The sequence below is a fragment of the Microbacterium sp. STRO-2N genome (genome assembly GCF_057747775.1).
Window position 1 is genome coordinate 1,691,985 of the sequence record NZ_CM173223.1, and the last position, 56,150, is coordinate 1,748,134.

At 69.8% G+C, this 56,150-nt stretch carries 55 protein-coding genes and 2 tRNA genes (2 of these 57 cut by a window edge); 33 read left to right on the forward strand and 24 right to left on the reverse strand.

Features of this window, described 5'->3' with window-relative positions; translation table 11 throughout:
* A protein-coding gene (locus AC3ANN_RS07855) for a Sir2 family NAD-dependent protein deacetylase (protein ID WP_488340424.1) crosses the window boundary here: on the reverse strand, positions 1-527 show its 5' portion. It extends 331 nt beyond the left edge of the window; 527 of the gene's 858 nt are visible here — the first part of the coding sequence; the start codon lies at positions 525-527; the stop codon falls past the left edge of the window.
* Between the two features lie 72 nt (positions 528-599).
* Between AC3ANN_RS07855 and AC3ANN_RS07860 the strand changes: the two genes are divergently transcribed.
* Positions 600-1,403, forward strand: a complete 804-nt coding sequence (locus AC3ANN_RS07860; protein ID WP_488340425.1) for a TrmH family RNA methyltransferase — start codon at positions 600-602, stop codon at positions 1,401-1,403.
* Between the two features lie 10 nt (positions 1,404-1,413).
* On the opposite strand, the gene AC3ANN_RS07865 is transcribed toward AC3ANN_RS07860, so the two are convergent.
* Both AC3ANN_RS07865 and AC3ANN_RS07870 read right to left on the reverse strand, forming a co-directional pair.
* Entirely contained in the window at positions 1,414-2,103 is a 690-nt protein-coding gene (locus AC3ANN_RS07865) for an SDR family oxidoreductase (protein WP_488340426.1), read from the reverse strand.
* 1 nt (position 2,104) lies between these two features.
* Positions 2,105-2,950 carry an SGNH/GDSL hydrolase family protein gene (locus AC3ANN_RS07870; protein ID WP_488340427.1) on the reverse strand — a complete coding sequence of 282 codons (846 nt, stop codon included), beginning with the start codon at positions 2,948-2,950 and terminating at the stop codon, positions 2,105-2,107.
* 237 nt (positions 2,951-3,187) lie between these two features.
* Here AC3ANN_RS07870 and AC3ANN_RS07875 point away from each other — a divergent pair, with 237 nt between their 5' ends.
* The 6 genes from AC3ANN_RS07875 (at position 3,188) to AC3ANN_RS07900 (ending at position 9,115) form a co-directional block, all read left to right on the forward strand.
* On the forward strand, positions 3,188-4,990 hold the full coding sequence (locus AC3ANN_RS07875; RefSeq protein ID WP_488340801.1) for a DEAD/DEAH box helicase: 1,803 nt from the start codon (positions 3,188-3,190) through the stop codon (positions 4,988-4,990).
* A 31-nt stretch (positions 4,991-5,021) separates the two neighbouring features.
* A complete protein-coding gene (locus AC3ANN_RS07880) occupies positions 5,022-5,552 on the forward strand; it encodes an SRPBCC family protein (protein WP_488340428.1) in 531 nt (176 codons plus the stop codon).
* 34 nt (positions 5,553-5,586) lie between these two features.
* On the forward strand, positions 5,587-6,675 hold the full coding sequence (locus AC3ANN_RS07885; RefSeq protein WP_488340429.1) for a VIT1/CCC1 transporter family protein: 1,089 nt from the start codon (positions 5,587-5,589) through the stop codon (positions 6,673-6,675).
* A gap of 81 nt (positions 6,676-6,756) precedes the next feature.
* Positions 6,757-6,841: transfer RNA gene (locus AC3ANN_RS07890), tRNA-Leu, on the forward strand.
* Between the two features lie 92 nt (positions 6,842-6,933).
* Positions 6,934-8,235 (forward strand): M20/M25/M40 family metallo-hydrolase, encoded by a 1,302-nt coding sequence (locus tag AC3ANN_RS07895; protein ID WP_488340430.1) that lies wholly within the window; start codon positions 6,934-6,936, stop codon positions 8,233-8,235.
* Between the two features lie 58 nt (positions 8,236-8,293).
* Positions 8,294-9,115: an undecaprenyl-diphosphate phosphatase gene (locus tag AC3ANN_RS07900; RefSeq protein ID WP_488340431.1), complete on the forward strand. Its 822-nt coding sequence runs from the start codon at positions 8,294-8,296 to the stop codon at positions 9,113-9,115.
* Between the two features lie 13 nt (positions 9,116-9,128).
* Here AC3ANN_RS07900 and AC3ANN_RS07905 read toward each other — a convergent pair whose 3' ends face one another.
* Complete coding sequence (locus AC3ANN_RS07905) at positions 9,129-9,998, reverse strand: PAC2 family protein (protein ID WP_488340432.1); 870 nt, start codon at positions 9,996-9,998, stop codon at positions 9,129-9,131.
* A gap of 90 nt (positions 9,999-10,088) precedes the next feature.
* Between AC3ANN_RS07905 and AC3ANN_RS07910 the strand changes: the two genes are divergently transcribed.
* From AC3ANN_RS07910 to lnt, 9 genes are all read left to right on the forward strand, one after another.
* Positions 10,089-10,793 carry an HAD family hydrolase gene (locus tag AC3ANN_RS07910; protein ID WP_488340433.1) on the forward strand — a complete coding sequence of 235 codons (705 nt, stop codon included), beginning with the start codon at positions 10,089-10,091 and terminating at the stop codon, positions 10,791-10,793.
* Entirely contained in the window at positions 10,790-11,797 is a 1,008-nt protein-coding gene (locus AC3ANN_RS07915; protein WP_488340434.1) for a tRNA (adenine-N1)-methyltransferase, read from the forward strand. Before AC3ANN_RS07910 ends, AC3ANN_RS07915 begins: the two co-directional genes overlap by 4 nt.
* A 128-nt stretch (positions 11,798-11,925) precedes the next feature.
* Positions 11,926-12,891 (forward strand): FKBP-type peptidyl-prolyl cis-trans isomerase, encoded by a 966-nt coding sequence (locus tag AC3ANN_RS07920; protein WP_488340435.1) that lies wholly within the window; start codon positions 11,926-11,928, stop codon positions 12,889-12,891.
* Between the two features lie 45 nt (positions 12,892-12,936).
* The gene (locus AC3ANN_RS07925) at positions 12,937-13,932 is read left to right on the forward strand and encodes a helix-turn-helix transcriptional regulator (protein ID WP_488340436.1); all 996 of its coding nucleotides are present in this window, start codon (positions 12,937-12,939) and stop codon (positions 13,930-13,932) included.
* Positions 13,929-14,891 (forward strand): helix-turn-helix transcriptional regulator, encoded by a 963-nt coding sequence (locus AC3ANN_RS07930; RefSeq protein WP_488340437.1) that lies wholly within the window; start codon positions 13,929-13,931, stop codon positions 14,889-14,891. Before AC3ANN_RS07925 ends, AC3ANN_RS07930 begins: the two co-directional genes overlap by 4 nt.
* Before the next feature lie 70 nt (positions 14,892-14,961).
* Positions 14,962-15,207, forward strand: coding sequence for a Sec-independent protein translocase subunit TatA (gene tatA, locus AC3ANN_RS07935; protein WP_488340438.1), 246 nt, complete (start codon positions 14,962-14,964; stop codon positions 15,205-15,207).
* A gap of 67 nt (positions 15,208-15,274) precedes the next feature.
* The gene (tatC, locus tag AC3ANN_RS07940; RefSeq protein WP_488340802.1) at positions 15,275-16,027 is read left to right on the forward strand and encodes a twin-arginine translocase subunit TatC; all 753 of its coding nucleotides are present in this window, start codon (positions 15,275-15,277) and stop codon (positions 16,025-16,027) included.
* Positions 16,024-18,522 carry a DEAD/DEAH box helicase gene (locus tag AC3ANN_RS07945; protein ID WP_488340439.1) on the forward strand — a complete coding sequence of 833 codons (2,499 nt, stop codon included), beginning with the start codon at positions 16,024-16,026 and terminating at the stop codon, positions 18,520-18,522. Before tatC ends, AC3ANN_RS07945 begins: the two co-directional genes overlap by 4 nt.
* A gap of 35 nt (positions 18,523-18,557) precedes the next feature.
* A complete protein-coding gene (gene lnt / locus AC3ANN_RS07950) occupies positions 18,558-20,129 on the forward strand; it encodes an apolipoprotein N-acyltransferase (RefSeq protein WP_488340440.1) in 1,572 nt (523 codons plus the stop codon).
* A 27-nt stretch (positions 20,130-20,156) separates the two neighbouring features.
* Here the strand turns inward: lnt and AC3ANN_RS07955 are convergent, their stop codons facing one another.
* The 4 genes from AC3ANN_RS07955 to AC3ANN_RS07970 all read right to left on the reverse strand — a co-directional run bounded on the left by AC3ANN_RS07955 (position 20,157) and on the right by AC3ANN_RS07970 (position 23,013).
* Positions 20,157-20,540 (reverse strand): RNA polymerase-binding protein RbpA, encoded by a 384-nt coding sequence (locus AC3ANN_RS07955; RefSeq protein ID WP_488340441.1) that lies wholly within the window; start codon positions 20,538-20,540, stop codon positions 20,157-20,159.
* Between the two features lie 137 nt (positions 20,541-20,677).
* The gene (locus AC3ANN_RS07960; protein ID WP_488340442.1) at positions 20,678-21,451 is read right to left on the reverse strand and encodes a glycerophosphodiester phosphodiesterase family protein; all 774 of its coding nucleotides are present in this window, start codon (positions 21,449-21,451) and stop codon (positions 20,678-20,680) included.
* A gap of 7 nt (positions 21,452-21,458) precedes the next feature.
* Positions 21,459-22,526 (reverse strand): SPFH domain-containing protein, encoded by a 1,068-nt coding sequence (locus tag AC3ANN_RS07965; RefSeq protein WP_488340443.1) that lies wholly within the window; start codon positions 22,524-22,526, stop codon positions 21,459-21,461.
* A complete protein-coding gene (locus tag AC3ANN_RS07970; protein WP_488340444.1) occupies positions 22,519-23,013 on the reverse strand; it encodes an NfeD family protein in 495 nt (164 codons plus the stop codon). The genes AC3ANN_RS07965 and AC3ANN_RS07970 overlap by 8 nt, the downstream gene beginning before the upstream one ends.
* A 119-nt stretch (positions 23,014-23,132) precedes the next feature.
* Here AC3ANN_RS07970 and AC3ANN_RS07975 point away from each other — a divergent pair, with 119 nt between their 5' ends.
* Together AC3ANN_RS07975 and AC3ANN_RS07980 are read left to right on the forward strand one after the other, a co-directional pair.
* A complete protein-coding gene (locus AC3ANN_RS07975) occupies positions 23,133-23,897 on the forward strand; it encodes an SDR family oxidoreductase (RefSeq protein ID WP_488340445.1) in 765 nt (254 codons plus the stop codon).
* Between the two features lie 2 nt (positions 23,898-23,899).
* The gene (locus AC3ANN_RS07980) at positions 23,900-25,885 is read left to right on the forward strand and encodes a S9 family peptidase (RefSeq protein WP_488340446.1); all 1,986 of its coding nucleotides are present in this window, start codon (positions 23,900-23,902) and stop codon (positions 25,883-25,885) included.
* A gap of 69 nt (positions 25,886-25,954) precedes the next feature.
* On the opposite strand, the gene AC3ANN_RS07985 is transcribed toward AC3ANN_RS07980, so the two are convergent.
* The gene (locus AC3ANN_RS07985) at positions 25,955-26,512 is read right to left on the reverse strand and encodes an HdeD family acid-resistance protein (RefSeq protein ID WP_488340447.1); all 558 of its coding nucleotides are present in this window, start codon (positions 26,510-26,512) and stop codon (positions 25,955-25,957) included.
* A gap of 166 nt (positions 26,513-26,678) precedes the next feature.
* Between AC3ANN_RS07985 and AC3ANN_RS07990 the strand changes: the two genes are divergently transcribed.
* The 3 genes from AC3ANN_RS07990 to AC3ANN_RS08000 are packed head-to-tail and all read left to right on the forward strand — an operon-like array spanning position 26,679 to position 28,263.
* Positions 26,679-27,272 (forward strand): sulfite oxidase-like oxidoreductase, encoded by a 594-nt coding sequence (locus AC3ANN_RS07990; protein ID WP_488340448.1) that lies wholly within the window; start codon positions 26,679-26,681, stop codon positions 27,270-27,272.
* Entirely contained in the window at positions 27,269-27,994 is a 726-nt protein-coding gene (locus tag AC3ANN_RS07995; RefSeq protein WP_488340449.1) for a ferredoxin reductase, read from the forward strand. Before AC3ANN_RS07990 ends, AC3ANN_RS07995 begins: the two co-directional genes overlap by 4 nt.
* On the forward strand, positions 27,991-28,263 hold the full coding sequence (locus tag AC3ANN_RS08000) for a DUF6510 family protein (RefSeq protein WP_488340450.1): 273 nt from the start codon (positions 27,991-27,993) through the stop codon (positions 28,261-28,263). Before AC3ANN_RS07995 ends, AC3ANN_RS08000 begins: the two co-directional genes overlap by 4 nt.
* Positions 28,264-28,277: 14 nt before the next feature.
* On the opposite strand, the gene AC3ANN_RS08005 is transcribed toward AC3ANN_RS08000, so the two are convergent.
* A complete protein-coding gene (locus AC3ANN_RS08005; protein ID WP_488340451.1) occupies positions 28,278-29,198 on the reverse strand; it encodes an AEC family transporter in 921 nt (306 codons plus the stop codon).
* Positions 29,199-29,286: 88 nt separating this feature from the next.
* On the opposite strand from AC3ANN_RS08005, the gene AC3ANN_RS08010 reads away from it, so the two are divergent.
* On the forward strand, positions 29,287-29,736 hold the full coding sequence (locus AC3ANN_RS08010) for a pyridoxamine 5'-phosphate oxidase family protein (protein WP_488340452.1): 450 nt from the start codon (positions 29,287-29,289) through the stop codon (positions 29,734-29,736).
* A 43-nt stretch (positions 29,737-29,779) separates the two neighbouring features.
* On the opposite strand, the gene AC3ANN_RS08015 is transcribed toward AC3ANN_RS08010, so the two are convergent.
* The gene (locus tag AC3ANN_RS08015; RefSeq protein WP_488340453.1) at positions 29,780-30,520 is read right to left on the reverse strand and encodes a hypothetical protein; all 741 of its coding nucleotides are present in this window, start codon (positions 30,518-30,520) and stop codon (positions 29,780-29,782) included.
* 453 nt (positions 30,521-30,973) lie between these two features.
* Between AC3ANN_RS08015 and AC3ANN_RS08020 the strand changes: the two genes are divergently transcribed.
* Positions 30,974-32,161: a Cmx/CmrA family chloramphenicol efflux MFS transporter gene (locus AC3ANN_RS08020; protein ID WP_488340454.1), complete on the forward strand. Its 1,188-nt coding sequence runs from the start codon at positions 30,974-30,976 to the stop codon at positions 32,159-32,161.
* 210 nt (positions 32,162-32,371) lie between these two features.
* On the opposite strand, the gene AC3ANN_RS08025 is transcribed toward AC3ANN_RS08020, so the two are convergent.
* Positions 32,372-33,316: an alpha/beta fold hydrolase gene (locus AC3ANN_RS08025; protein WP_488340455.1), complete on the reverse strand. Its 945-nt coding sequence runs from the start codon at positions 33,314-33,316 to the stop codon at positions 32,372-32,374.
* A 119-nt stretch (positions 33,317-33,435) separates the two neighbouring features.
* Between AC3ANN_RS08025 and AC3ANN_RS08030 the strand changes: the two genes are divergently transcribed.
* From AC3ANN_RS08030 to AC3ANN_RS08040, 3 genes are all read left to right on the forward strand, one after another.
* Entirely contained in the window at positions 33,436-34,401 is a 966-nt protein-coding gene (locus tag AC3ANN_RS08030) for a helix-turn-helix transcriptional regulator (protein ID WP_488340456.1), read from the forward strand.
* A gap of 88 nt (positions 34,402-34,489) precedes the next feature.
* Entirely contained in the window at positions 34,490-35,359 is an 870-nt protein-coding gene (locus AC3ANN_RS08035; RefSeq protein WP_488340457.1) for an AraC family transcriptional regulator, read from the forward strand.
* A gap of 61 nt (positions 35,360-35,420) precedes the next feature.
* A complete protein-coding gene (locus AC3ANN_RS08040; RefSeq protein ID WP_488340458.1) occupies positions 35,421-36,107 on the forward strand; it encodes a GNAT family N-acetyltransferase in 687 nt (228 codons plus the stop codon).
* Positions 36,108-36,119: 12 nt separating this feature from the next.
* Here AC3ANN_RS08040 and AC3ANN_RS08045 read toward each other — a convergent pair whose 3' ends face one another.
* On the reverse strand, positions 36,120-36,479 hold the full coding sequence (locus tag AC3ANN_RS08045; RefSeq protein ID WP_488340459.1) for a DoxX family protein: 360 nt from the start codon (positions 36,477-36,479) through the stop codon (positions 36,120-36,122).
* Between the two features lie 38 nt (positions 36,480-36,517).
* Between AC3ANN_RS08045 and AC3ANN_RS08050 the strand changes: the two genes are divergently transcribed.
* Positions 36,518-37,051 carry a TetR/AcrR family transcriptional regulator gene (locus AC3ANN_RS08050; protein ID WP_488340460.1) on the forward strand — a complete coding sequence of 178 codons (534 nt, stop codon included), beginning with the start codon at positions 36,518-36,520 and terminating at the stop codon, positions 37,049-37,051.
* Between the two features lie 52 nt (positions 37,052-37,103).
* On the opposite strand, the gene AC3ANN_RS08055 is transcribed toward AC3ANN_RS08050, so the two are convergent.
* On the reverse strand, positions 37,104-37,367 hold the full coding sequence (locus AC3ANN_RS08055) for a DUF6458 family protein (protein ID WP_488340461.1): 264 nt from the start codon (positions 37,365-37,367) through the stop codon (positions 37,104-37,106).
* 158 nt (positions 37,368-37,525) lie between these two features.
* On the opposite strand from AC3ANN_RS08055, the gene AC3ANN_RS08060 reads away from it, so the two are divergent.
* Both AC3ANN_RS08060 and AC3ANN_RS08065 read left to right on the forward strand, forming a co-directional pair.
* Positions 37,526-38,866 (forward strand): MFS transporter, encoded by a 1,341-nt coding sequence (locus AC3ANN_RS08060; protein WP_488340462.1) that lies wholly within the window; start codon positions 37,526-37,528, stop codon positions 38,864-38,866.
* Between the two features lie 39 nt (positions 38,867-38,905).
* Entirely contained in the window at positions 38,906-39,475 is a 570-nt protein-coding gene (locus AC3ANN_RS08065; protein ID WP_488340463.1) for a dihydrofolate reductase family protein, read from the forward strand.
* A gap of 18 nt (positions 39,476-39,493) precedes the next feature.
* Here AC3ANN_RS08065 and AC3ANN_RS08070 read toward each other — a convergent pair whose 3' ends face one another.
* Genes AC3ANN_RS08070 through AC3ANN_RS08080 form a run of 3 tightly spaced genes read right to left on the reverse strand, consistent with a single transcriptional unit; the run spans position 39,494 to position 42,752 of the window.
* Positions 39,494-40,258, reverse strand: coding sequence for an SGNH/GDSL hydrolase family protein (locus AC3ANN_RS08070; RefSeq protein WP_488340464.1), 765 nt, complete (start codon positions 40,256-40,258; stop codon positions 39,494-39,496).
* Positions 40,259-40,313: 55 nt separating this feature from the next.
* Entirely contained in the window at positions 40,314-41,666 is a 1,353-nt protein-coding gene (locus AC3ANN_RS08075) for an MFS transporter (protein WP_488340465.1), read from the reverse strand.
* A 36-nt stretch (positions 41,667-41,702) separates the two neighbouring features.
* Entirely contained in the window at positions 41,703-42,752 is a 1,050-nt protein-coding gene (locus AC3ANN_RS08080; protein ID WP_488340466.1) for an LLM class flavin-dependent oxidoreductase, read from the reverse strand.
* A gap of 90 nt (positions 42,753-42,842) precedes the next feature.
* Between AC3ANN_RS08080 and AC3ANN_RS08085 the strand changes: the two genes are divergently transcribed.
* Complete coding sequence (locus AC3ANN_RS08085; RefSeq protein ID WP_488340467.1) at positions 42,843-43,490, forward strand: phosphoribosyltransferase; 648 nt, start codon at positions 42,843-42,845, stop codon at positions 43,488-43,490.
* A 35-nt stretch (positions 43,491-43,525) separates the two neighbouring features.
* Here AC3ANN_RS08085 and AC3ANN_RS08090 read toward each other — a convergent pair whose 3' ends face one another.
* Both AC3ANN_RS08090 and polA read right to left on the reverse strand, forming a co-directional pair.
* A complete protein-coding gene (locus tag AC3ANN_RS08090; RefSeq protein ID WP_488340468.1) occupies positions 43,526-45,199 on the reverse strand; it encodes a DUF885 domain-containing protein in 1,674 nt (557 codons plus the stop codon).
* Positions 45,200-45,259: 60 nt separating this feature from the next.
* On the reverse strand, positions 45,260-47,917 hold the full coding sequence (polA, locus tag AC3ANN_RS08095; protein WP_488340469.1) for a DNA polymerase I: 2,658 nt from the start codon (positions 47,915-47,917) through the stop codon (positions 45,260-45,262).
* A 69-nt stretch (positions 47,918-47,986) separates the two neighbouring features.
* Here polA and AC3ANN_RS08100 point away from each other — a divergent pair, with 69 nt between their 5' ends.
* The gene (locus tag AC3ANN_RS08100; protein WP_488340470.1) at positions 47,987-48,412 is read left to right on the forward strand and encodes a PaaI family thioesterase; all 426 of its coding nucleotides are present in this window, start codon (positions 47,987-47,989) and stop codon (positions 48,410-48,412) included.
* Between the two features lie 114 nt (positions 48,413-48,526).
* Here the strand turns inward: AC3ANN_RS08100 and AC3ANN_RS08105 are convergent, their stop codons facing one another.
* Positions 48,527-49,150 carry an ANTAR domain-containing response regulator gene (locus AC3ANN_RS08105; protein ID WP_488340471.1) on the reverse strand — a complete coding sequence of 208 codons (624 nt, stop codon included), beginning with the start codon at positions 49,148-49,150 and terminating at the stop codon, positions 48,527-48,529.
* A 43-nt stretch (positions 49,151-49,193) separates the two neighbouring features.
* Between AC3ANN_RS08105 and AC3ANN_RS08110 the strand changes: the two genes are divergently transcribed.
* Positions 49,194-49,276 (forward strand) — tRNA-Leu (locus tag AC3ANN_RS08110).
* Between the two features lie 120 nt (positions 49,277-49,396).
* Positions 49,397-49,702, forward strand: a complete 306-nt coding sequence (locus AC3ANN_RS08115; RefSeq protein ID WP_488340472.1) for a hypothetical protein — start codon at positions 49,397-49,399, stop codon at positions 49,700-49,702.
* Between the two features lie 53 nt (positions 49,703-49,755).
* Here AC3ANN_RS08115 and AC3ANN_RS08120 read toward each other — a convergent pair whose 3' ends face one another.
* The 4 genes from AC3ANN_RS08120 to gltB form a co-directional block, all read right to left on the reverse strand.
* Positions 49,756-50,148 (reverse strand): SHOCT domain-containing protein, encoded by a 393-nt coding sequence (locus AC3ANN_RS08120; protein ID WP_488340473.1) that lies wholly within the window; start codon positions 50,146-50,148, stop codon positions 49,756-49,758.
* Between the two features lie 75 nt (positions 50,149-50,223).
* On the reverse strand, positions 50,224-51,672 hold the full coding sequence (gene pyk, locus AC3ANN_RS08125) for a pyruvate kinase (protein WP_488340474.1): 1,449 nt from the start codon (positions 51,670-51,672) through the stop codon (positions 50,224-50,226).
* A 48-nt stretch (positions 51,673-51,720) separates the two neighbouring features.
* A complete protein-coding gene (locus tag AC3ANN_RS08130) occupies positions 51,721-53,187 on the reverse strand; it encodes a glutamate synthase subunit beta (RefSeq protein ID WP_488340475.1) in 1,467 nt (488 codons plus the stop codon).
* Positions 53,180-56,150: the 3' portion of a glutamate synthase large subunit gene (gene gltB, locus AC3ANN_RS08135; protein ID WP_488340476.1), read on the reverse strand. The gene runs 1,637 nt beyond the window's last position; the window shows 2,971 of its 4,608 coding nt (coding positions 1,638-4,608); the start codon falls outside the window, past its right edge — the gene reads right to left on this strand; its stop codon occupies positions 53,180-53,182. Before gltB ends, AC3ANN_RS08130 begins: the two co-directional genes overlap by 8 nt.

A 56,150-nucleotide genomic window follows, 5' to 3' on the forward strand; every position in this document is an offset into this window, starting at 1 on the left:
TCGGGGAGCACATCGCCGTCGGGGCCCAGCGCGACGTTCTCGGGCACCAGGATCCAGGGGTTGTCGTGTTCGACGCGCTGCGCCAGGTCGCGCCGGTCGAACACCTGGCCGCAGTGGGTGCAGAACACGCGCCGCATCGTGCCGTGCAGCTCGACGACCCGCCGGCTGCCGGCCCGCACGTGCAGACCGTCGACGTTCTGGGTGACGACGCCGGTCGCGATCCCTCGGGTCTCCAGGTCGGCGATCGCACGGTGGCCGGCGTTCGGCGCCGCGGCCGCGAACGCCCGCCAGCCCAGGTGACTGCCCACCCAGTAGCGTCGGCGCGCAGCCTCGCTCGAGAAGTACTGTTCGACGGTCATCGGCGTGCGCACCGGCGCGCCCTCGCCGCGATAGTCCGGGATGCCCGAGTCGGTGGACACTCCGGCGCCCGTCAGCACCGCGATCCGGCGCCCCTCGAGCGCGGCCACGGCGGCGGCGACGGCATCCGTCGTCTGCGCGTCGAACGCGGCTCCGATCGTCGTGGTCACGCGGCACCTCCTCCGGTCGAGTGTAGGCCCGGTGGTTTTCGGGGATGTTACGCACTCTGCGAAAGTGAGACGGTGACCATCGAACGCATCGCGGACGCCTCGGACGACCGCCTCGCCGACTACCGCGATCTGACGGATGTCGCGCTGCGGCGCGTGCTCGAGCCCGAGGGCGGGCTCTACATCGCCGAGTCGGCGAAGGTGATCACCCGCGCGCTGGCCGCCGGCCATCGCCCGCGATCGGTGCTGGTGCAGGAGAAGTGGCTCGACGAGATCCTCGCGCTCGTGACCGACGATTCGATCCCCGTCTACGTCGTCGAGCCTGACATCGCCGAGTCGCTCACCGGATACGCCGTGCACCGCGGTGCGCTCGCGTCGATGCACCGGCCCGAGCTGCCGCCGGTCGCGGAGGTCGTCGCGGGCGCGCGGCTCATCGTCGTGCTCGAGGACATCGTCGACCACACCAACGTCGGTGCGATCTTCCGTGCTGCGGCAGGGCTCGGAGCCGACGCCGTGCTCGTGAGTCCCCGCTGCGCCGACCCGCTGTACCGCCGCAGCGTGCGCGTGAGCATGGGCACCGTCTTCCAGGTGCCCTGGACCCGGCTCCCGGAGTGGGGCGAGGCGCGCGGAGTTCTGCACGAGGCCGGGTTCGAGCTCGCCGCCCTCGCGATCGCCGACGGCGCGGTGAGCCTCGACGAGTTCGGTGCGCGGCGGCCCGAGAGAGTCGCGCTCCTCCTCGGCGCCGAGGGCGACGGGCTGTCGCGGCGCGCGCTCGAGGCGGCCGACACCGTGGTGACCATCCCGATGGCTGGTGGCGTCGACTCGCTCAACGTCGCGGCGGCGAGCGCCGTGGCCCTGTGGGAGCTGCGCTCCCGCTGACCGCGCTTCGTCAGGCGCCGGGGCGGACTGTGAGCTCGGTGAGCTCCGCGTCGCGCGGCAGGTCGAGCGCCGTGAGGATCGTCGTCGCGACGGATGCGGGGTCGATCCACTGCGACGCGTCGTACTCGGCGCCCTCCTGCTGATGCACCTTCTGCTGCATCGGGGTCGCGGTTCGGCCGGGGTACACGGTCGTGACACGCACGCCGTTGGCGTGCTCCTCGGCGCGCACCGCGTCGGCGATCGCGCGGACCGCGAACTTGCTCGCGGCGTACGCGCCCCACTCCGGGCTCACGCGGAGCCCCGCGCCGGAGTTCACGAAGACGATGTGCCCGCGCGCGGCGCGCAGCGCCGGCAGCATGAGCCGTGTGAGCTCGGCGGGCGAGACCGCGTTGACGTCGAGCTGCTGCTGCCACGCCGCGACCGAGGTGTCGGCGACGGCGCCGAGCTCGACCACGCCGGCGACATGCAGAAGTGAGTCGAGTCGCGGGGGCACGCTCTGGTGGCCGAACGCCCACGACAAGCGGGCTGGCTCTGCCAGGTCGCCGACGAGGGTGTGAGCGCCGGGGAACCGTTCGCGCAGCTGTGCGGCACGCGCGGCGTCGCGCGCGAGCAGCCACAGCTCGTCGCCGCGCTCGGCGAGTCGCTCGGCGAGAGCTTCGCCGATTCCCGAGCCGGCCCCGGTGATCAGGTGCGTCGCCATGTCAGGCCTCGTCCACGCGGGGCGACGTGCGTGCGGTCACGGGCCGCGGATCCGGACGCTTTGCGGTGATGTGGTCGCCGGAGGACTGGTGACGAAGGCGCCGCAGCACCCATGGCACGAGGTACTCGCGCGCCCACACCAGGTCGACCGCGCGGGCTTCGCGCCACGTCCGCATCGGAAGGGGGTCGGGCTGCATCGGCTGCAGGTCGTTCGGCACGTTGAGGGCGCGCAGGACCATTCGCGCCACCTCGTGGTGCCCGAGGGAGTTGTAGTGCAGGCGGTCGTCGTCGAAGAAGCGCATGTCCTGCACCTCCTTGAGCGCCCACTGGTCCGCAACGATGCAGTCGTGGCGGTCGGCGATCGCCCGGATGTTCTCGTTGTAGATCGCGACCTTGCCGCGGATGCCGCGGAACACCGGCGTGAACGCGGTGTCGATGCCGGTGAAGACGACGACCGTCGCGCCGTCGCGAGAGAGGCGCACGACGGCGTCCTCGAAGAGCTGGGCCACGGCATCCGGATCGGAGCCGGGGCGGATCACGTCGTTGCCGCCCGCCGAGAACGTCACGAGGTCCGGCTTGAGGGCGACGGCGGGCGCGACCTGCTCGTCGACGATCTGCCGGATCAGGCGTCCGCGGATCGCGAGGTTGGCGTACGCGAAGTCGTCGACCTGCTGAGACAGCACTTCGGCGACGCGGTCGGCCCAGCCCCGGACGCCGTTGGGCGCCGCCGGCTCGTGGTCGCCCACGCCCTCGGTGAAGGAGTCGCCGAGCGCGACGTAGCGCCGCCACGGGTGCGGCCCGGCATTGGGCACGTAGGGCGTGCGGGGGTCCTGCTCTGTCGTCGACATCGTCTTCCTCCGGCTCGTGACCGACAGTCAGGCTACCGCGCGAGGTGGACATCGAAGATGCCGACACCAGGCGGCGGCGCGACCTCGCATGTCGGCCCGATGTCTTAGGGTGGTGACTCGTTGTCCACGGGGGAGGTGTATTCGGTGACGGACGGAACCACGCTCGAGTCATCGCCCGCCTTCACCGAACCCCACCCAGCCGAACCTCACGGTCCCGCCCGCGAAGGCGAGCCGCACATCGGCTCCTTCGCCGCGGAACACCTGAGCCCGACGTACCCGCAGCGCGCACCGTGGGGCACGGCGCAGCGCCTGCGCGCGTGGCAGGCCGAGGCGCTCGATCTGTACTTCTCCCTCGACGGACCAGACGGACCCGGCAGCGGGCCGCGCGACTTCCTCGCCGCCGCGACGCCCGGCGCCGGCAAGACGACGTTCGCGCTGCGCCTGGCGAGCGAGCTGCTGCGGCGGCGCGTCGTCGATCGCCTCGTCGTCGTGGCGCCGACCGAGCACCTGAAGACCCAGTGGGCCGACGCGGCCGCGCGCGTCGGCATCCGTCTCGATCCCGCGTTCAGCAACCGCCATGTCGCACCTGCGCGGCAGTACCACGGCGTCGCGGTGACATACGCCCAGGTCGCGGTGAAGGCATCCGTCCACCAGCGCCTCACGATGGACGCGCGCACGCTCGTGATCCTCGATGAGGTGCACCACGGCGGCGACGCCCTCAGCTGGGGCGACGCGCTGCGAGAGGCGTACGGCCGCGCGACGCGCCGCCTGCTGCTGTCGGGGACGCCCTTCCGCAGCGACACCGCGCCGATCCCGTTCGTCGAATACCACCCGGATGCCAAGGGCATCCGCGTCTCACGAACCGACTACGCGTACGGCTACGGCCGCGCGCTCGAGGACGGCGTCGTCCGCCCCGTCATCTTCATGGTTTACGCCGGGCACATGCGGTGGCGCACGAAGACCGGCGACGAGATGGAGGCCCAGCTCGGGCAGGACAACACGAAAGACATCACGTCGCAGGCGTGGCGCACGGCGCTCGACCCCGAGGGCGACTGGATCCCCGCCGTGCTGCGGTCGGCCGATCGGCGTCTGAGCGAAGTGCGCGACCATGTTCCGGATGCCGGTGGCCTCGTGATCGCGACCGATCAGACGGCCGCTCGCGCCTATGCCGCGATCCTGCAGCAGATCACGGGCGAGCAGCCGACGGTGGTGCTGTCGGACGAGGCCGAGGCATCGAGCCGCATCGAGGAGTTCTCGAAGGACACGAGCAGGTGGATGGTGGCGGTCCGCATGGTCTCGGAGGGCGTCGACGTGCCGCGCCTCGCGGTCGGCGTGTATGCGACGAGCGCGTCGACACCGCTCTTCTTCGCCCAGGCGATCGGCCGGTTCGTGCGAGCACGGCGTCGCGGCGAGACCGCGAGCGTCTTCCTGCCGAACGTGCCTCAGCTGCTCGCCCTGGCGAACGAGATGGAGCGCCAGCGCGACCATGCGCTCGACCGCGACTCGGACGGCGACGACGAGTGGAACGCCGAAGAAGACCTCATGAACGCCGCCGAGCGCGAGGACAAGGCGTCGGACGCGCTCACCGAGGAGTTCACCTACCAGGCGCTCGGCTCGCGCGCGCATTTCGACCGCGTGCTGTACGACGGCAAGGAGTTCGGTCAGCTCGCGGTGCCCGGAACGCCCGAGGAGGAGGAGTTCCTGGGCCTGCCGGGACTGCTCGAGCCGGAGCACGTGCACGAGCTGCTGATGCAGCGTCAGGCGCGCCAGAGCCGCCACCGCAGCGCCCGCGAGGCCCGCGAGTCCGCGGCGGGGGAGGATGTCGAACCGGCACTGCCGCAGGCGCTGCATCGCACGCTCAAGGAGCAGCGCCAGCTGCTCAACAGCCTCGTCGGCCTGTACGCGCGGCAGTCCGGCGAGCCGCACGGTCTGGTCCATGCCGAGCTGCGCCGCATCTGCGGCGGACCGGCCGTGTCGCACGCGACCGTGGCGCAGCTGCAGGCGCGCATCGACGTGCTGCGCAAGCGCGTGCACTCCTGACGTCGCCGCCCGCCGCGCCTAGACTCCCGCCATGCCGGCGACGTACTCGTTCGTCTCGCGGTGGTGCGTTCCCGCCCCGCCCGATCGCACCTGGCAGGAGTTGACGCGATCCCTCCGCCCGGGTGCCGGCCCGGGGTGGTGGCCCGGCTTCACCATTCCGATGGCGCCCAGGCGGCTCGTGCCGGGCGAGCGCATGGTCGTCGCGGTGCGCAGCCCTCTCGGATACACGTTGCGGATGCGCCTCGAGGTCACCGACACCGAGCCGGGCACGGCGATCGCCGCGCGCAGCGACGGCGACCTGCGGGGGAGCGGCCGGGTGGAGATCCGCGCGGACGGGGCCGAGGCATCCGTCGTCGAGTTCGAGTGGGACGTCGAGACGCGACGTGAGTGGATGAACGCGACCGCATGGCTGCTGCGCCCGGCGTTCGAGCGCGCTCACGAGCGCGTGATGCGCCGCGGCGAGGAAGGGCTTCGAGCGGTGCTCGGCGGGGAATGCCGTTCGGAACTCCGAAATGCTGGCAATCCGCGGGCTCAGCGCGTCGGGGCCCGGACCGATGGCTAGCGTTGACGAGTCCCGATCCCCGACTGGAGGCCCTGTGAGCGTGCCCGCCGCACCCACCGACCGCGATCGTCGCCGCTGGGCGCAGTACTTGGTCAACGAGCGCGCCGAGGCACGCGTGTACCGCGACCTCGCCGGCCGGCGTACCGGCGAGGAGCGCGAGATCCTGCTCGCCCTCGCGGAGGCCGAGGGACGCCATGAGGCGCACTGGCTCGACCTTCTCGGGGGCGCTCCGGCGAAGTTGCCGCGACCCGACGTGCGCACGCGGCTGCTCGGCTGGATGGCCAAGCGGTTCGGCTCGATCTTCGTGCTCGCGCTCGCGCAGAGCGCTGAGGCCCGCTCGCCGTACGACGACGAGCCGTCCGCCACGGCCCGCATGGCCGCGGACGAGAAGATCCATCACGAGGTCGTGCGCGGCCTTGCGGCGCGGGGACGCCGCCGCCTGTCGGGGACCTTCCGCGCCGCCGTCTTCGGCGCCAACGACGGGCTGGTCTCGAACCTCGCTCTGGTCATGGGCATCGGCGCGACCGGTGTGTCCAGCCAGTTCGTGCTCTTCAGCGGCATCGCAGGACTCCTCGCGGGCGCGCTCTCGATGGGCGCGGGCGAGTTCGTCTCGGTGCGGTCCCAGCGCGAGCTGCTCGCCGCGACCGAGCCCAGCGACTATGCCGACGGCGCGATCCCGCATCTCGACATCGACGCCAACGAGCTCGCGCTGGTGTACCGCACACGGGGGATGCCCGAGGCCGAGGCCTCCGCGCGCGCTCGTCGCATCGTCGAGGCGGCGCACGCGGCCGGGCAGGGGCGTGCCGACACCGGTCCCGTCGAGGTCGCCGCACACGGTGATGTCGTGGGCAGCGCGTGGGGCGCCGCGCTGTCGAGCTTCCTGTTCTTCGCGTCCGGCGCCGTGATCCCGGTCCTGCCCTGGATCCTCGGCCTCTCGGGCCTCACCGCGGTCGTCGTGGCCCTTGTGCTGGTGGGCGTCGCGCTGATGTCGACCGGCGCCGCCGTGGGCCTGCTGTCGGGCGCACCGCCGCTTCGCCGGGCACTGCGACAGCTGGCGATCGGGTTCGGCGCAGCGGCCCTGACGTACCTGCTGGGACTGCTGTTCGGGGTGTCGCTGGCCTGACGCGCCCGGACCTCGCCCGATTCGATGAACGTCCCGTGACGTGGTAATGTCGTTCCTCGGTTGCGAAACCGGAAACCACCTGCGCGGGTGGCGGAATAGGTAGACGCGCTAGCTTGAGGTGCTAGTGCCCGTATAGGGCGTGGGGGTTCAAGTCCCCCCTCGCGCACAGTATGTCGAAGGCCCCCGAAAGGGGGCCTTCGTCGTCGAGGAGACCTCGAACCACGGGGCCCTCGTCGTCGAGAGGATAGGTTGGAGCGCATGCCTTCACCCGATCTCGGTCTGCCCGAGGTCGCCGCGGTCGCGCGCGACCTGATCCGCTTCGACACAACCAACCACGGCGGCGGGCGTTCGGCCGGCGAACGCGAGGCGGCCGAGTACGTCGGGGCCTTCCTCGAGCGCCTCGGCCTCGCGCCCGAGTACTACGAGCCGATCCCGCGGCGCACGAACGTCATGGCGCGCGTTCCGGGCCGCGACCGCGACAAGCCCGCGCTCGTGCTGCACGGGCATCTCGACGTCGTCCCGGCCATCGCCGAGGACTGGAGCGTCGACCCGTTCGAAGGCGTCGTGAAGGACGGCATGCTGTGGGGTCGCGGCGCGGTCGACATGAAGGACATGGACGCCATGATCCTGACGTCCGTGGCCGACATCCTGCGCGCCGGCGAGCAGCCCGAGCGCGATCTCGTGCTGGCGTTCTTCGCCGACGAGGAGAACGGCGGGGTCGAGGGGTCGGCCCTCGTCGTCGAGAACCGTCCGGAGTGGTTCGCAGGGGCGACGGAGGCGATCAGCGAGGTCGGCGGATACTCCATCCCCATCGGCGGCGGGCGCGCCTACCTGCTGCAGGTGGGCGAGAAGGCGCTCGTCTGGATCCGGCTGGTCGCGCGCGGACGCGCCGCACACGGCTCGAGCCTGCACGCCGACAACGCCGTGACCCGTCTCGCCGAAGCGGTCGCCGCGCTCGGCCGCACGGCGTGGCCGGTGACGCTCACCGACACGACGCGCGAGATGACCGAGCGGCTCGCCGAACTCACCGGTCAGGCATCCGGCGACCCTGACGCCGTCGCAGCGGCGACGGGTGCGGCATCCGGATTCCTGCGCTCGACGCTGCGCACCACGACCAACCCGACCGGTCTCGTCGCCGGGTACAAGCACAACGTGATCCCCGACCGCGCCGAGGCGCTCGTCGACGTGCGGGTGCTCCCCGGCACCGAGGAGGCGGCCCTGGCCCACATCCGCCGCATCGTCGGCGAGGGGATCGACGTCGAGGTCGTCCACCAGGACATCGGTCTCGAAGTGCCGTTCTCGGGCACCCTCGTCGACGCCATGGTGGGCGCCCTCGGGCGACACGACCCGGGCGCACCCGTGGTCCCGTACCTCATGGGCGGCGGCACCGACAACAAGGCGCTCGCGTCGCTCGGCATCGCCGGCTACGGCTTCGCTCCGCTGCGCCTGCCCGCCGACCTCGACTTCACCGGAATGTTCCACGGCGTCGACGAGCGCGTCCCGATCGACGCGCTCGTGTTCGGCCGGACGGTGCTCACCGACCTTCTTCGTACGTACTGAACGGCAGACGGATGCCGCGGGTCGCGGCATCCGTCGTCGTGAGAGCTGAAAGGCGCCCATGCTTCTCGAGGCGATCATCCTCGGCTTCGTCCAGGGCCTGACCGAGTTCCTGCCGATCTCGTCGAGCGCGCACCTGCGCATCCTCGGCGAGTTCCTGCCGTCGGCGCAGGATCCGGGTGCGGCGTTCACCGCCATCACCCAGATCGGCACCGAGGCCGCGGTCGTGGTGTTCTTCTGGCGAGACATCGTGCGGATCATCGGCCACTGGTTCCGGGCGCTCTTCGGACGCATCCCGCGCAACGACCCGGACGCGAAGATGGGCTGGCTCATCATCGTCGGCAGCATCCCGATCGTCGTGCTCGGGCTGCTGTTCCAGGATCAGATCGAGACCACCCTGCGGTCGCTGTGGCTCGTCGCCGGCATGCTCATCTTCTTCGGCGTGCTGCTGGGCATCGCCGATCACGTCGGCGCGAAGAAGCGCAAGCTGCAGGACATCACCGTCGGCCACGGCGTCGTCTTCGGCCTGGCGCAGTCGCTCGCCCTCGTTCCGGGTGTCTCACGCTCGGGCGGCACGATCACGGCCGGGCTCTTCATGGGCTACGAGCGGTCCGCGGCGGCGCGATACGCCTTCCTGCTGGCCATCCCGGCCGTCTTCGGCAGCGGCTTCTACCAGCTGTTCAAGCACTGGGACACCCCGGGTGTGTTCACTCTCGGCGAGACGGCCGTCGCCACCGGCGTGGCGTTCGTCGTGGCTCTGGGCGTGATCGCGTTCTTCATGAACTGGATCTCGAAGCACAGCTTCCTGCCGTTCGTGGTCTACCGCGTGGCGCTCGGATCGCTGCTGCTCGTACTGCTCAGCATCGGCGCCATCCAGGCGTGACTGCAGCTCCGGCTCATCGCCCGGAACGCGGGTCGTCGCGGCCGGGCTTGGTGGGCCCGTCGCCGCCGCGCCGCAGGTAGCGCTCGAACTCCTGCGCGATCGCGTCACCGGAGGCCTCGGGGGAGTCCCACGTGTCGCGCGTGCGCTCGAGCTGGCGGATGTACTCCGTCATCTCCTCGTCGTCGGCCGCCGCGGCATCGATCGATGCCTCCCACGCGGCCGCCTCGGTCGCGAGCTCGCCCCGCGGGACGGGGGCGCCGGTGAGGTCCTCGAGCTTGTCGAGCAGGGCCAGGGTGGCCTTGGGTGACGGCGTGTGACCAGCGACGTAGTGCGGCACGCTCGCCCACAGGGCCGCGGTGGGGATGCCCGCCGTCTCGGCGACGTGGCCGAGCACGCTCAGGATGCCGACCGGCCCCTCGTAGGTGCTGCGCTCGAGATCGAGCGCGCCACGGAGCGCCTCGTTGTCGCTGCCGGCGAACACCGAGATCGGTCGCGTGTGCGGCACGTCGGACATCATCGACCCGATCGCGACGAATCCGGTGATGTCCTCGCGCAGGGCGACGTCGACGAACTCCGACGCGAACGCCTGCCACGCGCGGGCCGGCTCCACGCCGGTGAGCAGCCAGAGCTGGGTGCCGCGCGTGGCTCGCGCCGGGCGGAGCAGCGTCGCCTCGGGCCAGCGGAGCGTGCGGTGGCCCTCGCCATCGGTGGCGACGTGCGGGCGCGTGTACTGGTAGTCGAAGTACAGCTCGGGGTCGACGGTGAACACCGTCTCGTACGTCCCGCCCTCGCGCAGGTGCGTGATGGCCGACGACGCGGCTTCGCCCGCGTCGTTCCAGCCGTCGAATGCGGCGACCAGAACACGGCGACCCAGTCCGTCCACGAGACCTCCTTCACCCCGGCGAGAGGGGTTCCCTCCAGGATAGGCCCCGGTCCCCGCGGGGGCTCCGTCGCCCGTCGGTAGGATTGCACGGTGAATGCGCCACGCCTTGCGGCTGTCCTGTGGGACATGGACGGAACCCTCGTCGACACCGAGCCCTACTGGATGGCGGCCGAGACCCCCCTCATCGAGCGCTTCGGCGGCACGTGGTCGCACGAGCAGGCGCTGAGCCTGGTGGGCCTCGGCCTCGAGGACTCGGCGCGCATCCTGCAGGCGACCGGCGTCCGCATGAGCGTCGACGGCATCATCGACCACCTCACCGACGAGGTCATGCGTCAGCTCGCGGCGACCGGCGTGCCATTCCGTCCCGGGGCTCGAGAGCTGCTGGCGAGCCTGCGCGAATCCGGCGTGAAGACCGGTCTCGTCACGATGTCGATGCGCCGCATGGCGACCACGGTGGTCGACCTCATCGACTTCGACGCGTTCGACGTGATCATCGCAGGTGATGACGCGACGCGCCCGAAGCCGTTCCCGGATCCCTACCTGCAGGCGTGCGAGGCCCTCGGCGTCGCACCCGAGGAGGTCGTCGCGATCGAGGACTCGCCGAACGGGCTGAGGTCCGCCGTGGCGTCGGGGGCAGCCGTCATCGGCGTCCCGCTGATGGTGTCGCTCGCCGGTGCGGGCGCGCACGAGATCTGGCCCACGCTCGAAGGGCGCACCGTCGGCCACGTCGCCGAGTTCCACGCGTCGCACCGCGCCGGCGCCGCGCACGCCGCAGCGGAAGGGGCCGCCCGATGACCGCGCAGCCCCGGGGCCCGTTCCGCCTCGGCGACCGTGTCCAGCTGACGGGTCCGAAAGGACGGCTTCACACGATCACCCTGCGCGAGGGCGGTGAGCTGCACACGCACCACGGCGTCCTGAAGCACTCGGAGCTCGTCGGTCAGCCGGACGGATCGGTCGTCGCCAACAGCGGCGGCCACGAGTACCTCGCGCTGCGGCCCCTCCTGCGCGACTTCGTGATGTCGATGCCGCGCGGCGCGGCGATCGTGTACCCGAAGGATGCCGCGCAGATCCTCGCCGAAGCCGACATCTTCCCCGGGGCCACGGTCGTGGAAGCGGGCGTGGGCTCGGGCGCGCTCTCGCTGTGGCTGCTGCGGGCGATCGGCGCCGAGGGCCGTCTCGTGTCGTTCGAACGGCGCGAGGACTTCGCCGAGGTGGCGCGGGCGAACGTCGAGACGTTCACCGGCGCGGTGTCGCCGAACTGGGACGTCGTGGTGGGCGATCTGGCCCAGGACCTGCCGCGCACGGTGGCCGCGGCATCCGTCGACCGAGTCGTGCTCGACATGCTCGCACCGTGGGAGTGCATCGACGCGGTCGCGGACGCCCTCACGCCCGGCGGCGTGGTGGTCTGCTACGTCGCGACGGCCACCCAGCTCAGCCGCGTCGCCGAGTACATCAGGGCCACGGGCCTGTTCACCGAACCCGATGCGAACGAGACGATGGTGCGCGGCTGGCACGTCGAGGGCCTCGCGGTGCGGCCGGATCACCGCATGGTCGCCCACACCGGGTTCCTCGTGTGGGCGCGGCGGCTCGCGCCCGGCGCGGTGCCGCCCGAGGTCAAGCGCCGCGCGTCCAAGTCGAGCTACGGCGACGAGGACGTGGAGCTGTGGACGCCCGGAGCCGTCGGCGACCGCGAGATCACCGACAAGAACCTCCGCAAGCGCGTGCGCGAGGCGCAGCGCGCGGCCGAGGGCGCGCGGCAGGCATCCGGCCGTGAAGGCGGCGCGGACGACTCCGACTGAAAGGTCTCGATACGCTCGTTCCTCGCTACTCGACCTAGACCCGAGCCGCGTCAACGCCGTCGTTCCCGGTACCGGGCTCTGTCGGTGCCCGAACCGGCATTGACCCGGCGCGCGTCTAGACTGTTCCGGTGCGCAAGATCCCCGCTGCCCTCGCCGTCCTCGGCCTGACGACGCTCGGCCTCGCCGGCTGCTCGTTGATGCCGGGCGCCTCCGACTGCTCGCGCCCCGCCGTCTCCGACCCGGACGTGATGGACCTCATCACGGTCGAGGGGGAGACGGATGCCGAACCCGAGGTCGACGTGTACACGCCGCTGAAGGCGCCCCACCTCGCTTACGAGGACGTCGTCACGGGTGAGGGGACGGCGATCACCGCGCCGAACCAGATGATGGTCGTCGACGTCGCGGTCTTCAACGGCGAAACCGGCGAGCCGATCGTCGCCACCGCGTACGACGGCGACCTGTCGCGGGTGACTTCGACGTCGCAGTGGACGCAGAACTTCCCGGGCTTCGAGGAGGCGCTGCACTGCGCCACCGACGGATCCCGCATCGCGGTCGCGCTCTCGCCCGAGGACATGAGCGCCGAGGTCGCGTCGAGCTTCGGGCTCGCCGAGGATGAGTCCGCCGTCGCAGTGATCGACATCCGCAAGGTGTATCTGCCGGCGGCGAACGGCGCGAACCAGTTCAACAGCGGGTTCGGTCTGCCCAGCGTCGTGCGGGCCCCGGACGGCCGCCCCGGCCTCATCATCCCCGAGGGCGCCGCTCCCGAGGAACTCGTCGTCCAGACCCTGAAGAAGGGCGAAGGCCCCGAGGTCACCGGCGACGACCCCGTGCGCGTCCACTACACCGGCGTGGTGTGGGGCGAGGACGAGGCGTTCGACAGCACGTGGGACGGCGAGGCCGCGTCGCTGACGCTCGACTCGGTCGTGCCCGGCTTCGCCGACGCCCTCGAGGGGCAGACGGTCGGATCGCAGGTGCTGGTCGTGATTCCGCCCGATCTCGGCTACGGCGACCAGGACCAGGGGGCGATCCCGGCCGGTTCCACGCTCGTGTTCGTGATCGACATCCTCGGAATCGACGCCGCACCGCCGGCCTGAGCGCGGCTCGGGTACGCAGCCCGGATCCGGACCTAAGATGGGCGAGTGCCTGCCACTGCGACCTCGAAGATCCCGCCTGAGGAGCGCCTGGTCAACCTCGTGGTCGCGCTCATCGCGACCGATCAGGGGCTGACCAAGGACACCATCCTCACGTCGGTCGCGGGCTATCGCGAGCAGAGCGAGGCGGGGGCGTCCAAGGACGCGCTCGAGAAGATGTTCGAGCGCGACAAGGAGGCGCTCCGCGGCCTCGGCGTGCCGATCGAGACGATCGGCGACTGGGCCGATCCCGACGATCTGCGCGAGGCGCGCTACCGGGTGCCCAGCGCCGAGTACGAGCTTCCCGAAGACATCGAGTTCACTCCCGCCGAGCTGGCTCTGCTCAACCTCGCGGGCGGCGTGTGGAGCGAGAGCTCCATGTCGGACGACGCGCGCAGCGGACTGCGCAAGATCCGCGCCCTGGGCGATCTGGTCGACGAGCCGATCATCGGGTTCTCGCCGCGTCTGTCCGTCCACGAACCGGCTTTCCTGCCGCTGCAGCAGGCGATCGAGCAGAGCCGCGTCGTGACGTTCCCATATCTGAAGCCGGGCGAGAGCACGCCGCGCACGCGGCGCGTGCAACCGCTCGCGCTCGTGGAATACGAGGGTCGCTGGCATGTCTTCGGCATCGATCAGGATGCGCACGCCGACCGCACGTTCCTGATCTCGCGCATCGTCGGCCCCGTGGCGGTGACGCGCGTCGCGTTCGATCCCGCGCTGCGCGAGGGAGCGGGGGAGCGCGCTCTCGCCGGGCTCGAAGAGGTCGCCGCGCGCAACATCGCGCTTCTGGAGGTCAATCCCGGCACCGAGGCCGCACTGCGCCTCGCGCGCCGGGCCCGTCCGGCCGAGCAGGGGATCCACGTGTCGTACGTCGACGCTCAGATCTTCGCGGACGAGCTCGCCTCGTACGGCCCCGAGGTGCGCGTCGTCGAGCCCGCCGGTCTTCGCGACCGCGTCATCGAGCGGCTCGCGGCGACGCGCGACCTGCACGGAGGTGTCGCATGACCGCCCGACGCCCGCTCGTCGCGACCGATCGCGCCGCGCTCATGCTCCAGCTCGTGCCGTATCTCGTCGGCAAGGGCGAGGTGTCGCTCGCCGAGGCGGCCGCCGAGTTCGACGTCACGCCCGAGCAGATGCGCTCGATGGTCGAGAAGCTGACCGTGATCGGCCTCCCCGGCGAGCGCGGCTACTGGCAGATGGCCAACGACCTGTTCGACATCGACTGGGATCTGCTCGACGAGCAGGACGTCATCGTCATCACCAACTCGGTCGCTCTGGAGCGGTCCCCGAAGCTGACGGCGCGTGAGGCGGCGGCGCTCCTCGCGGGGCTGCAGCTTGCCCGGTCGATCCCCGGAGTCGGCGACACCGAGCTCTACGGGGGCCTGCTGGCCAAGCTGTCGCGCGGCGCGTCGGCGACCCCCGCGGAGGTCATCCTCGCGCCCGAGCCCGTCGACGCCGTGCGCGATCTCGTCGCCGAGGCGCTGCGCCGGCGGGTGGCGGTCTCGTTCACCTATAAGGCGCCGGATGCCGCGCCCACGACGCGCACGGTCGACCCCGTGAAGGTGCACATCGCGAGCGGCCAGTGGTACCTGCAGGGCTGGTGCCACCTGCGCGAGGCGATGCGCACGTTCCACCTCGACCGGGTCAGCGCCCTCGAGCTCACCGACATCCCGATCACCCACGCGGGCGACCCGGCACCGGACTGGTTCTCGACGCCAGCGGGCGACGTCGTCGCGCGCGTCCGGTTCCCCGAGTCGATGGCGCCGCTCCTCGGCGACTACCTCGAGCGCGCCGCCCTCCAGACGGCCGACGGCATGACCGTCGCCACCATGCGGGTGGCGGACGAGCTCAGCCTCCGCCGACTCGCCGCGCGCCGCGGCGGCATCGTCGAGGTGCTCGAGCCGCCCGCCGCCCGGCGGGCAGTCGCCGAGTGGGCGGAGGCGGGACTCGCGCAGTACCGCTGAGCGGTCCGATCCCGCCGACGGCGTGGTTAGACTGGACCCGTCCTCACTGAAGCGAACGACGGAGCACCTCATGTTGGGCAATCTGAACGGCTGGCACCTGCTGATCCTGCTCGTCGTCATCCTCTTGCTGTTCGGCGCGGCGAAGCTGCCGGCGCTGGCGAAGAGCATGGGCCAGTCCGCCCGCGTGTTCAAGGGTGAGATGAAGGCGATGAAGGAGGAGGACAAGCCCGCCGACGGCACGTCCTCCACCGTGGTCGACGCGACCCCCTCCGCTGCATCCGGCACCACTGACGGCACGCCCGATTCCAAGTCGTAGCGGAATGGTGGCCGCTACCGGCTCCGCGCCGATCGACGGTCCGGAGGCGCCTAAGCACGACAAGCGGATGTCGCTCGGCCAGCACCTGCTCGAGCTGCGGAAGCGCCTCGTCTTCGCCGCGATCGGCCTGCTCGCAGGCATGGTGGTCGCGTTCATCATCACCGACCCGATCATCCACTGGATCACCCAGCCGATCGATCAGATCGCGAAGGAACGCGGCGACGCGGCGCTGAACTTCGCTACCGTCACGTCGAGCTTCGACCTGCGCATGCGCATCGCGTTCTCGATCGGCCTGTTCCTGTCGGCGCCGATCTGGCTGTGGCAGATCTGGGCGTTCATCATGCCGGGGCTCACCCGCAAGGAGATCCGCTACACCGTGGGCTTCGTCGCCGCGGCGGTGCCCCTCTTTTTCGCCGGCTGCTACATCGGCGTGCTCATCGTGCCCCACGTGATCGAGCTCATGTGGGGCTTCACCCCGGAAGGCGGCGTGAACTTCTACGCCGCGGCGGAGTACTACGACTTCGTCTTCAAGCTCATGATCGTGATCGGCGTCTCGTTCGTGCTCCCCGTCTTCCTCGTCGCCCTCAACCTGGCGGGGATCATGTCGGGCCGCGCGATCGTGAAGGGCTGGCGCGTCGCGGTGCTGGTCGCGACGGCATTCGCGGCCCTGGCCACGCCTGCCGCCGATGTCGTCAGCATGCTGATGCTGGCCGGCATCCTCGTCGTCCTCTTCTTCGCTGCCGCCGGCCTGTCGATGCTCTTCGACAGGCGGAAGGCGAAGCGCAACGCGAGCATCCTGCCCCCGGAGCCGGGCGCATGATCGAACCCGGTCCCGCCGAGCGGTATGCGCACGCGCGTGACGCCGCCGAGCTCGACCGGAGCCATCCGATCACCGCCGCCTTCGCGGCTTCGCAGCGGTTCTCGCTCGATCCGTTCCAGCTCGCCGGATGCCGTGCCCTCGAGAACGGCCGCAGCGTCCTGGTCGCTGCCCCCACGGGGGCCGGCAAGACGATCGTCGGCGAGTTCGCGGTGCACCTGGCGATGCGCGAGCCCGGCGACAAGGCGTTCTACACGACGCCCATGAAGGCTCTGTCGAACCAGAAGTTCCGCGAGCTGCAGGAGGTCTACGGCCCCGACGAGGTCGGGCTCCTCACCGGCGACACCAACATCAACGGCAATGCCCGCGTGGTGGTCATGACCACCGAAGTGCTCCGCAACATGCTGTACGCCGACTCTCCGGCGCTGCGGGGCCTGCGCTATGTCGTCATGGACGAGGTGCACTACCTCGCCGATCGGTTCCGCGGCGCAGTGTGGGAGGAGGTCATCATCCACCTCGCGCCGAGCGTGCGGCTCGTGTCGCTGTCGGCGACGGTGTCGAACGCCGAGGAGTTCGGCGACTGGCTCGACACCGTCCGGGGCGACACCGAGGTGATCGTGTCCGAGACCCGTCCTGTCCCGCTCGAGCAGCACGTCCTGGTGCGCGGTGATCTCCTGCCGCTGTTCGACGACCGTGCGGGCGTCGCGACGGCGCAGGTCAACCAGGAGCTCATGCGCATCCGCTCCTTCAAGGGCTCGAACTTCGACAACAACCGCCGCGTGCAGGCCGCGAACAGCGCGCGGCACGCCGGGTACGAGGCATCCCGCCGCCGTCCGAACCGGGGCATGAAGCGGCCGGTGCGCTCCGCGAACGTCCAGCGCGTCGAACGGCTCGACCGGCCGGACGTCGTCGAGCTGCTCTCGCGATCGAACCTCCTGCCCGCCATCTTCTTCATCTTCAGCCGGGCCGGGTGCGACGCGGCCGTGCAGCAGGTGCGTCGGGGCGGTGTGCGCCTGACGTCGCAGGACGAACGTCGCGAGATCCGCGCGATCGTCGAGGACCGCACCCGCACGCTTCCCGAGGAAGACCTGGCGGTGCTCGGATACTGGCAATGGCTCGACAACCTCGAGCGCGGCGTCGCCTCCCACCATGCCGGGCTGCTGCCCGCCTTCAAAGAGGTCGTCGAGGAACTGTTCCAGCGCAAGCTCGTCAAGGTCGTCTTCGCCACCGAGACCCTCGCGCTCGGCATCAACATGCCCGCGCGCACCGTCGTGCTCGAGAAGCTCGAGAAGTTCAACGGCGAAGCCCGTGTGGCCATCACGTCGGGGGAGTACACGCAGCTGACCGGGCGCGCCGGGCGCCGCGGCATCGACGTCGAAGGGCACGCGGTCATCCAGTGGACCGAAGGACTCGATCCGCAGGCGGTGGCCGCGCTGGCCTCCCGGCGCACGTACCCCCTGAACTCGAGCTTCCGCCCTACGTACAACATGGCCGTGAACCTCATCGACCAGTTCGGCCGGGCACGCGCCCGCGAGATCCTGGAATCCTCTTTCGCGCAGTTCCAGGCCGACCGCGCGGTGGTCGGCCTCGCGCGCCAGGTGCGCGACCAGGAGCAGACCCTCGCCGGCTACCAGAACGCCATGACCTGCGATCGCGGCGACTTCACCGAGTACTCCTCGATCCGGCGGGAGCTCAGCGACGTCGAGAAGCTCAACCGCAAGGACGCGAACGCGTCGCGCCGCACGCGCGACGAGCGGCAGCGCCACATCTCGAGCCTGCGCAAGCGGATGCAGCGGCATCCGTGTCACGGGTGTCCCGACCGGGAGCATCACGCTCGGTGGGCCGAGCGCTATTGGAAGATGAAGCGCCAGGTCGACAAGCTGCGCCAGCAGATCGAGACCCGCACCGGCACGGTGGCGCGCATCTTCGATCACGTCGTCGACGTGCTCGGCGAGCTGGATTACGTGCAGGTCGCGGACGACGGCACCGCCGCGCTCACGCCCGCGGGCCGCACGATGCGGCGCATCTACGGCGAGCGCGATCTGCTGGTGGCGGAGTCGTTGCGACGAGGGCTCTGGAAGGACCTGGATGCCGCGTCCCTGGCCGCGCTGGCGTGTTCGTTGGTCTACGAGCCTCGCCGTGACGACAGCGGCCCGGGCGAACGCGGGCTGCCGCGTGGCGCCTTCCGCGGCGCGTTCACCGCGACCCTCGACCTGTGGCAGCGACTCGACGACCTGGAGCGGGAGAACCACCTCCCGGGTTCGGAGCCGATCTCGTCGGGACTCGCGACCGCGATGCACACCTGGGCGCGCGGCGGCATGCTCGATCGCGTGCTCAGTGAAGCCGACATGGCGGCGGGCGACTTCGTGCGCTGGGCGAAGCAGACCATCGATCTGCTCGATCAGCTGTCGCTCGTCGCCGACCAGCCGATCGCGGGGACCGCGCGCAGGGCTCTCGATGCCGTGCGGCGCGGCATCGTCGCCTACTCCGGTGTCTGAGCTCACCGCCGCGGCGCTCGCTTAGGGTTGTCTGCGTGCCCGAAGACGCTCCACCGCGCCCCCTCCTGCCGCTGTGGGCCGCTGTGCTCGCCTCGACCGCGGGAGGCGTGCTCCTCGACGTCGCGTTCCCGTCGGTCGCGTGGTGGCCCATGGCGTTCGTCTCGGTGGCGCTCGCACTGGTCTCCCTCGTGGGACGCAGCGTGGGTGGCGCGCTGCTCGCCGGCCTCGCTTACGGCCTCTCGTTCTACCTCCTGAACGTGAACTTCACCGCCGAGTGGGTGGGGCCTGTGCCGTGGCTGGCGCTCTCGGGGTTCGAGTCCCTCTTCGTCGCCGCGGGGGCGGTCCTCATCGCATTGGCCTACCGCTGGGTGCCTCGCATCACGATGTCGCGGCGTGGGCGGATGCTGCTGACGCCCGTCCTCGTGGCGGGCCTGTGGACGGCACGAGAGGCCGTCATCGGCGGGTTCCCGTACGGCGGATTCCCGTGGGGCCGCGTCGGGACGAGCCAGGTGAGCGGGCCGTTCGCCGAGGTCGTCTCGTGGACGGGTACGGCCGGGGTCACGTTCCTCGTCGTCGCACTCGTCGCGGCCGCGATCGAGATGGTGCGGATGCCGCGCGCCGGGCGTCGCCGCGGCATCCGTCGTCTGCTCCCGGTCGCCCTCCTGGCGACGCTCGCCGCGGCATTCGCCGTCGTGCCTGCATGGGCCACCACCCCGTCGGGGACGATGCGGGTCGCGAGCGTGCAGGGCAACGGACCCGCGGGGTACTTCGACGAACGCCGTGCCGGAGACGTGCTCGAGTCCCAGTACGACGCGACGCTTCCGCTCTTCGGCGAAGACGATGTCGATGTCGTGCTGTGGCCCGAGGGGAGCGTGGACGTGGACCCGGCCGAGTCACGGGGAGCCGCGGCGGCGCTCGACAGGGTCTCGCGGGAGCTCGGCGCGCCACTGGTGGCCAATCGCATCGACCTGCGCGGCGAGGACTACTTCAACATGTCGTTCGTCTGGCAGGACGGCGCGGGTGTGGAGCAGACGTACGACAAGCGCAACCCGGTGCCCTTCGGCGAATACGTCCCCGACCGGGACTTCTACGCCGCCATCGCCCCCGACCTCATCGGGATGATCGGGCGCGACTACACGCCGGGGACCAACCCTCCGGTCTTCGACATCGACGGCACGGTCGCGGGTCTCGCGATCTGCTTCGACGTCATCTACGACGCCCTGATCTGGGAGGGCGCCGCCGACGGGGCCGAGGTCTATCTCTTCCAGACGAACAACGCCGACTTCCGCGGCACCGACGAGAATCTGCAGCAGCTGGCCGTCGCGCGGCTGCGGGCGATCGAGACCGGTCGCGCGGTCGTGAACCTCTCGACGGTGGGCACGAGCCAGGTCATCGCTCCCGACGGCACCACGATCGACGGTCTGCCCGCAGACGAGCCCGGCAGCATGCTGACCGATGTGCCGCTGCGCACGGGGCTCACACCGGCGGTGGTCCTCGGTCCGTGGATCGACGCGGTGCTGTCGTGGGGGAGCGTCCTGGCGCTGGCCACGATCGGTGCGCTGCTCGGGCTGCGCCGTGGTCGGAACGCGAAAACGCCGACCCCGTAGGGCCGGCGTTGCGCGGGGGACGCGTCGTCAGGCGCTGAGCTTGTCGACCGTCATGTCCTCACCGGCGCCACGGCGCGCGCGCACGTAGGCGAGTCGCTCTTCGAGCAGCTCCTCGAGCTCGGGGATCGTGCGGCGCTCGAGCAGCATGTCCCAGTGGCTGCGGGGCGTCTTGTCGCCCGAGTGGTCGACGGTGGCGGTGCCTTCGCCGACGCGCAGCAGCGCCTCGGCGCCGCATGTACGGCACTCCCATGCCGGGGGAACCTCGGCATCGGCCGCGAAGGTCAGGGTGGTGTCACGTCCGCAAGACGTGCACGTGTACGTGTGCTGTGCGCGCTCATGGAACACGACGCCCTCTTCGCTCTGTAGGCTCTGGGCGCCGAGTCGGATGCCGCGCAGACTGCGGTCTGCCATTGTGTGGTCCTCTCGTCGCTGTACAGGTATAACGGTGAGACCTGAGCGGATCATCCGAACGGATGGAGTTGCTCGGGGTTTCACAGTGGATGCACAGCGGGGCGCGCGGATGTTTTCCGCGCTGGTATCGGGTCCTCTCAGGCTAACGTCTTCAGCGCGATGTCTGCGCGATCGGTGACGACGCCGTCGACGCCGATCGCGACGAGCCTCCGCATGTCTTCGGGGTCGTTGATCGTCCACACGTGCACTTCCACGCCATGGCGGTGAGCGGCGGCGATGAGTCGTGGCGTGACGACGCGGAGGTGCCCCTGACGCTCGGGCACCTGGAGCGCGTCGACCCCCGCGAGGGCGCGCGCCACCAGGCGGTCCGACCGCGACGCGACCGCCGCGAGCACGCGCGCGACGGTCGCGCTGCCTCCCGATGTCGCGGGACGGATGCCGCGTCCCTCGGCGTGCGCGGCGGTCAGGGCGGCCCGCCGCCGTGCATCGGAGAAGCTCGTGACGAGCACCCGATCGCCGTGGGCGGCGACGGCGGCGCCGACGGCGGCTGCGGCATCCGTCGCCTTCACATCCAGGTTGAAGCGCATCGTGGGGAATGCGTCGAGGGCCTGGACGAGGGTGATGAGCCCGCCCCGCCCCGACATGAGCTCCTCCAGCTCGCGCGCCGTGACCTGTGCGACCTTGCGGGGATCGCCGGTGACGCGCGACAGGTCGTCGTCGTGGAACAGCACGACGACGCCGTCCGCCGTGAGGTGGCAGTCGGACTCGACGTAGCGCGCGCCGGCGGAGTGCGCCGCTGCGACGGCGGCGAAAGAGTTCTCGACGATGCCGTCAGCCGCATCGCCCGGTGTCACGAGCCCGCGATGCGCCAGCACGCGAGGCAGGGCGATGCCCTGGAACCACGGATGCATGCAGGACTCAGCGCTGGTCGGTGGGGGGAAGGTCCGTCCTGGCCGCCATCGCCTCGTTCGCGATGTCGTCGGCGGCGGACGCGGCCGCGCGTGCGGCGGCGACCGCTTCCTCCGCCGTCTTTCCGCCGGTCGACTCCCATGTCGGGCGCTCGCCGGCCTCGCGGCGCGGACCGGCCGCGGCGCGGCCGCCGAACGCGTCGCCGATGCCCTTCAGCGCCTCGGTGAACTCGCTCGGGATGATCCACATCTTGCTGGACGCGCTCTCGGCGATCTTCGGCAGGGTCTGCAGGTACTGGTAGGCGAGCAGCTTGTCGTCGGGGTCGCCCACGTGGATCGCGCTGAAGACCATCTCGATGGCCTCGGCCTCGCCCTGGGCGCGGAGCACGGCCGCCTGCTTGTCGCCCTCCGCGCGGAGGATCTCGGCCTGGCGCCGACCCTCGGCCTCGAGGATCTGCGACTGCTTCGAGCCCTCGGCCGTGAGGATCGCCGCGCGGCGGTCGCGCTCGGCGCGCATCTGCTTCTCCATCGAGTCCTGGATCGACAGGGGCGGATCGATCGCCTTGAGCTCGACGCGGGAGACCCGCAGACCCCACTTGCCCGTCGCCTCGTCGAGGACGACGCGCAGCTGTCCGTTGATGTTGTCGCGGCTCGTCAGCGCCTCTTCGAGGTTCAGCCCCCCGACGACGTTGCGCAGCGTCGTCGTGGTGAGCTGCTCGACGGCGCTCAGGTAGTTCGCGATCTCGTACGTCGCTGCCCGCGCGTCGGTCACCTGGAAGTACACGACGGTGTCGATCGACACCACGAGGTTGTCCTCGGTGATCACCGGCTGCGGCGGGAAGGACACCACCTGCTCGCGCATGTCGACCAGCGGGCGCAGTCGGTCGATGAACGGGACGAGGAGGTTGAGCCCCGGCTGGAGGGTCCGCTGGTACCGCCCGAGGCGCTCCACGACGCCCGCGTACGCCTGCGGGATGATCCGGATCGAGCGGAAGATCACCACGATCACGAAGATCGCCAGAACGATCAGCAGCACGACCACGAAGATCTGGCCGATGAATGCGCCCACGTCAACCATTGTCAGAGGTCCTTTCCTCAGGGAGGGATGCCGCGGCGGTGACCTCGACGGTCGCGCCGCGCACGGCGAGCACCGTCACCCGCATCCCGACGTCGGGTGCGGTCGGTGAGGAGGGCGCCAGGCGCGCGGTCCACGTCTCGCCGTTGTCGAGCCTCACAGATCCGTCGCCGTCGACGAAGGTCTGCACCACGCGGCCGCCCATCCCGTAGAGCGCGTCGACGTTCGTGCGCGAGTCCGGTTCGTCACGATGCAGCAGCCGCAGCAGCAGGGGCCGGATCGTGAACAGCAGCACGGCCGACAGCGCGGCGGCCACGCCGATCTGCAGCCACCACGGCCCGCCGAGCAGGTTCACGCCGAGTCCGCCGATCAGCGCACCGGCGGCGAGCATCAAGAACGTGAACTCGAGCGTCAGCAGTTCGATGATGATGAAGACCAGTGCGAGCACGAGCCACGCGATCCACATGTACTGGGTCAGATCGGGCAGCATCGCCATCCCTTCGTCGCGTCTGATTGGCACCCTACACCGCGTCGATGACGACCCCGGTTGATAGGCTCGACCGCGGCCCGAAACGCGTCGCCGGGCACCGACATCCAGGAGCAGAACACATGTCCCAGACCCTCGAACCCGGCTCGCTGAGCGGCAGGACCGCGCTCGTGACCGGCTCGTCCCGCGGCATCGGAGCCGACACCGCCCGCTACTTGGCGGAGGCGGGCGCGAACGTCGTGATCAACTACCGCAACAAGGCGCCGCGGGCCGAGAAGCTCGCGACCGAGCTACGGGAGCTGGGCGTCGAGGTGCTGGTGGTCGGCGCGGACCTCACGGATGCCGCATCCGTGCAGGCGATGTTCGACGAGGTGCAGCGCGCGTTCGGCGGACTGGACGTGCTGGTGCTCAACGCGTCGGGCGGCATGGAGTCGGGCATGGCTGAGGATTATGCGCTGCAGCTGAACCGCGACGCGCAGGTCCGCGTGCTCGAGACAGCCTTGCCCCTCCTGCGCGAGGGATCGCGCGTGGTCTTCGTGACCAGTCACCAGGCGCACTTCATCCGCACCACGCCGACGATGCCCGAGTACGAGCCGGTCGCGCTCTCGAAGCGCGCGGGGGAGGACGCCCTGCGCGAGCGGATCCCGGCGCTTGCCGAACGCGGCATCGAGTTCGTCGTCGTGTCGGGCGACATGATCGAGGGCACCATCACGGCCACCCTGCTCGAGCGCGCGAACCCCGGAGCGATCGCCGCCCGCCGCGAGGACGCCGGCAAGCTCTACAACGTGTCGGAGTTCGCGGCCGAGGTCGCCGCCGCAGCCGTCGACCCGGTCCCCGCCGACAACACGCGGCTCGTCGGCGACGTCTCGTCGTTCGCGGCGGAGTGAGCATGCGCGCACACGACATCGAATCGCTCATCTCGGTCGGGCGTCCGGCGATCGCGCCCGACGGGTCGTTCGCGGTCTTCGCGACCTCGCGTCCCGACATCGCCGCCAACCGCAACGTCGGGCAGGTGTGGCGCATCGAGCTCCCCGAAGGCACGCCGCGGCGCCTCACGCGCGGAACGGCCGACGGCGCACCCCGCCTGTCGTCCGACGGCACGCGCATCGCGTTCCTGCGGGCCGACGCCAAGGGCAAGCCCCAGGTGCACGTCGTCGACGCATCGGGCGGCGAGCCCGTCCAGGCGACCGACGCCGTGCTCGGTGTAGAGGACTTCGCGTGGTCGCCCGACGGCGCGATGATCGCCTACCTCGCGCGCGTGCCCGAGAAGGGCCGCTACGGCAGCGTCGAGGGGCTGGATGCCGCGGCCGAGGCGCCTCGGCACATCACGGGGATCCGCTGGCATGCCAACGGCATGGGCTACGTCGCCGACCGCCCCGCCCACGTCTTCCTGATCGCGGCACCCGCGACGGACGCCGAGCCGTTCTACGAGCCGGCGCCCGCCGTGCTGCCCGACGACGCGACCCCGCCGAAGAAGGCGGTCGTCGCAGCCGCGCCACGGCAGCTGACCGAGGGAACGACCTCGCACGGCGGCCTGGTGTTCACGGCTGACGGTCGCGAGCTGCTCACGGTTCCCGACGACATCGAACCGGACCGTCGCGACCTGCGCACGCGCGTCGTCGCGGTCGCGGTCGACGGCTCGGGGGAGCGCGAAGTGCTGGGCACCGACGCGGGCCTGTCGCTGTACGGACTGGAGGTCGCGCCCGACGGCGCGATCGCAGCGCTCGCCCATGAGGTCGGCGACGGCGTCGACTTCATCGCGCCGGGCGTCGGCCTCTGGCTGATCGAGGAGGACGGCCCGCGGCGACTCACGGATGCTGAGACGATCGATCTCGGCGAAGTCGGGAGCCACATCACGCCTCTCGGCGACGACTTCCTCGTGCAGGACCGCACGCGGGGGCGTGTGCGACTGGTGCGCGTCTCGCGCGCAGGAGAGCTCAGCGAGGTTCTCGGGGGAGATGTCGAGGTGAACGGTCACGCCGCCGCCGGCGACCGCATCGTCGCCGCTCTGGCACGACCCGACTCGTACGGCGAGCTCGTGCTGACCGGCGACGGCGGCACGCGCACTCTGACGTCGTTCGGTGCGGCGGCCGCGGCATCCGGGATCGTCCTTCCGAGGGAGCTGACGGTCACCGGACGCGACGGATACCCCGTGCACGGCTGGGTCGCGGCTCCCGAGGGTGAAGGTCCCTTCCCGGTGATCCTGCAGATCCACGGCGGGCCTTATGCCACGTACGGCATCCACCTGTTCGACGAGACGCAGGTGCTCGTGGACGCCGGCTACGCCGTCGTGTACTGCAATCCCCGCGGCTCGGCCGGATACGGTCGCGCCCACGGCCGCAGCATCCGTCAGCAGATGGGCACGGTCGACTTCGCCGACGTCATCGACTTCCTCGAGGGCGCGATCGCGAGCTACGACCGGCTGGACGGCGACCGCGTCGGCGTGCAGGGCGGGTCGTACGGCGGCTACCTCACGGCGTGGGTGATCGCGCACGATCACCGCTTCGCGGGGGCGATCGTCGAGCGCGGCTTCCTCGAGCCCCAGTCGTTCCAGGGCACGAGCGACATCGGCTCGTTCTTCGGCGACGAGTACGTCGGTGTGTCTGCCGACGACATCGCACGCCAGAGCCCGATGGCCGTGGTCGGCCAGGTCACGACGCCGACGCTCGTGCTGCACTCCGAGCTCGACTTCCGCTGCCCCCTCGAGCAGGCCACGCGCTACTACTCCGCGCTGAAGCGACAGGGCACCGAGGCCGAACTGCTCGTGTTCCCCGGCGAGAACCACGAGCTCACCCGCTCCGGCCAGCCGCGCCACCGCGTGCAGCGCTTCGACGCCGTGCTCGACTGGTGGAAGCGGCATCTTCCGGTCGAGTGACGCCGCACGCATGAGGAAGGCCCCGGGAGCGCGAGCTTCCGGGGCCTTCGTCGTTCGATCAGCCGTCGATCAGAGGTCGCCCTTGAACGTGAAGGCGCGGACGATGTTGATGATGCCGAGGACGATGAGCGAGATGCCCAGCAGCCACCACAGCACGACAGCGCCCCACAGCGGGGAGAACAGCACCACGATGCCCGCGATGATGCTCAGGATGGCGAAGAAGATCGACCACCCCTTCGAGGCGGCGTCGCCGAGCGTCGAGAGCGCCACGATGCCCTCGACGATCCACATGATGCCGACGAGGATTCCGATGAACAGCGCCAGCCAGGCGACGCTCGCCGTGAGATTGAACAGCGCGACGACGCCGGCGATGATGAACAGGATGCCGAGCAGGATGTGGCCGACGCGGGCCCAACCGCCCTTGGTCTTCGAGAAGATCCCGAGCCCGGCGTAGACGAGGCCCGCGACGATCGCGTAGATCGCGATGATCGCGGCGACGACGGCTGCCGTCTTGCCCGGCCAGACGAGGATGAGGATGCCGACGATGACGGCGAGCACGCCGCCGACGCCGAGCGCTGTGCGGATGCCGTTGACAGCCGACTTCTCTGCCGCTGATTCGGTGGACATGGGAGGTCCTTTCTGGGAGTTCCCTGAACGTGATGCGGCTAAAGCTTAGACCCGTCCTCGAACTTTGCGGAGAGAAAGTTCGTGTGTTGCGACTTAACCGGCGTCGGCGGGATCGCGGCGGATGCGGGGGAGCGCTACCGTGAGCGTGCACGAGTGAGGAGGGGCCATGGCTGTCATCTCGAGGGGATTCGGCGCCCGACGTCGGGAGAGCGACCCACGACTGCCGCCGGGTCAGTATCTGACCGAGGACTTCCCGGTGCTCTCGGCCGGGCCGACACCTCGGATCGATCTCGACGACTGGCGCTTCGAGATCCGCACCGAGTCGGGCGGGGGCGCCTCGTGGTCGTGGGACGAGTTCCTGGCGCTGCCGATCGAGGACGTCCACACCGACATCCACTGCGTCACGCGTTGGTCGAAGCTCGGCACGTCATGGCGCGGCGTCTCCCTCGACACGCTGATCGACGCCGTCGAGACCGACGCCGCGTACGCGATGGCCCACTCGTACGGCGGCTACACCACGAACATCCCGCTCGAGGAGCTTCTCGGTGGCCGTGCATGGGTGGCCTTCGAGTTCGACGGCGAGCCGCTCGACCCGGAGCACGGCGGACCCGCGCGCCTTCTCGTGCCGCACCTCTACTTCTGGAAGAGCGCCAAATGGGTGCGCGGCCTCACGTTGATGGACGACGACGAGCCCGGGTTCTGGGAGCAGAACGGCTACAACATGCACGGCGACCCGTGGACCGAGGAGCGGTATTGGTGACGGTCGGCGGGTGGCGGCCGGCGCGCGTCACCGAGACGGTCGCGGCAACGCCGTCCGCTCGCATCCTCCGTCTCACCGTCCCGGGCTGGCCCGGAAACCTCGCCGGCCAGCACGTCGACGTCCGGCTGACGGCGGAGGACGGCTACCAGGCGGTGCGGTCGTATTCGCTCGGCTCGTACGGCGCGGGCGAGACGATCGAGCTCGGCGTCGACGAGATCCCCGACGGCGAGGTGTCGCCGTACCTCGTGCGCGACGTCCTCCCGGGCGATGAGCTGGAGGTCAAGGGTCCGCTGGGCGGCTACTTCGTATGGCGACCAGGGGGAGAGGCGCCCGTGCAGCTCATCGCGGGCGGGTCGGGCGTCGTGCCTCTGATGGCGATGGTGCGGTCGGCGACGGATGCCGGAGCCGCCGCTTCCGTTCGCCTTCTGTACTCGACACGCGCCGCGGAGAACGCGATATATCGCGAGGAGCTCGAGCGCGCATCGCACGACGGGGGAGTAGCGGTGTCATGGGTGTACACGCGCGCCGCGCCGCCCGGGTGGGACGGGCCCGTGGGCCGTCTCGACGATCAGCGACTCGGCGAGGCCGTGTGGCCGGCCGGCGACGAGCCGATCGTGTACGTGTGCGGGCCGACGGGCTTCGTCGAGCACGTCGCCGATGCGCTCGTGCGGCTCGGGCATCCGCCCGCGCGGATCAGGACCGAACGCTTCGGAGGTGCATGATGCGAGCCGAGAACGCACGCAGCGTCGTCGACGGCAACGCGGCCGCGGGGATGCTCGCCGACGTCTTCGGCGACGACGTCACGGCGCTCGTGGGCGTGTGCGGCGGGTGCTCGACCGCGGCGCCGCTCGCCGAGACGGTCGTGGAACTCGACGAGACGGCGGCGATCGTCCGCTGTCGCTCGTGCACGCACACGCTGGTCACCGTGCTGCGCACGCGCTCCGGCATCCGTCTCGTCATCGGGACTCTCCGCGAGCTCGAGCGGCGCTGACGCCGTCGCGGTCATCACGCGAGCAGCAGCGTGATCAGGATGAGCACGGGCACGCAGCCGATCGTCGTGAGAAACACCGTGTCGCGCGAGATCGTCTCGCCGACGTCGTACCGCTGCGAGTAGTTGAAGACGTTCTGCGCGGTCGGCAGCGCGGCCAGCACCGTGACGATGAGCACGTCCTGCGGGGGGAGTCCGAACGCGAACTCGGCGATCGCCCACGCGATCAGCGGCATCGCGACGAGCTTGAGCGTCGTGGCCAGCAGAATGTCGCGGCGCCGGCCCGACGGGGCGAGCACTCGCTGACCGTGCAGCGAGATGCCGTACGCGATGAGGAGGATCGGGACGCACGCATCGGCCAGGAGCTGCGCGGGCTCCATCACGACGGGCGGCAGCTCTATCCCGAGCACCGAGACGAGAGTGCCGAGCACGGAGCCGAGGACGATCGGATTCGTCGCCACGCGCGCCACGGAGCGCCAGAGCGACGTGCGTGCCGTGGTCACGGCATCCAGGATCGCCATCGTGATGGGCGTGAAGACCAGCAGCTGCATCAGGATCACGGGGGCCGGGAACGCGGCACTGCCGAGCAGGTACAGCGACAGCGGGATGCCGATGTTGTTGGCGTTCACCTGCCCGGCGCTCAGGGCGCCGATCACGGTCTCGCCGATGGAACGCCGCCATGCGACCCGGGCGACGAGCGCGTGGGAGAGGATCACGGTCAGCGCCGCGATGGCCGACACCGGGAGGAGCGCCGAGAAGAGCATCCGCACGTCGGCCTGCGCCAGCACCACGAACAGGAGGAACGGCGAGAGCACGAAGAATGTCAGGCGTGCCAGCACGGGCCGCGCGTGCTCGCCCAGCAGATCGATGCGGCCGAGGATCCAGCCGACCGCGATCGCCACGCCCACCACGACGAACCCGGTGAGCGACTCCAGCACGCTCCGAGCCTAGAGAAATCGTTCTCCGGTTCCGAATCGCGCGTCACGCTCTGCCAGACTGGCACGCGCCGCACGAAGGGAACGACGGATGCCTGAACCCCGCGACCGAGCCACGCGCAAGGCCGACCTGCTCACCGCCCTCACCGCGCCCGCCGCGGACGTCTGGGTCGCGACCGCGTCCGCGGATGCGACGCCGTACCTGGTGCCGCTGTCGCTCGCGTGGATCGACGATCGCGCGGTGATCGCGCTGGACGGCGCTTCGCCGACCGCGCGGAACCTCGAGGCGTCCCGCATCGCGCGTATGGCGGTCGGTCCGACGCGGGATGTCGCGCTCATCGATGCCGTGCTCGAGCGGTCCGCCGCCGTCGACGACGAAGCGGCACTCGGCGAAGCGTACGCCGCACAGGCGGACTGGGACCCGCGGGGCCTCGCGGGGTATGTGTTCCTGGTGCTGCGTCCGACCAGGATCCAGGCTTGGCGCGAGTCGAACGAACTCTCCGGGCGCCTGCTGATGCGCAACGGCGAGTGGCTCGTCTGAGCACTGAAGCTCGACCGTTCCCTCAGACGGGACTGAGCACGCGTCAGGTGCGTGTCGCCGCTCTGGCGTCGGCTGCGGCGAGCGACTCGCGCATGGCACGCCGCTCGGATTCGCCCCACGGTCCGGATGCCGCGAGCGGGATCTCCGTCATGAAACGCCGTTCGGACTCGGGGATGAGGGCCACGAGGTGGTCGGGATCGGTCGTCGCCGTCCCGTAGAGGCTCGGGCCGTCTGCGTAGAACGGATCGATGGCGATGAGCCGCCCATCCGCCGATCGCATGACGTTCTGCGGATTCAGGTCGAGCGGGCCGCACCAGGGAAGGTCTCGCGCGGCCTGCCGGTGGATGCGGTGGATCACCGCGAGCAGACCTGCGACGTCATCGGCCCCCGAGACGAGCCGTTCCTGGAACGCGGCCGCAACGTGTTCGGGCACCGGCCACAGTCGTTCGAGCACCTGGAGATCGCCGCCGCCCGCGAGGCGCCGGTGCTCACGCAATCTCGGCACTCGGCGGGTGTGCGCTGCGCTGCGGTACAACCCCGCGCTATACGGGCCGACAGGATCGAACGGACTGATTCGTGCGACCCAATCGCCGTCTGGAGCCATCAGTGCGATCGCCCAGTCGCCTGCGCCGATCCACGTCCAGCCAGCGTCGCGCAGGACGGCCTCGGCGACTCGGTGGTCGGCATCGGTTGCGATCGCGGCGAGCGCCGCCGTCGTTTCGTCGGTCTTCATCAGGACTGGGAAGTTCTTCGGCTCGATGGTGCGGTCGTCGGCGCCACCCATCTTCGCAGGCGCACCCGCCGGCGTGTGCGGCGCGGGCGGGGCCGCGAAGCACCTCGTGGGCGGCAATCGCGCTAGCGCTGATAATGCACATTATGTCAACTACGAATCGTATCACCTGTTTGCGACGGGTTTCCATCGCCTCCCCTGAGCGCGTGCGGTGACCGGATCTTCGGTGCAAACGGCGCGTCGCTCCTGGAGGCGGTGCGCCGGGCAGCCACCGCGTCGGGCCCTCGCGAGCAGAGCCGCGCAGTTCGTTGGGTATGGTGAGAGTCATGTCGAGCCCTGAGGCATCCACTTTGGGGGCTTTCGGTCACACCGTCAGCCCCCGGAACCGCTGAGTTCCGAACCCCAGACCTCCTGCTGTCGTACGCGGGAGCTTCGGCGGGCGCCGTCGGGCGCTGACCGTGGTGACGAGACGTTCTCCATTCGTTCTCTCTCGCCTCGGAGTCTTCGATGCCTTTTGCTCTCTATCTGCTCGCCCTGGCGGTTTTCGCCATGGGCACCTCTGAATTCATGCTCGCCGGGCTGGTGGAGGACATCGCCGCCAGCTGCGACATCTCGGTGGGAACCGCAGGCCTGCTGACGTCAGCTTTCGCCATCGGGATGGTCATCGGCGCGCCCACCATGGCGGCGTTCACCCGGCGGTTGCCGGCGCGGGCCACGCTACTCGGCTGTGTTGTGCTGTTCGCCGTGGCGCACGTGATCGGTGCGCTCACCATGGAGTTCACGGTGCTCTTCGGGACGCGGTTGGTCGCGGCCCTCGCCAACGCTGGCTTTTTGGCTGTCGCGCTCAGCACCGCGACCAAGCTTGTGGCCGCAAACCAGAAGGGTCGCGCCGTCGCGGTTCTGTTGTCCGGCACCACGGTAGCCACCGTTGCCGGCGTCCCGGCCGGTGCCCTCCTCGGCTCCGCGCTCGGTTGGCAGTCGACGTTCTGGGCCATCGCGCTCCTGTGCATCCCTGCAGCTGTGGGGATCGCCAGAGGCATTCCGGCCCGTCCTCCCGCAGGACGCGCTTCGATCGACGCCGTCGCCCGGTCGTCGTTGATAACCGAGCTCGCCGAGCTCGCCTCGCCCCGTCTCATTGTGGCGATGATCCTGGCGGCGCTGATCAACACCGGCACGTTCGCGACCCTCACCTTCCTCGCACCGATCGTGACGGACGTTGCTGGCCTGAGCGAATGGTGGGTCGCGCCTGCACTGGTGCTCTTCGGTTTCGGGTCTTTCATCGGTGTCACCGTTGCGGGACGGCTGTCCGACCACAGACCTGGGCTCGTCATCACCGTGGGCGGAATCATGCTCCTGCTGGGTTGGATTGCGATGGCTGCGTTCGCCACCCAGCCGGTCGTGCTGCTGAGCCTCGTCCTGGTGCAAGGCATTCTGGGCTTCGCGGTCGGGAGCACCTTGATATCGCGCGTGCTCTACGCCGCGACTGGCGCGCCGACCATGGGTGGCTCGTACGCCACGGCAGCCCTGAACATCGGAGCGGCGATAGGACCGGCCATCGCAGCGGCAACGCTGACCACAAGGCTCGGTGACCTCGGACCCGTCTGGGTCGCCGTCTCAGCCACCGCAGTCGCCCTGGCGCTGGCGCTGTTCCTGCTCCCTGTCGTGGCGCCCGCGAAGGCACACGCCCTCTCGTGACTCACGCGAGTGCTGCGCTGATCGCCACTCGAAGTGACTTCACGACGAATCCTCAACAAGCGAGAACGGTTCTGACTGCCCCGGGACGCGGTGGTCGAACCCGGCTGATCTGTTCATCCTGGACGTACACCAGCGCCCCGGACGCGACGACGCCTGTCACGTCATTCGCGCCCGGGACGCGCAGTTCCTGGAGTGGAACAGCTGGTGAGATCAGGCGGCGTCCCGCTGCTCGACCCAGGCCAGGATCGCCTGGGTCGTCTCCCCCGGCATCTCCTCCTGGATCCAGTGACCGCAGTCGAGACTGATGACTTCGGCGTTGGGCACGAACTCGGTCAGGTTCTCGGACTTCTGGATGGCATCGCGGTCGCCGTAGATCATGAGCGTGGGCTGCCGGATGATCGGGTCCACGCCCGCCAGCAGATGCCAGTTGCGGTCGAGGTTCCGGTACCAGTTGATGCTGCTCGTGAAGCCTGACGTCTCGAATGCTGAGACGAAGACCGCCAGCTCGTCGTCGCTCATCAGCGGCTCGCCCAGTGGAGTCTCCGCGAGGGCGAGGTCGATCATCGCCATTCCCGGCTCCGGCGCTCGAGGCGGCTCGTTCTTCCGGTACAGGTTGCGCAGAAACCGGTGCGTGTTCTCGTCCAGCACGGCGTCCGCGACACCCGGCTGCCGGTTGAAGTGGACGAAGTAGTAGTCGGCGCCGAGGATCGCTTCCAGAAGCTCGACCCAGGGCGTGTCACCGCGCTCCTGGTACGGCAGGCTCAGATTGATCACGTTCCTGACGCGGGCCGGATGCAGCAGAGTCAGTCCCCAGACGACCATCGCTCCCCAATCGTGACCGACGAATGTGGCGTCTTCGTAGCCGTAATGATCGAGGAGTGCGACGAGATCGCCCGACAGGTGCTCGATGTCATATTCCGTGACAGCGGCTGGACGGGAAGACCTGCCGTAGCCGCGCTGGTTGGGGACGATGACGTGGTACCCCGCGGCGGCCAGGGCGGGCATCTGATGGCGCCACGAGAACGCATGCTCCGGCCAGCCGTGACAGAGCACGATCGGATTCCCGGCGTTCTCTCTGCCTGCCTCGAAGACCTCGAGTTCGACGCCGTTGACGGCGATGATCGTGGGTTCGGGAAATTCGGTTGAACTGATCACTGCTTCTGCTCCTCACCATTCGGTGCTTGCCGACACTGGGGCGAATCCCCGATCGGGCGGTGTCACCGTAGGGCTCATTTCGGACAGGATCGGTCCTAAACAGATGCCATGCTGGGCGAATGCGAGAAGATCCCACGGGCAGAGCGCTGCAGCTGCTCTCGCTTCTCCAGACCCATCGGCTGTGGCGTGCCGGCGAACTCGCGGAACGGCTCGAGGTCACGGAGCGAACGGTGCGCCGCGATGTCGATCGGCTGCGGGAGCTCGGCTATCCGGTCGACGCCACGACGGGCAAGTACGGGGGTTATCGTCTTGCGGCGGGCGCGCACCTGCCTCCCCTGCTCCTGGATGACGAAGAGGCCGTCGCGGTGTCTGTCGGTCTCCGCTACGCCGCCGAAGCCGCCATCGAGGGCATGGACGAGACGTCACTGCGAGCCTTGACGAAGATCGAGCAGCTGCTCCCCCATCGACTGCGCCGACGGGTCTCGGCGCTGCATTCGAGCGTCAGTTCGCTGCGACGGGAAGTCGACGATGACGTCGTCGACGCCGAAGCGCTCAGCGTGCTGGCAGCGGCGTGTCGCGACGGGGAGCACGTGCGCTTCGACTATCGGCGGCGCGACGGCGAAGACAGCAGACGCCTCGCCCAGCCGCACCAGCTCGTCACGGTCGGCCGGCGCTGGTATCTCGTGGCCTGGGACGAGCATCGCCGCGACTGGCGGACGTTCCGAGTGGACCGGATCGCGCGGCCCCAGCCGGTGGGCGGTCAGTTCACGCCGCGCGAGATCCCCGGCGGCGACGCGGCAGCCTTCGTCGCCGACTCGATCGAGCCGACGCCCCGCAGCGAGGCGACACTCGCCATCCGCGCCACCTCGACCGAACTCGCAGGCGTGCTCCGCTGGATCGACCACACGCCGATCGAGGAGACCGAGGATTCCTGTCTCGTCCGGATCCGAAGTGAGGATCTCGGCCGCCTCGCCATGGCCGTCGCCCGCATCGCCCTCACCGCACCGGTGCACGTCATCGAGCCGGTCGAGCTCGCACACGCCATCGAGCAGCTCGCCAGCCACCTCGCCGACTCGCCACCGTGACGATCCCCCGCGGACCCGATTGAATCGGACCGGAGAGATCGGGTGCGCTCCTCTCCGGGCAGACAGGGTGGAACGCGAAGGGAGAACCGTGATCGCTGAGCTCAACCGCCTCGTCGAGTATGTCGAGGCGAACCTGGACGATGAGATCGACATCGACCGATTCGTCCGCGGGCTCGGCACCACCGAGTACCACCTGCGGCGGATGTTCTCGTCGCTGGCGGGCATGCCGCTGTCGGAGTATGTCCGGCGCCGGCGGATGACCGTGGCCGCCGCCGAGGTGATCGACGGCGACGACGATCTGCTCGGAATCGCGGTACGTCACGGATACGGCTCCACTGAGGCCTTCGGTCGGGCGTTCCGCGCCGTTCACGGGGTGAGTCCTGCCGACGTGCGCCGCGATGGCGGTCCCCTTCGCACACAACCGCAGCTCAGGTTCCGCCTGACCGTAGAAGGGAGCTCCCCCATGGATGCCCGAATCCTCGACCGACCCGCGTTCCGACTCATCGGGCACGCCGCCCGCGTGCCGCTGATCTTCGAAGGCGTCAACCCGCACATCCAGGCTCATATCGCCTCACTCGCACCCGAGGAGCACGGTCGCCTCAAGGCGCTCAGCTCGACGGAGCCCCGAGGCCTGCTTCAGGTGAGCGCCGATGTCGACCCCGACTACGCCGAAGGCAGCGAGCTGACGTACCTTCACGGGGTGGCGGTCGATGCGCACACGGACGTCCCCGACGACCTCGACGCCATCGACGTCGCGGCCGGTGCATGGGCCGTGTTCCGCACGTCCGGACCCCACCCCGCAGCGCTGCAGTCGACGTGGGCGGCGACCGCGACGGACTGGTTCCCGTCGAACCCGTGGCGCCTGCGCCCCGGCCCGTCGATCGTCGCGGTGCTCGAACGCGCCGACGACTTCAGCACCGCCACGTGCGAGCTGTGGCTGCCCGTGGAGCGCGACTGAACGGGCGCGTGCGCTCCCCCGCGGCCCGCGGAGGAGCGCACGCGTCTGGCAGACTTCCGGAATGCCTCACCCTGATGCCCTCCCCCGACTGTGGCCGGCGGCATCCGTCTGCGTGCGTGCCGGCGATCTCGAACTGCGATGGATCGACGACCGGCTGCTGGTCGAGCTCGCCGACCTCGCATCGCGTGGAGTCCACGCGCCCGACACGATGCCGTTCGAGCATCCGTGGACGCGCGGCACGCCGGAGGAGGTCGCTCGAAGCGTCCTCACGTATCAGTGGGCGCTGCGCGGGCGCCTATCTCCCTCGAAGTGGGCGCTCGAACTGGCCGTCGTCCACGAGGGCGCCGTCGTGGGCGTGCAGGGTCTCACGGCAGACGACTGGTCCGTGCTGCGGACAGTCAAGACGGGATCGTGGCTCGGCCTCGCGCATCAGGGCCGCGGCATCGGCACGCGCATGCGCGTTCTCGCGCTGCACCTCGCCTTCCAAGGCCTCGGGGCGTTCGAGGCCCACTCCGGCGCGTTCGTCGACAACGGCGCCTCGAATGCGGTGTCGCGGCGCGTCGGCTACGAACATGACGGCGCGTTCCGCGTCGCGCGCGAAGGCGCTGCGGTCTGGCACAACCGCTACGTGATGACGCGCGAGCGCTGGGACTCCCTGCGCGCTCTGCACCGAGACCTGCTCGGTGCACCCGTCGACCTCACCGGCGTCGAAGGTCTTCGACGCATGATCGAGGCGCCCGCGGAGTGATCCGCCCCTCCCCTACACGAGGAAGCAGAAGACGCCCGTCGCGACGCAGAGCAGCAGCATCCCGGTCGCGTTGAGGAAGAGATTGCGACCGAAATCCCTCGCCCGCACGTGCATCGAGATCGCGACGACGAAGTAGGCGATGAGGCACAGGGTGGTGAGCGCTGCGAGCCCCGGGATCCAGATCCCGGCGACCAGTCCCCCGGTGGCGGCGAACTTGATGGGCGGCATCATCCACCACAGGCGGCGAGGCCAGTGAACATCCTCGAAGCACTGCGCGATGAATCGCACCGGCCGCAGGCACAGCAGGCCGTCGACGAACGAGACGACAGCGAGCACGACCACCGGCCAGATCGGGTCGGGCAGGAGTGTCATGCTCCAGACCGTACCATACGGTCTGGTATGGTGACTCCATGTCGAAGCAGCGCTGGATCGACGAGGGCATGAAGGTTCTCGCGGAAGACGGCATCGCGGCGGTCCGCATCGACCGGATCGCAGCCGGCGTCGGGCTCAGCAAGGGTTCGTTCTTCCACCACTTCGCGAACGCGGCCGTCTTCCGCTCCGCGATCCTCGAGGAGTGGAAGACGCGCGCCACCGACCAGTTGCGAGACGTCCCCTCTGCGGAGGACCTCGTCGAGCTCGCCGGCCGCGTCGACGACCTGCTCGACGTCAGGCTCGACGCCGCGGTGAGGGCGTGGGCATCTCACGACTCACAAGCCGCCGCCGCTGTCCAAGACGTCGATGGTGTTCGGCTCCGCGCCCTCGAGGGCGCGTGGCGCGGCATCGTGGCCGATCCGGAGCGCGCACGGACCGCCGCCCTCCTTCCGCATCTGGTCGTCATCGGGGCGACCGTTGCGCGGCCGACCATCGACGAACACCGACTTCGCGAGGTGTTCCGCCTGCTCGCCGAGCTCATCCCGGCAGCCGCGGCCTCGATGTCGGATTGACCACAGAGATCGGGGGTGGGCGATCATCGCCCACCCCCGTTTCGTTGCAGGCTCAGAGGCCGGCGGCGTCGTCCGTCGTGCTGGTCGTGTGACGGGTCAAGCGCTCACCCGCGGCGGGGTCGACGGCCGAGCGGCTGACGGTCTCCGACCGGCGACGGCGCATCAGCAGCACGATCCCGACCAGGAAGATGACGATACCCGCGCCCATCAGGATGTAGCCGACCATGTCGAGGTTGATCCACCCCACCTCGACGTTCAGTGCGAACGTGAGAACGGCTCCGATGGCGAACAGCACGATTCCTGCGCCGATGCTCATGCGATGCTCCTTTCCGGGGCACGGCGATAAGCCCTCCCCTCTCGCGGGACGCGTTCGTCCCGCATTCACGTTCTCGTATCGGCCGCTGTCGCGTCAGGGGGTTGACAGACGACGTGTGCGTCGCCCTTAGGACATCCGCCGCTGACTACTGTGGAATGGTGCCGAGCCCGACCCGACTGCCCGCTGCGGGGCCGGGGCTGCGGGCGTGGCTCATCTGGACGGTGGCGGTCTCGGGGTACGTCCTCGCCGTCATGAACCGGTCGTCGCTGAGCGCGGTCGGCGTCGACGCCGCGGAGCGCTTCGGGGCCGATGCGGCGACCCTGTCGATGTTCGCGGTCGTCCAGCTCGCGGTGTACGGCGGCATGCAGATCCCCGTCGGCGTGCTGCTCGATCGCTACGGATCACGGCCCATCATGACGATCGGGATGCTGCTGATGGCGGTCGGCCAGCTCACCATGGCCCTCTCCCCCAGCGTCGGCGTCGCGATCCTCGCGCGCATGCTGCTGGGCGCGGGCGACGCGGCGATCTTCCCCGGCGTGCTGCGGCTCATCGCCACGTGGTTCCCGGCGCAGCGCGGCCCGCTCATGGTGCAGTTCACCGGGATCGTCGGGCAGACCGGCCAACTCCTCGCGCTCATGCCGCTCGCCGCTCTGCTCCACGCGACCACGTGGACCATCGCATTCGGCAGCATCGCCGGCCTCGGCGTGCTGTTCGCGATCCTGGTGTTCCTGATCGTCCGCAACCACCCGCCGGACCGCGATGAAGACGTGTCGGTCGACACCGACACCGGTGCCATCCGGGTCGTCACCTCATCCGTCGACACGGGTGTCGGGATCCGTGCGGCATGGGCCCACCCCGGCACGCGACTGGCGTTCTGGTCGCACTTCACGACGCCGTTCGCGGGCACCGCGTTCGTGCTGCTGTGGGGCATGCCGTTCCTCACGGCCGGCGAGGGGCGTACGGTCGCCGAGGCGGCGTCGATCATGTCGGTGTACGTCGTGGTCGGCATGGCGCTCGGCCCGGTCGTGGGTGAGCTGTCACGCCGCATCCCCCACCGACGCTCCCGTGCGCTCGTGCTGCCGACGGTCGCAATCCAGGCCATCGCGTGGCTCGCGGTGATCGTGTATCCCGGCGCCGCGCCGCTGTGGCTGCTGTTCGTGCTGGCGATCGCTCTCGCCACCGGAGGTCCCGCGTCCATGGTCGCGTTCGACCACGCGCGAACGCACAATCCCTCGCACCGGCTCAGCACCGCGACCGGCGTGACGAACGCGGGCGGATTCCTCGCCGCCCTCATCGCGATCCTCCTGATCGGCCTCGCGCTCGATGCGCAGGGCGCGGGTACGCCGGAGACGTACACCCTCGAGGCGTTCCGGATGGCCTTCCTCGTGCAGGTGCCGCTGTGGCTGCTGGGCGGTGCGTTCATCGTCATCGAGCGCAAGCGCACCCGCATCCGGCTGGGCATGGATCCGCCGCGCACGCCCCGGCGTCCGCGGCGATGACGCCGGGGCGTGTCGGACCGCTTCGGTACCGTGGCGGACATGTCTCGTGTGATCTTCTACACCGCCACCACTCTCAATGGCTTTCTCGCCGATGACCACGACTCCCTCGACTGGCTCTTCGCGGCGCCTGGCGGTGAGGGCGGCGACGACGACTTCCAGGCGTTCCTCGCCGGCATCGGCGTGCTCGTCCAGGGCTCGTCGACGTATCGCTGGGTCGTCGAGCACGAGGATCTCGTGGCCCATCCCGAGAAGTGGCCCGGGTACTACGGCGACCGGCCGACCTGGGTCTTCTCGACCCGTGAGCAGCCGCGCGTACCGGGGGTCGACATCCGGTTCGCCTCGGGCGACGTCCGCGACGCCTGGCCCGAGATCGAGCAGGCCGCGGGCGACCGCGACGTGTGGGTCGTCGGCGGCGGGGATCTCGCGGGACAGTTCGCCGATGCCGGGCTCCTCGACGAGATCCGCGTCTCGATCGCTCCGGCGACCCTGCCGTCGGGCAAGCCGCTCCTCCCCCGTAGGCTGGGTGCCGATCGGCTCGAACTGGTCGGTGCGCGTCAGGCGGGAGCGTTCGCCGAACTGACGTACGCGGTCAAGGCCGGGCGGCAGTAGCGGCAGGAATGCGGGGACTCACTCGGCCGACGGGGGGAACTCGGTCCACGTCGCGAACTTCGGCTCGCGGCCGTCTCCCGATGACGTCCCGGTGAGGCGGCGGCGCACCCACGGCCCGACGTGCTCGCGGTAGTACGCCGCACCCCGCGTGGTGCCGCGCTCCGGCAGCGGCGGGAGCGACCACCATTCCGTGGGCGGCTCCATCCCGAGTGCGGTGAGCACCCGCGCGGCGACGCGGTGGTGGCCGCGCGCGTTCATATGAAGCCGGTCCTCCGACCAGTACGGCGGCGTCGCGAGCTCGCGATCGAACCAGTTGAGCGCACGCACGACGTCCGGGCGGTCCGCGAAGTGGGCCTCGACGGCACGCGACAGCAGGTCGCCGCGGCGCTGGATGAGCCGGCTGAGAGGCAACTGCGCCGACGGATTCGCGCCAGACAGCAGGATCAGCTGCACGCCCTCCTCATCGCAGCGCCGCAGCACCGTCTGGAACGCCTCGACCACGCGTGACACGCTCGTGCGCGGTCGCAGCATGTCGTTGCCCCCGCCGTTGAACGACAGGTGGGTCGGGTTCAGCGCGAGCGCCGGCTCGAGCTGCTGCTCGACGATCGGCCACACCAGCTTTCCGCGGATCGCGAGGTTCGCATACTCGATCGGCTCGCCGGACGCATCGGCCCATCCTTGCGCCACCAGATCGGCCCAGCCGCGCACGTGCCCGTCGGGAAGCTCGTCGCCGACGCCCTCTGTGAACGAGTCGCCGATGGCGACGTAACGAACGGATGCCACGACTCGAGCCTATTGCGATGGTGCTGCCGCGCGCGCCGCGGCCACGACCGGTCCGTCAGCGGTCGTCGAGCGCGCGACCGCGGCGGTCGGCGAGTCCCCACGCGGCGGCCGCCGCGACCGCGAAGAACACCGCGAACACGATGAAGAGCACGGGCGCGCCACCCGCCACGAGCAGCGGCGGCACGGCGAGCGGCGCGACGATCGATGCGATTCGGCCGACGCCGGCCGCCCACCCCGAGCCGGTCGCGCGCAGCGAGGTCGGGTACATCTCGGGTGTCACCGCGTAGAGCGCGCCCCACGCCCCGAGGTTGAAGAACGACAGCGCCATCCCCGCCCCGATGATCATGCCGACGCTGCCCGCCGTGCCGAACACGATCGCGGACGCCGCTGAGCCGATCAGGAACACCGACAGCGTCAGGCGCCGGCCCCATACCTCGATCAGCCACGCCGCGACCGCATAGCCGGGGAGCTGAGCGAGCGTGATGATGAGCGTGAACCCGAACGAGCGGACGAGGTCGTAGCCCTGCTCGACGAGGATCGACGGGATCCAGATGAACGCTCCGTAGTACGAGAAGTTCACGCAGAACCACACCAGCCACAGGCTCGCCGTCCGCACGCGGAACTCGGCAGCCCACAGCGCCGCGACGCGCGCCCGGAGCGTCGGCGCGATTTCGGGCGGAGTCTCGGGCCGCACAGGGGCTGCGGTGGCGGGCCTGCCTGCCGCGCTCTCGAACTCGCGCACCACGGCCTCGGCGTCGGCGAATCGACCGCGACGCTCGAGCCAGCGCGCGGACTCGGGCAGACCCCAGCGCACGATCAGCGCATAGACGGCGGGGATCGCACCGAGGAGGAACGCCCAGCGCCACCCGTCCGCAGACGTCGGGATCACGAGGTAGCCGATGAGGGCCGCCGCGGTCCAGCCGACGGCCCAGAAGGCCTCGAGGATCACGATGAGGCGTCCGCGCATGCGAGCGGGCGCGAATTCGCTGACATACGTGCTGGCGACCGGGAGCTCGGCGCCGAGCCCCAGACCGACGAAGAACCGGAGGATCAGCAGTGCGACCAGCCCGCCGACGAGAGCGCTCGCGCCTGTGGCGACGCCGTACACCAGGAGCGTCAGCGCGAAGACCTGGCGTCGCCCGAACCGATCCGCCAGCAGTCCGCCGACGCTCGCGCCGATCGCCATCCCGACGAAGCCGATCGACGCGATCCACGCGGTCTCGTGGCGCTGCAGGTCCCACTGCGCAGCGAGGGCGGCGATGATGAACGAGATGAGGCCCACATCCATCGCGTCCAGGGCCCAGCCGATGCCCGAGCCGGTGAGCACGCGCAGGTGCCGACGGGTGAAGGGCAGATCGTCCAGGCGTGCCGAGAGTGTTCCTGTCGCGGTGGTGTCGGCATCCGTCATAGCGTCATCGTACGGATGCGGTGACATCGGAGGGCGCTACGCGAGCATGTCGCGCACGAGCGGGGCGACGCGGGTGCCGTAGAGCTCGATGGAGCGCATCATCTTCTCGTGCGAGAGCGTCCCGGTCGAGAACTTCATGTCGAACCGCGCGGCCCCGAGGGTGCGCACCGTGTCGGCGATCTTGCGTGCCACCGTTTCGGGCGAGCCGATGTACAGAGCGCCCTCCGGGCCGACGTCGTGCTGGAAGCGCAGGCGGTTGTAGGGCGGCCAGCCGCGCTCCTTGCCGATCGTGTTGTTCATGGACTCGAAGCCCTCGTACGCCTCATCCCATGCTTGCTGATCGGTGTCGGCGATGTGCCCCGGTGAGTGGACACCGATCGGCAGCTGCGCATGCTCGAACGTGTCGAGCGAGCGGCGATAGAGGTCGGCGAACGGGCGGAATCGCGCCGCCGGACCGCCGATGATCGCGAGCATGAGACCGTAGCCGTAGCGTGCGGCGCGGACGACGGACTCGGGCGTGCCGCCGACGCCCACCCACGCGCGCAGACCGTGCTCGGTCTTGGGGTACACATCCGCGCCGGTCAGCGCAGGGCGCATCGTGCCCTGCCAGGTGACCGGCTTCTCGGTGAGCAGGTGTGAGAACAGGTCGAGCTTCTCGTCGAAGAGTGCCTCATAGTCGCTCAGGTCGTAGCCGAAGAGCGGGAAGGACTCGATGAACGAGCCGCGGCCGAGGATCACCTCGGCCCGCCCGTTCGAGACGGCGTCGAGCGTCGCGAACCGCTCGTACACGCGCACCGGATCGTCGCTCGAGAGGACTGTGACGGCGGTGCCCAGGTGGATGCGCTCGGTGCGGGCCGCCGCGGCTGCCAGGACGATCTCGGGGCTCGACACTGCGAACTCCGGTCGATGGTGCTCCCCCACGCCGAAGAACGACAGCCCCACCGAATCGGCGAGCACCGCCTGCTCCACCGTGTTGCGGATGGTCTGCGCATGACTGAGCAGCGCGCCGGCGGCGTCGCGCGTGACGTCTCCGAACGTGTCCAGCCCTAGTTCGATGCCCTGCGGATCGGTGGCGAGATCGGTCATGTGGGGATCCTTTCCATGCGCATGCATAAACTCGAGCAAGGCGGCGGGCATTCCCGAGACAACCGGGTGACGCGAGCGTAGCGTGGGGCCATGGCACTCTTCAGCGATCGTGCCGCCGCCGGCAGGGAGCTCGCGGAGTCGCTGACCGGCTGGCGGGGAACGGATGCCGTGATCCTCGGCATCCCCCGAGGAGGCGTCGTGACGGCCGCGACCGTCGCCGACGTCCTCGAGCTGCCGCTGGACGTCGTCATCGTGCGCAAGCTCGGCGCCGCCGGCCACGAGGAGTTCGCGGTGGGCGCCATCGCCGAGGGCGTGAGAGTCGTCGAGCCGAGCGCCGTCCGATGGGCAGGGATGTCGTCGCGCGACGTCGAAGAGGTGGAGGCGGCCGAAAGGGATGAGCTCGCACGCCGCTCGGAGGCCTTCGGCTCGGGGACAATCGACGTGGCAGGACGCCCGGTGATCGTCGTGGACGACGGGATCGCGACGGGATCCAGCGCCGTCGCCGCATGCCGCGCGCTGCGCGCGCGTGGCCCGGCGCGCATCGTGCTGGCCGTGCCGGTGGCGCCCGCGCGGTGGAGCCCACCCGGCGACGCGATCGACGAGCTCGTCTGCCCGCACCGCGAGCGCGACTTCTGGGCCGTCGGGCAGTACTACGACCACTTCGCGCAGACCACCGACGAAGAGGTGGTGCGGTTGCTGCGCGCTTCGACAGGCTCAGCGACCGAATCCGGTCCCTGAGCCTGTCGAAGCGTGTTCTGGATCGCCGGCGGCGATCAGCGCGACAGCGCGGCGCGCAGCGTGTCGAGGCCGACTCCGCCGATGTCGAGCGCGCGCTTGTGGAAGCGCTTGATGTCGAACGCATCGCCCTCGCGCTCGGCCATCTCGTCGCGCAGCTGCTCCCAGATGCGCTGACCGACCTTGTACGACGGCGCCTGTCCCGGCCACCCGAGGTAGCGGTTGACCTCGAACTTCACGAACTCGTCCGACATGTTGACGTTGTGGCGCATGAACTCGAGTGCGAAGTCGGCGTCCCACGTGCCGTGGCCGTCAGGGCGCGGCTTCTCGAGGTGCACGCCGATGTCGAGCACGACGCGCGCGGCGCGCATGCGCTGGCCGTCGAGCATGCCGAGGCGGTCGGCGGGATCGGCCAGGTAGCCCAGCTGCTCCATGAGCCGTTCGGCGTACAGGGCCCAGCCCTCGGCGTGGCCGGACGTGCCGCCGAGCAGCCGGCGGTACGAGTTCAGCTGCGCTCGGTTGTACACGGCCTGCGCGATCTGCAGGTGATGGCCCGGAACGCCCTCGTGGTACACCGTGGTGAGCTCGCGCCACGTGTCGAACTCATCGACGCCCTCGGGAACCGACCACCACATGCGGCCCGGACGCGAGAAGTCGTCGGTGGGACCGGTGTAGTAGATCCCGCCTTCCCGGGTCGGCGCGATCATGCATTCGAGGCGGCGGATCGGCTCCGGGATGTCGAAGTGCGAACGGCCCAGCTCCTCGACCGCTCGATCGCTGGTCTCCTGCATCCACTTCTGCAGCGCGTCGGTGCCGTGGAGCTTGCGCGCGGGATCCTGCTCGAGGAACGCGACGGCCTCCTCGACCGAGGCGCCCGCCTTGATCTCGTGCGCGATCGACTCCTGCTCGGCGACCATGCGCGCGAGCTCCTCGAGCCCCCACTCATAGGTCTCGTCGAGGTCGATCGTCGCGCCCAGGAACCGGCGAGAATGCAGCGCGTACAGCTCGCGACCGACGGCGTCCTTCTCTGTGGCTGCGGGAGCGAGCTCGTTGGAGAGGAACAGAGCGAGCTGGTCATAGGCGACACGGGCGGCGTTCGCGTTGTCGGCGAGCTCGCGCGCGAGGGATGCCGGCAGCTGACCCTCGCCGGGCGCGGCCTCGGCCGCGAACGTGGCGAAGAACCCGCTGTCCTCGGTGTACCGGGCGATCTGGGTGACGACCTCGACGACCTGCCGGCGGGCGGGGACGACTCCCTGGGCGATGCCCTCGCGGAGCGTCTCGACGTACCCGTCGATCGCTCCCGGCACGGCCTTCAGGCGCGTCGCGATCACGGACCAGTCATCGGGCGTGTCGGTCGGCATGAGGTCGAACGCGGAACGGATGTCCTGTGCGTGGGACGCGATGACGTTCAGGTCGCGCAGATGCCACTTCGCATCGTGCAGCTCGATGCCGAGCTCGATCTCGCGCGCGAGATCGTCCTGGGTCACGGTATCGATGTCATCGACCGGCGTGGCGGCTGCGAGCGCCGCGAGCGCCTTGCGCCCTTCGGTGATCAGCTGCTCCTGCCCGGCGGGGCTGTAGTCGCCGAACCGGTCGTTGTACTCGGTGCGGCCGATGTAGGTCGCGAGCGTCGGCTCGAGCTCGGCCAGCGTGTCCACCCATGCATCTGCGATCTTGTCGATCTGCGTGGGCGTGCGGGTTTCGTCAGTCATGGGTTCGAGCCTAGGGATGACACGCGGTGTCGACAAACGGGCTCCCGGGTGCCGCCGGGATCAGTGCCCGGCCGCGTTCCAGTCGGCTCCTCGGCCGATCTGCACGTCGAGCGGCACCGAGAGCTTCGCCGCGTCCCCCATTCGGGAATGCACGATGCGCTCCGCAGTGTCCCACTCCCCCGGAGCGACCTCGATCACGAGCTCGTCGTGGATCTGGAGCAGCACGCGCGATCGCAGCCCCTGCGCGGCGAACTCGTCGTGGATGTGGAACAGCGCGATCTTCATGATGTCGGCCGCGCTGCCCTGGATCGGTGCATTGAGGGCCGCGCGCTCGGCGTTCTCCCGCAGCACGCGGTTGGGGCTCGCGAGGTCGGGGAACGGTCGGCGCCGGCCGAAGATCGTCTCGGTGTATCCGTCGATCCTGGCCTGCTCGACCGACGAGCGCAGATAGTCGCGCACCGCGCCGAATCGGGCGAAGTACTCCATCATGAGCTGCTTCGCCTCGGCCTGCTCGATGCGCAGCTGCTTCGAGAGGCCGAAGGCCGACAGCCCGTACACCAGCCCGTACGACATGGCCTTCACCTTGGTGCGCATGGCCGGCGTCACATCGGCCGGGTCGACCGCGAACACTCGGGCGCCGACGAAGCGGTGCAGGTCTTCCCCCGAATTGAACGCCTCGATGAGGCCCGGGTCCTCCGACAGATGCGCCATGATGCGCATCTCGATCTGCGAGTAGTCGGCCGTCAGCAGGGTCTCGTAGCCTTCGCCGACGACGAACGCCGAGCGGATGCGGCGGCTCTCCTCCGTGCGGATGGGGATGTTCTGCAGGTTCGGGTCGGTGCTCGACAGGCGCCCGGTCTGACTGCCGGTCTGCACATAGGTCGTGTGGATCCGACCGTCCGCGCCGATCGCCTTGTCTCCCCCGATGGCGCTGTCCAGCGACTCGATGATCTGCCGCAGCTTCGTCGCCTCGCGGTGCTGCAGCAGGAGGTCGAGGAACGGGTGCGGGTTGGTCTCCTGGAGGTCCGCGAGGACCGCGGCATCCGTGGAGTAGCCGGTCTTCGTCTTGCGGGTCTTGGGCAGCTGCAGCTCGTCGAAGAGCACCTCCTGCAGCTGCTTGGGCGAGCCGAGGTTCACCTCGCGTCCGATGGCGGCGTACGCCGCCTCGGCCAGCGCGTCGGCGCGTGCGCCGAGCTCTGCCGAGAACTCGGCCAGGGTGTCGTGCGACACCGCGACGCCGGCGAGTTCCATGTCGGCGAGGGCCACGAGCGTCGGCAGCTCGATGTCGGTGAGGACCGACGCGACGCTTGCCGGGAGCTCGGCACGGACCGCCTCGGCGACGCGCATCGTGAACCACGACAGCTGTCCGGGCGTCGCCCCCTCGGTCTCGGGGACGAGTTGTGTGGGATCCGCCTCCGGCAGCTTCTCGTCGAGGTAGCGGTCGACGAGATGCGCGAGGGTCTTGTCGGGGAAGCTCGGGCGAAGGAGCCACCCTGCGACGATGACGTCGAACGCGAGCCCGCCCACGGCGAGCCCGGCGCGCCGGAGCGCCTTGACCTGGGGCTTGGCGTCACTGAAGACCTTGGGGGCGTCCGACGCCAGCCACGGCGTCAGCGCCTCCGCCACCTCGGGCGTCCAGGTGGCCTCGGCTGCGGCGTCCGTCGTCGCGAAGCCGATGCGCTGCGGCAGCCCGCCGGTCACCTCGACGGTCACGCCGATGTCGCCCTGCTTCGCGTCGAGCCATTCGCGCAGACCGCCCGCCTCGAGCTCGGCCGATGCCGGCATCGGGACCGCAGCCGCGGACGTGACCGCCGCCATCTGCTGTTCGATTCCGGCGAGCTCCGCGACGCGCGGGATGAGCGTCTTGAACTCGAGGCGTGAGAAGATGTCGCGCACCGCCTGCGCGTCCATCGGCTGCACTTCGAGATCGTGCGGCGTCAGCGGAAGCTCGACGTCGGTCAGCAGACGGTTGAGCAGCCGATTGCGGCGCACATCGTCGAGATGCTGGCGCAGATTGTCGCCCACGACGCCCTTGATCGTGTCGGCGCCCTCGAGGAGCGCGTCGAGGGACCCGAACTGGGTGAGCCACTTGACGGCGGTCTTCTCCCCCACCTTCGGCACACCCGGCAGGTTGTCGCTCGTCTCGCCCACGAGCGCGGCGATGTCGGGGTACTGCTCGGGCGGCACGCCGTACCGATCGATCACCGCCTGGCGGTCGTAGCGCTTGAGCTGCGACACGCCCTGCACGTTCGGGTAGAGCAGCGTGACGTCGTCGTTCACGAGCTGGATAGTGTCGCGGTCGCCCGAGCACACGAGCACGTTGAAGCCCTCGGCCACGCCCTGCGTCGCAAGGGTCGCGAGGATGTCGTCAGCCTCGATGTCCTCCTGCTGCAGCACCTGGATGCTCATGGCCGCGAGGCAGTCCTGCAGCAGCGGGATCTGGCCCTTGAACTCGGACGGCGTCTCGGAGCGGTTGGCCTTGTACTCGGCGTACTCACGCGTGCGGAAGGACTGGCGCGACGTGTCGAACGCGACCGCCATGTGGGTCGGGCGCTCCGCCTTGATGAGGTTGATCAGCATCGCAAGGAACCCGTAGATGCCGTTGGTGTGCTGACCGTCCTTGGTCGAGAAGTTGTCGACCGGGAGCGCGTAGAACGCCCGGTATGCCAGCGAATGGCCATCCACGACGAGAAGGGTAGGCTTTCGGGAGTCCGTCACCCTGCAAGCCTAGCCAGGGCGGACGACAGTGAATCCCGCCGCCTCCCCCGCCCTTGACGAAGGTGAGCCATGCCCGAACCATCCGTCGCATCGCAGGATGAGCTCGCCTGGGCTCGGGGTCGCGGCATCGGCGCACTGGCCGAGAAGATGGGCTTCGAGTGGCTCGAGTTCACGCCCGAGCGCGCGGTCGCGCGCATGCCCGTCGAGGGCAACACCCAGCCGGTCGGCCTCTTCCACGGCGGCGCGTACGTGGTGCTGGGTGAGTCGCTCGGATCGATGCACGCGAACTTCCACGCCGGCCCGGGCCGCCTGGCCGTCGGCGTGGACATCAACGCCACGCACACCCGCTCCGCCACGTCGGGCTACGTCACGGGCGTCTGCACTCCGCTGCACCTCGGCCGGACCCTCACGGTCCACGAGATCGTCGTGACCGACGACCAGGGCCGACGCTGCTCGACCGTGCGCATCACGAACCACATCCGCCGGATCGAGTAGCGCCGCCGGGCGAAGCCCACGTCGCGTATCGAGATCAAGGCCGTGGACTGAGCCAGGACCGCAGAAGCGGATGCCGCTACGCGCGGCATCCGCTTCTCTTCCCTCTCTGCGGGATCAGCCCTTCTTGGGCGCGAGCTGTTCGATGATCGCCTTCGCGACGTCCTGCATGGTGAGGCGGCGGTCCATCGAGGCCTTCTGGATCCAGCGGAACGCCTCGGGCTCGGAGAGCCCCATCTTCTCGTTGAGGAGGCCCTTGGCGCGGTCGACGAGCTTGCGCGTCTCGAAGCGCTCGACCATGTCGGCGACCTCGGCCTCGAGCGTGATGATCTGCTCGTAGCGGGCGAGGGCGATCTCGATGGCCGGCAGCAGGTCGTTCGGGGTGAACGGCTTCACGACGTACGCGAGGGCGCCGGCCTCGCTCGCGCGCTCCACGAGCTCCTTCTGGCTGAACGCGGTGAGGAGGACGACCGGAGCGATGTGGTTCTTGCTGAGCTTCTCAGCGGCCGAGATGCCGTCGAGCTGCGGCATCTTGACGTCCATGATGACGAGGTCGGGTCGCAGCTCGGTCGCCAGCTGGACGGCGGTCTCGCCGTCCCCGGCCTCCCCCACGACGTCGAATCCGTTGTCGCGCAGGATCTCGACGATGTCGAGCCGGATGAGCGACTCGTCTTCGGCGACCACGACGCGACGGGGGGTGGATGCCGTCGATGCGGCGTTCTGCTCCTGCTCAGTCACCATTGAATCCTACGGTATGGTCGTTCGCGGACGCGCGCGAGCGCAGGCCGGTGTGGCGGAATGGCAGACGCGACCGACTCAAACTCGGTTGCCCGCAAGGGCGTGTGGGTTCGACTCCCACCACCGGCACCTTCTCGGCTCGGGCACGTTGGCACTCCCCTACCGAGAGTGCCAACACGGACGTATACTGCTGCCACGACATTCCGGTGGGAGCGTCGGCTTCCACCGCGGACTGTGTGGAGGCGAAACGTGTCTACTGAAGAGACGGCCCGGTTCGAACTGCGCAAGGTCAGCTCGTCGGACTGGGTCATCCTCGACCTGTCGATGCCGGACGACCATCCCGACCGCACGGTGGCGTACGTGTACGAGATCGACGATCTGGAATGCGACGTCGTGTGGCTGCGCGACCTCAACCTCCCGGAGCACTACATGTCTCCGGTGGAGGTGCTCGACGACGTCATCCGTGTGAGCGTGCCGTCGTCGCCGTCACCGCGACGGCCGATCCCGATTCCGCACCTGCCGCCGATGCGGCGCGCCGAGGCCGTTCCGGCGTGAGAGCGAGGAGGACGGATGCCTCGACCCGAGGCATCCGTCCTTCCCTTGCGACGTCAGGCGCCGAAGTACTGGTTGCCGAGCGCCTTGCTCTTGAGCGCCTCGTACTCGCCCTGCGTGATCGAGCCGGCATCGAGCAGCGCCTTGGCCTGGGCGATGTCGTCGGCCGGGCTCGATGACGCCGCCGGACGGTAGTCGTCGGACTCCGAGATCATCGGGCCGCGCGCCGCCATCGCGCGCTCGGCCATGCCTCGGCCGCGGGCGATGATGTAGACGAGCGCCGTGAGGAACGGCACGAAGATCAGTGCGATGATCCACAGCGCTTTGAGCCAGCCGTTGAGGGCATGATCGCGGAACAGGTCCGTGATGATCATGATCACCACGTACAGATAGGCGATGAAGTAGAAGCTCCACAGCAGGAACCAGAAGAACTCACCGAAGAAGGACATCGGCGTCACCTTTCAGACGAGGACGGGCGGCTGGCACCACACTAGTGGTCCCAGCCGCCCGATCGACGGTTTCCGTCAGTCCCGTGTCTTGTAGATGGGCGCCTTGCCGTGCACGGCGTCGCCCACCTTGTGGATGCGGATGTCGTTCGTCGATCCGATGATGCCGGGAGGAGACCCCGAGATCACCACGACCTTGTCGCCGACCGCGGCGAGGTCGTTCGAGAGCAGGTAGTCGTCGACCTGGATGAACATGAGGTCGGTGTGGGCGACATGCTCGACGAGGCTCGACTGGACGCCCCACGTGACCGCCATGCGGCGGCGGATCGCCGGGTCGGGGGCGAAGCCGATCATCGGGATGCGGGGGCGCAGCCGCGACATGCGGCGGGCGGTGTCACCGGACTCCGTGAAGATGCAGAGGTACTTCGCCTCCACGAACTCCGCGACCTCCATGGCGGCGAGAGTGATCGCGCCGCCCTGCGTACGGGGCTTCGTGGTGAGCGGCAGGATGCGCTCGAGTCCGTGCTCCTCGGTCGAGCCGATGATGCGGGCCATGGTCTCGACGACGGTCACGGGGTACTTGCCCACGCTCGTCTCGCCCGAGAGCATCACGGCGTCCGCGCCGTCGAGCACGGCGTTGGCGACGTCGCTCGTCTCGGCGCGCGTGGGCACCGGGTTCTCGATCATCGACTCGAGCATCTGCGTCGCGACGATGACGGGCTTCGCCATGCGCCGGCAGAGCTCGACCGCGCGCTTCTGCACGATCGGGACGGCTTCGAGGGGAAGCTCGACGCCGAGGTCGCCGCGGGCCACCATGATGCCGTCGAACGCGTCGATGATTTCCTCGAGGTTGTCGACGGCCTGCGGCTTCTCGATCTTGGCGATCACGGGGACGTGGATGCCCTCCTCCGCCATGATGACGTGGACGCGCTGGACGTCCTTGGCGTCGCGCACGAACGACAGCGCGATGAGGTCGGCGCCCGCGCGCAGACCCCAGCGAAGGTCGGCCTCGTCCTTGTCGGACAGCGCGGGGACGTTCACCGCGACGCCGGGCAGGTTGATGCCCTTGTTGTTGGACACCGGGCCGCCGACGATGACCTCGGTGGTGACGACGGTGCCGTCGGTCTCGAGCACCTTGACGCGGACCTTGCCGTCGTCGATGAGGAGGAAGTCTCCGGGCTTGACGTCGTTCGGCAGCCCCTTGAAGGTGGTGCCGACGATCTCCTTCGTGCCGAGGATGTCTTCGGTGGTGATCTTGAAGATGTCGCCGACCGCGAGCTCGTGCGGTCCGTTCTCGAACTTGCCGAGGCGGATCTTCGGGCCCTGCAGGTCCACGAGGATGGCGACGGCGCGGCCCGCGTCGTCGGCGGCCTTGCGCACGTTGGCGAAGTTGTTGTCGTGGACCGAGTAGTCCCCGTGGCTCAGGTTGAAGCGGGCGACGTCCACGCCGGCGTCGATGATGGCGCGGACCATCTCATACGTCGATGTGGCGGGACCCAGGGTGGCGACGATCTTGGCGCGTCTCATCCGTGGTTTTCTCCGGGTGGGTTGAAGGTGGCGAATGCCTCGGCCAGCCTACGCGGGCTGCAGGCCGATGGCGACATCCGTGGGGCGGACCGGGTCGGGCAGCTGCGTCTCGCCCATGAGGAAGCGGTCAACGCTCGCAGCCGCCGCGCGGCCCTCGGCGATCGCCCACACGATGAGCGACTGTCCGCGACCGGCGTCCCCGGCGACGAAGACGCCCGGCGCGGTGGTCTGGTAGTCGTCCTCGCGGTGCACGTTGCCGCGCTCGGTGAACTGCGCGCCGAGCTGCTCCTCGAGGAACGCCTGCTCGGGGCCCGTGAATCCCATCGCGATCAGCACGAGGTCCGCGGGGATCTCGCGCTCGGTGCCGCTCTTGGGCACGCGGCGGCCGTCGACGAACTCGGTCTCTGCGACGCGGATCGCGCGCACCTCGCCGGCGCCGTTCCCGAGGAACTCGACCGTCGAGGCGAGGTAGGAGCGCTCACCCCCCTCCTCGTGCGCCGACTGCACCTCGAAGATCGTCGGCGACATCGGCCACGGCTGGTGCTCGGGCCGCTCGCCGGGAGGGCGCCGTCCGATCGCGAGGTTCGTGACGCTGAGGGCGCCGTGGCGGTGCGCGGTGCCGATGCAGTCGGCGCCGGTGTCGCCGCCGCCGATGACGACGACGTGCTTGCCCTCGGCGGTGATCTGGTTCGGCACCGCATCGCCGGCGACGGCCCGGTTGGACTCTACGAGGTACTCCATCGCGAAGTGCACACCGTCCAGGTCCCGCCCGGGGATGGGCAGGTCCCGCGGCACGGTCGAGCCGGTGGCGACGACGACCGCGTCGTAGCGCGCCCGGAGGTCGCTCCACGAGATGTCCTTGCCGATCTCGACGCCGGCGCGGAAGCGGGTGCCCTCGTCCTGCATCTGGCGAAGCCGTGACTCGAGGTGGCGCTTCTCCATCTTGAAGTCGGGGATGCCGTAGCGCAGCAGCCCGCCGATGCGGTCATCGCGCTCGAACACCGCCACGGTGTGGCCGGCGCGCGTGAGCTGCTGGGCTGCGGCGAGTCCGGCGGGGCCCGAGCCCACGACCGCGACGGTCTTGCCCGTCAGGCGCCCGGGCGGCTCGGCCTCGACCCAGCCGTGCGCGAACGCCTCGTCGATGATCGAGACTTCGACCTGCTTGATCGTGACGGCCGGCTGGTTGATGCCCAGCACGCACGCGCTCTCGCACGGGGCGGGGCACAGCCGCCCGGTGAACTCCGGGAAGTTGTTGGTCGCGTGCAGACGCTCGATCGCCGCGCGACCCTCGCCGCGCCAGGTGAGGTCGTTCCACTCGGGGATGAGGTTTCCCAGCGGGCACCCCTTGTGGCAGAACGGCACGCCGCAGTCCATGCAGCGGCCCGCCTGGCGGCGCAGGACGGCCGAGTCGCCGGGCTCGTAGACCTCTTTCCAGTCCATGATGCGCACCGGCACGGGCCGCCGCGGCGGCAGCTCGCGCTCGGTGACCTTGAGAAAGCCCTTCGGGTCAGCCACCTGTCACCTCCAAGATGCGGTTCCACACGACCGAGCCGTCGGGATCGAGCCCCTCGGCGACCGCCGCCTGGCGAGTCTGCAGCACTGCCGCGTAGTCGCGCGGCATCACACGGACGAAGTTCGCGGACTCCGCCTCGAAGTCCTCGAGGAGGGTCTGCGCGAGTGTCGACCCGGTCTCGGCGACGTGCTGCGCGAGCAGGTCCTTGAGGATCTCGGCGTCGCCCGAGCCGAGCTCGCCGAGCTCGAGTTCGCCGGAGGCCAGCGCCTCCCTGTTCACGAGCTTGCGATCGAGCCGGTACACGTAGGCGGTGCCGCCCGACATGCCGGCGCCGAGGTTGCGGCCGGTCGGCCCGAGGATCACGGCGAGACCGCCCGTCATGTACTCGAGCGCGTGGTCGCCGACGCCTTCGACGACCGCGGTCGCGCCGGAGTTGCGGACGAAGAACCGCTCCCCCACGACACCGCGGAGGAACATCGTCCCCTGCGTGGCGCCGTACCCGATGACGTTGCCGGCGATGACGTTCTCCGACGCGTCGAACGTGGCGTCCCGCGGTGGCCGGATGACGATCTGTCCACCCGACAGCCCCTTGCCGACGTAGTCGTTAGAGTCGCCCTCGAGGCGGAGCGTGATGCCGGCCGGCATGAAGGCGCCGAACGACTGACCTGCGGATCCGGTGAGGTTCACCACGATGCTGCCCGACGGCAGCCCGTTCTCGCCGCGCGCCTTCGTGACGTGGTGCCCGAGCAGGGTGCCGACGGCGCGTTCGGTGTTGCGGATCGGCAGGTCGATCGTGAGGTGCCCGCCGTGCGTGATGACGTCCTTCGCGCGCTCGATGAGCGCCACGTCGAAATGCTCCTCGAGCTCGTGGAGCTGTGCCGTCGTGTTGCGACGGGGCTCCTCCTCGGCGAACACCGGACCGTCGAGGACGGGCGCCAGGTCGAGCCCGTTCGCCTTCCAGTGCCGCACGGCGCCGTCGACGTCGAGCAGATCGCTGCGGCCGATCGCCTCGTCGAGCGTGCGGAAGCCGAGCTCGGCGAGGTACTCGCGGACCTCCTGTGCGATGAACTCCATGAAGTTGACGACGAACTCGGGCTTGCCCGTGAAGCGCTCGCGCAGCACCGGGTTCTGCGTGGCGACGCCGACCGGGCACGTGTCGAGGTGGCAGACCCGCATCATGATGCAGCCAGAGACGACGAGCGGCGCCGTCGCGAACCCGAACTCCTCGGCCCCCAGGAGGGCGCCGATGATGACGTCGCGGCCGGTCTTGAGCTGCCCGTCGACCTGCACGACCACGCGGTCGCGCATGCCGTTGAGCATGAGCGTCTGCTGGGTCTCGGCGAGGCCGAGCTCCCACGGCGTTCCGGCATGCTTGAGCGAGTTGAGCGGGCTCGCGCCGGTGCCGCCATCGTGTCCGGAGACGAGGATGACGTCGGCCAGGGCCTTCGCGGTGCCCGCGGCGACCGCACCGATGCCGGACTGGCTCACCAGTTTGACGTGCACGCGCGCGTCCGGGTTGGCGCGCTTGAGATCGAAGATCAGCTGCTTGAGGTCTTCGATCGAGTAGATATCGTGATGCGGCGGCGGCGAGATGAGACCCACGCCCGCCGTCGCGTGGCGCGTGCGCGCCACCCACGGATACACCTTCGTCGGCGGCAGCTGACCGCCTTCGCCCGGCTTCGCTCCCTGTGCGAGCTTGATCTGGATGTCGTCGGCCTCGGTGAGGTACAGGCTCGTCACGCCGAAGCGGCCCGATGCGACCTGCTTGATCGAGCTGCGACGCTCCGGGTCGAGAAGGCGATCGACATCCTCGCCGCCTTCGCCCGTGTTCGACTTGCCGCCGATCCGGTTCATCGCGATCGCCAGCGTCTCGTGTGCTTCCTTCGAGATCGAGCCGTAGCTCATCGCGCCCGTCGAGAATCGCTTGACGATCGACGAGACCGGCTCGACCTCGTCGATCGGCACCGGTGCGCGGCCCGCGGTCTTCAGGGCGAACAGGCCCCGCAGGGTCTTGAGCTCCTGCGCCTGGTCGTCGACGAGCTTGGTGTACTCGCGGAAGATGTCGTATCGGCGAGTGCGCGTCGAGTGCTGCAGGCGGAACACCGTGTCGGGGTTGAACAGATGGGGCGACCCGTCACGCCGCCACTGGTACTCGCCGCCCGTCCAGAGCCGCTCGTGGGCGCGGACCGCGGCATCCTCCGGGTACGCGTACGCGTGGCGGGCGGCATTCTCGGCCGCGATGACGTCGAGCCCGACGCCGCCCAGCTTCGACTCCGTCCCGGTGAAGTAGGCGTCGACGAGCTCCTGCGAGAGCCCGACCGCCTCGAACACCTGCGCGCCCGCGTACGACGACACGGTCGAGATGCCCATCTTGGACATGATCTTCAGCACGCCCTTGCCGAGCGCGTAGATGAGGTTCTTGACGGCCTTCTCGGGCGTGATGCCAGTGATGAAGCCGGCGCGAACGAGATACTCGACGGTCTCCATCGCCAGGTACGGGTTGACGGCGGATGCCCCGTACCCGATGAGCGTGGCCACGTGATGCACTTCACGCACGTCGCCGGCTTCGACCACCAGACCGCACTTCATGCGTGTCTGGTTGCGGATGAGGTGATGGTGGACCGCGGCGAGCATCAGGAGCGACGGGATGGGCGCGAGATCCTTGTTGGAGTCTCGGTCCGAGAGCACGATGAACTCCGCGCCGTCCTCGATCGCCTGATCGACCTCGTGGCACATCTGCTCGAGGCGCTTCTTCATGCCCTTGTGGCCGGCCTCCACGCGGTACAGGCCGCGGATCGTGACGGAGGTGCGGCCGGGAAGCGCCGTGTCGATGTGCTGGATCTTGGCCAGCTCGTCGTTGTCGATGACCGGGAAATCGAGGGTCACGACGCGCGTATGCTCGGGCCCCCACTCGAGGAGGTTGCGCTCGGGGCCGAGTCCGAGTCCGAGCGAGGTCACCACTTCT

Coding starts and splice junctions, on each gene's coding strand:
- AC3ANN_RS07870 (WP_488340427.1), bottom strand. CDS start 2,950: ATGTCGACGACAGAGCAGGACCCCCGCACGCCCTACGTGCCCAATGCC.
- AC3ANN_RS08000 (WP_488340450.1), top strand. CDS start 27,991: ATGATGCGAGCCGAGAACGCACGCAGCGTCGTCGACGGCAACGCGGCC.
- AC3ANN_RS08020 (WP_488340454.1), top strand. CDS start 30,974: ATGCCTTTTGCTCTCTATCTGCTCGCCCTGGCGGTTTTCGCCATGGGC.
- AC3ANN_RS07990 (WP_488340448.1), top strand. CDS start 26,679: ATGGCTGTCATCTCGAGGGGATTCGGCGCCCGACGTCGGGAGAGCGAC.
- AC3ANN_RS07980 (WP_488340446.1), top strand. CDS start 23,900: ATGCGCGCACACGACATCGAATCGCTCATCTCGGTCGGGCGTCCGGCG.
- AC3ANN_RS08100 (WP_488340470.1), top strand. CDS start 47,987: ATGCCCGAACCATCCGTCGCATCGCAGGATGAGCTCGCCTGGGCTCGG.
- AC3ANN_RS08030 (WP_488340456.1), top strand. CDS start 33,436: ATGCGAGAAGATCCCACGGGCAGAGCGCTGCAGCTGCTCTCGCTTCTC.
- AC3ANN_RS08055 (WP_488340461.1), bottom strand. CDS start 37,367: ATGAGCATCGGCGCAGGAATCGTGCTGTTCGCCATCGGAGCCGTTCTC.
- AC3ANN_RS07930 (WP_488340437.1), top strand. CDS start 13,929: ATGACCGCCCGACGCCCGCTCGTCGCGACCGATCGCGCCGCGCTCATG.
- AC3ANN_RS07975 (WP_488340445.1), top strand. CDS start 23,133: ATGTCCCAGACCCTCGAACCCGGCTCGCTGAGCGGCAGGACCGCGCTC.
- AC3ANN_RS07955 (WP_488340441.1), bottom strand. CDS start 20,540: ATGGCAGACCGCAGTCTGCGCGGCATCCGACTCGGCGCCCAGAGCCTA.
- AC3ANN_RS07965 (WP_488340443.1), bottom strand. CDS start 22,526: ATGGTTGACGTGGGCGCATTCATCGGCCAGATCTTCGTGGTCGTGCTG.
- AC3ANN_RS07865 (WP_488340426.1), bottom strand. CDS start 2,103: ATGGCGACGCACCTGATCACCGGGGCCGGCTCGGGAATCGGCGAAGCT.
- AC3ANN_RS07895 (WP_488340430.1), top strand. CDS start 6,934: ATGCCTTCACCCGATCTCGGTCTGCCCGAGGTCGCCGCGGTCGCGCGC.
- AC3ANN_RS07970 (WP_488340444.1), bottom strand. CDS start 23,013: ATGCTGCCCGATCTGACCCAGTACATGTGGATCGCGTGGCTCGTGCTC.
- tatC (WP_488340802.1), top strand. CDS start 15,275: ATGTCGCTCGGCCAGCACCTGCTCGAGCTGCGGAAGCGCCTCGTCTTC.
- AC3ANN_RS08040 (WP_488340458.1), top strand. CDS start 35,421: ATGCCTCACCCTGATGCCCTCCCCCGACTGTGGCCGGCGGCATCCGTC.
- AC3ANN_RS08080 (WP_488340466.1), bottom strand. CDS start 42,752: ATGACCGATCTCGCCACCGATCCGCAGGGCATCGAACTAGGGCTGGAC.
- AC3ANN_RS08065 (WP_488340463.1), top strand. CDS start 38,906: ATGTCTCGTGTGATCTTCTACACCGCCACCACTCTCAATGGCTTTCTC.
- AC3ANN_RS07985 (WP_488340447.1), bottom strand. CDS start 26,512: ATGTCCACCGAATCAGCGGCAGAGAAGTCGGCTGTCAACGGCATCCGC.
- tatA (WP_488340438.1), top strand. CDS start 14,962: ATGTTGGGCAATCTGAACGGCTGGCACCTGCTGATCCTGCTCGTCGTC.
- AC3ANN_RS08120 (WP_488340473.1), bottom strand. CDS start 50,148: ATGTCCTTCTTCGGTGAGTTCTTCTGGTTCCTGCTGTGGAGCTTCTAC.
- AC3ANN_RS07945 (WP_488340439.1), top strand. CDS start 16,024: ATGATCGAACCCGGTCCCGCCGAGCGGTATGCGCACGCGCGTGACGCC.
- AC3ANN_RS08105 (WP_488340471.1), bottom strand. CDS start 49,150: ATGGTGACTGAGCAGGAGCAGAACGCCGCATCGACGGCATCCACCCCC.
- AC3ANN_RS08045 (WP_488340459.1), bottom strand. CDS start 36,479: ATGACACTCCTGCCCGACCCGATCTGGCCGGTGGTCGTGCTCGCTGTC.
- AC3ANN_RS08090 (WP_488340468.1), bottom strand. CDS start 45,199: ATGACTGACGAAACCCGCACGCCCACGCAGATCGACAAGATCGCAGAT.
- AC3ANN_RS07880 (WP_488340428.1), top strand. CDS start 5,022: ATGCCGGCGACGTACTCGTTCGTCTCGCGGTGGTGCGTTCCCGCCCCG.
- AC3ANN_RS07915 (WP_488340434.1), top strand. CDS start 10,790: ATGACCGCGCAGCCCCGGGGCCCGTTCCGCCTCGGCGACCGTGTCCAG.
- AC3ANN_RS07900 (WP_488340431.1), top strand. CDS start 8,294: ATGCTTCTCGAGGCGATCATCCTCGGCTTCGTCCAGGGCCTGACCGAG.
- pyk (WP_488340474.1), bottom strand. CDS start 51,672: ATGAGACGCGCCAAGATCGTCGCCACCCTGGGTCCCGCCACATCGACG.
- AC3ANN_RS08015 (WP_488340453.1), bottom strand. CDS start 30,520: ATGGGTGGCGCCGACGACCGCACCATCGAGCCGAAGAACTTCCCAGTC.
- AC3ANN_RS08075 (WP_488340465.1), bottom strand. CDS start 41,666: ATGACGGATGCCGACACCACCGCGACAGGAACACTCTCGGCACGCCTG.
- AC3ANN_RS08010 (WP_488340452.1), top strand. CDS start 29,287: ATGCCTGAACCCCGCGACCGAGCCACGCGCAAGGCCGACCTGCTCACC.
- AC3ANN_RS07960 (WP_488340442.1), bottom strand. CDS start 21,451: ATGCATCCGTGGTTCCAGGGCATCGCCCTGCCTCGCGTGCTGGCGCAT.
- AC3ANN_RS08050 (WP_488340460.1), top strand. CDS start 36,518: ATGTCGAAGCAGCGCTGGATCGACGAGGGCATGAAGGTTCTCGCGGAA.
- AC3ANN_RS08085 (WP_488340467.1), top strand. CDS start 42,843: ATGGCACTCTTCAGCGATCGTGCCGCCGCCGGCAGGGAGCTCGCGGAG.